We start from the raw sequence: 57,671 nt of genomic DNA, 5'->3' as shown, positions 1-57,671 counted from the left end.
GACAAGTTGTTTTTCTCTAAATAATCTAACACCCTTCCAATATTCCTATCCAAAGACAAGGTAGTGCTTAAATAATCTCGCATGTATCTTTGGTATTTCCATTCTACTAACTCATTCCCCTTTGGGTTTTGTTTTAAAAAATCAGCTTCAATTGGGTCATAGTAGGCATTTCAAGCTTTACGTTGTGCCGCACTCATCCTTGCTGTAAAAGCTGTTGCAGAATTAACCTTATCTGATGTATCGCTTTTTATTTTCAAATCGTAGCCCAATTTCATTGTATTTACAATGTTCATGTCTTGTTTACCCGCAGCAATCCTATTCTCATATTTATCATAAAAGTTTTTAGGCAATGGGAATTTGGTTTTATCATATTTTCCCAAATCCTGAGTATCTGGCATCCAAGTTCTATGAGGTGCTTTTTGGCCAATTACTATGCAGAAAGGTTTTTCTTGATCACGCTTATTAAGCCAATCTAAGGCAATATCAGTAGTTACATCCGTGCAATATCCATTGAGCTTACTTGTATCGCCCCTCATATTGATAAATGAAGGATTGTAATACTGTCCTTGACCCGGAACGATATTCCAAAAATCAAATCCTTGAGGATAAGTTTTCAAATGCCACTTACCAACCCAAGCTGTTTGAAAACCAGCCTGTTGCATCCTCCTTGGAAATACATCTTGCGAAGCATCAAACTCATCCATATTATCTTTTAAGCCATTCATATGGCTATATTTCCCGGTTAATAAGGTTGCCCTACTTGGTGCACAAATTGAATTATTTACAAAAGCATTTTTAAAAACCGCCCCTTCTTTTGCCAACCGATCTATATTAGGCGTAGCGCCATATTTAGCACCATAGGCACCGATAGTTGACAGCGCGTGATCATCTGAAATAATGATGATAATATTTGGCATTTTTTTTACCTGTCCATAAATCGATGTGGTAAATAAAGTGAAGAGTAGAAAATATATCCCTTTCATTAAACTAAATGATTAAAACCTATAGTCTAAATATATAGATTATTGACTAAATTAATCATCACTAAATTACCTGCTAACCTGATTTTTACTAATAAAAATAAAATCTAGCGTATATTGTATTAAATAAAATTAACCAATGAAAAGGAAAGAATTTCTTCAATCTGGCTTTATTGCTGCTGGGCTATCTGTACTTCCCGATGCACTTAGTGCAAAAGAGCAAGCCCCGAAAAAATCATTCAGATTTGCCTTTATATCCGACATACATATTAAAACTGGCGCTGTGCCAGAAGCTGGGATGTCAAAAGCCTTAAGGCATGTTAATCAATTAAAACCCAAAGTTGATTTCATCATTAATGGTGGAGATTGTATCATGGATGCCTTGGCTGCAACAAAAGAATCAACCCAAACCCAGTGGGCACTTTATCATCAAATTATGCAAAAGGAAAATAGTTTGCCAGTATATCCTTGCATTGGGAACCATGATATTTATGGATGGTTTCAAAAAGCCCCTGATGTTACCGATCCTTTGTACGGCAAAAATTACGCTCTAAAAGAACTTAAAATGACTGAACGTTATTATCATTCTAAAAAAGAAAACTGGAATTTTATTATCTTAGACAGCACTCAGCTTAATCCAGCTGGAGGCTATATTGCTAAAATTGATGATATACAATTGGAGTGGTTGAAAAACAAGCTTGCTGAAATTCCTGCTAACCAACAAATTTGTATTGTTTCACATATTCCAATTCTCTCAATTTGTGCTGGCTTATTTTTCAATAAAACAGAAGCCAATGGCGATTTAATGATCAAGCGAAACTTAATGCATACCGATTTTTTTGCGCTTAAAACATTGTTCAATAAATATCCTAACATTAAAACTTGCTTAAGCGGACATATCCATTTACAAGATGAAATTCATTACAACAATGTTGATTATTACTGTAATGGTGCAATTTCTGGAAATTGGTGGGGTGGTGCTTTTCAAGAATTTGACCCTGCCTATGCTGTTTTCGATTTCTTTGATGATGGAACCGTAAAAAGAGAAATGATAAAATATGATATTTAAGGGCAAGTTAAAACATTAGCCAAAAAGGTAACCACTATAAGCTAGACCTTTGGCAACACTTTTAAAATTATCGCCAGAGTTTAGTTTAAGATGAGGGAATTTTTCTTTAAACAGTTGCTGAATGCTTCCTACCATTGACGTGCCACCAGTTAAAAAAAGGCTATCAATATCTTTCGCCTCAATATTATTTTGCAACATAAACTCGTTTAAATAGGCCGCAATGCGATCTACATCTCTTTTAATGATTTGCTCATAACCTGCTAAAGAAATTTCTTCATCAATCTTGATATCCATTTGATGATAACTAAATTTCGAGGTAACAGTATTTGATAATTCAATCTTGGTTTTTTCAATAGCTTGAAATACAGAATAGCCTAAATTATTCTCAATCAGCGTAATTAGATTTTTAAACTGAGGGTCATTTCCAGAATAATAATAGTAATCTTCTATATCCTTTTTAATACGTTGCCCATTAAAGAAATTCATTTGTTCCCAAGAGCAAATATTTACGAAAAGAGATTTGGGAACTGTTAATACCTTACCCCTAGTTGCTTCATAAGTGGTATGTTTACCGAAGTATGGCGTTCCTTTTTCCCACATAAATGCCGAATCGAAACTATCTCCACCAATATAAATCCCACCAGTGGCCATTATGTCATTCTTTCTGTCCTTACTGCCTACTTTTTCGGGATCAAGTACCAAGCAGGTAAAGTCTGTTGTACCACCACCTAAATCTGCCACCAACACTTTTTCTTTTTTCGATAACGTTTTCTCATATGCAAAAGCTGCACCAATAGGCTCAAATTGAAAGCGAACCTCATCAAAGCCTGCAAGTGCCGCAGCTTTATCAAGCCTATTTTGTGCTAAGGTGTCTTTTTGCACATTATCATCATTAAAAAACACAGGCCTACCAATAATTGCTCTTTTACAATCTTGGCCAATCAATTCATCGGCCTTAGCCTTTAGTTCCTTTAAAATTATGGCTACTAAATCTGAAGCATTATATCTTTTATTGTGAATTCTGGTCTCTGTAAAACTACTTCTAGATAAAATTTGCTTGATAGATTTAATAAAACGTCCCTTCATTCCATCCTTTAAGTAGGCTTCGATGGCTTCTTCACCTACCACGTAGTTTTTATCCTTACCAGCATCTAGCTGATGGTAAAAATAAATCAATGAAGGAATGATGATAGTACTATGGATTTCTTTTGAATCTTCATCAAAAATAGCCAATGCCGAATTGGTGGTACCAAAGTCAATTCCGTATAAAAATCTCTTCATCTGATGGGAGGTAAGCAAATAAAAGTTTAGTGGGGGCGGCGAAAATATTAAAAAATTAGATAAGAAAAAAATGAAGTAATTACCATTTGTTATTCGCAGCTATTATTGAATAAGGCAAATGATCATAAGTAGACGGAAAATGTTATAACAGCTAATATGAAATAACATTAGGTTCTTAATTGAATATGAACAGGTTATTAACTGCTTTAATTGTAGTACAAAGTTTAATCGAACTTTAAACGTAGTTTAGTCGAGTTCATTTGTCACAAGTTCGAATAAACTTCGAATTAACTTCGACCAAAATTCGAACTAACTTAAAATCGTTTGATATTCTTTTACAATGCAGGTACGAATACTGTGTTAACAAAATGCAATTGTTTTATTTAGAAATAACACATAATAATAGTTAGAAATATTAAATGTTTAAACTTTTAATAACAGATTTTACCTGTCATGGTAATACTTGCATCAATGCATTTAGTTATAAGATATATTCGCAGTATTTAAGTCAATCAGACGACCTGTTGACAAAAACCTATGCCAAAATTTGTACATTATGTTCCCCCTAATAGACAAAAAGGGTGGTCATACTTTATGACACCCTCTTAGCTATAATTGCGATTTGATGGGGACTATTTCGATTTTTGCTGATAGTTACCGAACAATCTGATTAAAATATCTGGGGAGTTAGTAATGATTCCATCAACACCAAGTTTACCTAGGGCAACCATATCTTCTTCCTTATCTACCGTCCAAGGCAAAATTAGCATATTTTTGTCGTGCACTTTTTTAACCATTTCTGCATCAACACCTGTATAATATGGGCTATAAATAGCTGGCACAAAACCCAAATTTTCTAAATCTCCATCTAGTCCAGCTTTTTTGGTGCTTAATTGTTTAAAATATTCCTCAACCTCTTTAGCAGAAAGACCATATTTTTTAAGTTGATCTTCGGTAAGGTTCATTTTTCCTTGCACCAATAAAGCTAGTTTAAGCTTTGGTTCAGTTTGATGTAGAATTTTTAAAGTCCTCACATCAAACGATTGAATGATTACCCTACTTTTGACACCCTTTTGATTAATTACGTTCATCATTGTGTTTACAAATATTTCTGGCGAAGGATTATATTTTCCATCACCCATTGGAGAACATTTTGTTTCAATGTTATAATAAACTGGCTTAAGCTTATTTACCTTTATATAAGCTTCCACACTGTCAATTAAATCACTCAATAATGGTTTATGTGTTTTTAATTTAATTTGGCCAGGAAACATTGGATGTGTTTTTATTCCTGATTGATAGCGACTAATGCTATCGTATGACATTTGATATAAACTCAGACTTTTTTCTTCTTCCTTAGTAATTTCTGTACCATCGGGCTTGGTCATAAAAGTGGCAGACATATAGGCATCATGAGATACTACAACCTTTCCATCTTTTGAAATAACAACATCAAGTTCCAATGTTTTAGCACCTAGCTTAACAGCATTTAACATGGCAGGGATAGTGTTTTCAGGCATCAATGCCATACCTCCTCGGTGTGCCTGAACGTCCAATTTCTGCTGACAAAAGGCTGTCCCGTTAAATAATATACTTAATATTAATATTACTCTTTTCATTATTTTATTTGTTATGATGGTTTAATATGCTAACAACGGCTTTCTAAATCCCCCATATCATCCAATTTGAATTAGAAAGATTTATTGCACGAAAATAATGGAGTCTTTGGCTTAACCTTGTTATGGGAATATTAAGTTTCGGTATTGGAATAAGAATTTTTGAAGCAAATTGTAAACCACAAATTCTTGGGCATAAAATATTTTGAAACAAAAAACCTTTATAAACAAGAAGGCCTTACCGGGCATGGTAAGGCTTGTTCTTGATATTGGCTCACTCTGCTGGGCTTCGAGAAGAGCGGGATCATATACTAGAAGGGCATTGGATGATGAACGATTCTATTGAAGCGCTATGCTACTAAAGCACTGAAGAATATCACTTCGTTAAACTATGTAATGAAAGGCTCAATAACCCCAGCCAAAACGCAGTCGAGTAACACCCGAAGGGTTAACAACCGACAATTTCATATCGCCACCACTTCCACTTCTACTTAACAAACTATAACTATCCCCATCCCTTATTCCTGGCCAGTATACACTAGATAGGTTACTGTTTCTAAATACATTGGTAGAGCCAATGATGTAGGCAATTTCATTGTCGCTCCCAACAGCTCCTGTGTAATTTTTTCCAGTGCTCATTCCTGCTCCAAACTCTGTAATCACCGTTCTGGATGAATAGGCACCATACCTAACCCGCCAATTCGCTTCCCATTCGCTTTGTGATCTCGTATTCCAAAACGCATAATTGTGCAATGCCAATAAACAATCTTTAAACCTTGCATCAGCACCAATTCCAGTTACGTCTTCAGCATAACCAGTACCAGATAATAAAATCCTATTTTTAGGTAAGGCTGGGAACTTGGATAAAAACTGCTCATAGATAGCGCTTAATTGGGAAAGCGTATAACCATAAGGCTCATTAAAAACTTCGATATAAACTTCATTTTGCTGGCCATATTTATTAAGAATGGTTGTCCACATCTGCCAAAAAGCATCCATGTTATCAATCATTCCATTTTTACTGCTTGAGCTTTCCCAACAGCACAAAATCACTTTTAATTTTTTAGCAAGTGCCTGGTCTATTGTTGCCTGATAGGCAGCCCACCAGCTATCGCTTACTGATGGTGGATTAACGGGTAACCTTATGGCATTTACACCCGCTAGATTTGCAATAACACCGTTATAGATACTTTCCGATTTTATGGCAGCACTTGCATAATTATCACTGGCTTCAAGTCCAGAAGGGATTACCCAACCGTCAACAAAGTTGTCTCGGGCATCAGCCCAGTTTACCCCTGATATTAAAGGGTGAACAGGTTTTTCTTCCGGTATAGGCTCGGCAATTACGCCAGCCTTTTTGCTGCATCCGAAGAAAAAAAGAATGCAGCATACCATTAATATATAGTTACGACCTTTTATCATTACCTAAAATTTACTTGTGTTTAACTGATCAAGAATTGCTTTATCTAAACTTTTTAGTTCATTAACATCAGGCTTATTAAGTTCAAACACAACAATTTCATTGCTCCCAGCTTTTAACCATTCTGCTGGCAAATAAATGGTCTGCTGTGGTCCAATGCTCCAATATTTACCCAAGTTATGTCCATTTACCCAAATCACGCCCTTACCCCAATTACGCAAGTCTAAATAAGTATCTGTTGGTGTTTTAACTTCAAAGCTTCCCAATTTCAACACAGGGGTGTTTTTCGTTATTTTAGATGCATTTATCTTTGCCGTTTCTACCTTATTAAAAGGTAATGGAAACATGGTCCATTCCTCTAGTAAATTACCACCAAAAGTAACCTCACCTACAATTCCCTTTTTATTCTTTAACAGATTAGGACCAAAATTAATCCTTCCCATATTTTCTACGAATATTTCTAAGCTATGCTTCCCGCTTGGCACATCAAGCACTAAGCTTTCTTCTCCTAGTCTTCGATCAAGCGTACCCTTTCTCTCTCCATCAATAAATACAATGCCATAGTCACGAAGCCCATTAATTTTAAGTTCTGCCTTTTTGCCACCAATAATGTTCGTTTTATAAATTACATAGCCATAGGCTTGGTTCATGTCTTCAAAAGTTAAAGGATTTTTGCTTTCCTTTCCTGAGCCCATGTAATCAAAAATGCCGATCTCCTTGGTAAACTTGATGGGAGCCATTGCCATAGAGGGCTTAGCCTTTGGTACTTCAGGAAGTTTTTGGTCTTTTGGCAGGTGTTTGGCAATTACTGCCCTAAATTGCATGAACTTATCAGTAGCATTTCCAGCCTCATCTAAGGGGGCGTCATAATCATAACTGCTAATCTGAGGTTCAAATGGAATGGTATCTCTAAAATTTGCGCCATTCATAAATGCCCTCGTACTACCACCATGAAACATATACATGTTAATGGAAATTCCGGCACCCAAAACCGTATCTAATTTTCCAGTGTATTGCTCAGCTGGCACTTTATGATGTGCCGTACCCCACCAGTCGAACCAAGCTGGGTACCATTCTGCTATAAAAAATGGGCCTTTTCCTTCATTAAGGTTGCGAACTGCCTGTTTTACCTTTATGGGATTATCCTGACCATTGATAGCAGGCATTAAGCCTTTCAAATGTCCCTTTACAATATCCTTTTCTGGATCACATGTATATAATAAACCATCAAAACCGGCGTCAACAAACATCTTCCTGTTCATTTCTAGGTACACCTTATCTGCACCATAAGAACCATATTCATTTTCTACCTGAACCATGAGAATGTTTCCGCCATGGTTAATTTGAAGTGGCGCCAACTGTTTACCAATCTCATCTATGTATTTTTTGTATTCGGCCAAGTATTGTTTTTCTCTACTTCTTACCTCTAAACCTTTTTCGTTTTGTAACCAATAAGGATAGCCACCAAATTCCCATTCTGCACAAACATAAGGGCTAGGCCTTAAGATTACCCAAAGCCCCTCTTCCTTTGCAGTTCTTACAAATTCAGCAATATCATTATTGCCGGTAAAATCAAAAACGTCTTTTTCTGGCTCGTGTAAGTTCCAGAACACATATGTTCCTATGGTATTAAGTCCCATCGCCTTTGCCATTTTCATTCGCGCTCGCCAAGCTTCTTTTGGCACTCTAGGGTAATGTATCTCTCCAGATATAATCTGGTAAGGCTTACCATCTAGCATAAAGGTGCTATCGCCCAAACTAAAGGTGTGCTTTTCACTTCCCTTGTTACAGCCAAAAAGCACTGCAAGGAACAGTAGTGCATTTAAAAGAAATATTTTATGTTTTTTCATTTGTTTTGTGTTTTAATTGATGATCCCTGACTATAAATGCCAGGTATACCTATCTTTCTTTGTTGCCAATAATTGTGGTTACAGATTTTGCAGATAAATTAATGGCATCACTCGTAGTGAATGAACGTGTTAGATTAGCACTTTCTGAAGTGGTATAAACAACAATCTTTTTTTGGTTTTTAGCTAATCCAGCTATTTCTAAATGAATGGGTTCATCACTGTTATTTACCGCTACAGTAATTAGTTCATTGTTTTTTAAGTAACTAGAAAGGTAAAAATCCTTTTCATCTGAAACTTGAGTATTTAGCCTTACGCTGCCTACGGGTATAAATCGGCTGTAATTGCCAAAAGCCCAAAGTAATTTGCTATCGTAAACCTTTCCGCCAGTTTTGCTTTTATCAATATAAACTAAACCGTCTTTATAGTTACCTGTTGATACCGCCAACCACCACTGCCATGATGTAGCATTGGCATAAGTGAGGTCATGGTGAATTAGTTTTGCGATGAAAAGCGCTGTTGTCATTCCTAAATCTCTTCCCTCTCCTTTTAATGTGCTATCGCCAAGCACACAATACTCCGACATCCAAAATCTTAATCCGTTCTGTTTACCTACTTCATCCTTAACCTTTTTCCTAATTTGTATGGCCTTAAACTCCGGGCTAGTGGTAAAATAGCTATGCCCAGATATACTGTTGTCTAGGTTATTTAAATCGCCTAAGTAACCTTTTGAATTCGGATTGAAAAAATAAGCTATTTGCCTGCTTTTAGCCGTGTCTTGATGATCAGTAAGATAGTTTAACTGTCCAGCATCAACAATCTGGATCTTTGTTTTTAGCTGTGTTTTATTTAATGTTCCACTTAAATTTTTAACAAGCCTAGTGATTTCCTCATTTGTATAAGGAGTGCCTTCTTGTTTACCCTCATTCCATTTCCATTGCGGCTCATTAACTGGGCTAACATAAGCCAACTCAATTCCTGTTTTTTTCTTGATGATTTTAATCGTATTCACTAAGTCTGCAGAGAACGCATCAACTTTCTTAAAATCGAGGTTGCATAGACCATCACTTGAAAATGCTTTTTGGTTCAGCGTAAAGTTAACGTGAGGACTATTCACAAAACCTAAAAAATTACTTACGCCCCTTTTTTTTGCAGCGTCCATGAACCAGATTTGCCCAGGCATCGCATCTTCGTTATAGGTTCCATTTAAACTAAGAAAAGAAAGCTGTCTTCTCCATTCATCGCGAATGCCACTTTCCTTACCTTGTTCAGTACTGCCACCACCAATGGCGAATCGCCAAAAATTTAATCCAATTCCTAAAGGGGTTCCAGCTTCATCTAGCTTTTTACTGAATAGTAAATCTGCCATCTTGTTTTTTTCAGCATCAGGCCATAACCCTGCAAATTGACAAGTCCAAGCATCTGAAGCACCAAAACTTTCTATCACCTGAGCAGGCTCGTTAAAATTGACTTTTACTTTGATGATTCTTTTATGTTGTGCCTGAACAAAAATTGGAGTAATCAAGCCAAGCAGTATACAGAAAGCATAGCCGGTAATTTTTCGCTGAAAAAACAAATTCATTGTTTAAAGTTTAATAAGCATACCAGCATTGCGTACCGGTATGCTTAAGTTTCATCCTATTTTAAAATGTTAGATACGCTAACAATGTCTAATAATCGGCATTTTGTTCTAATTTATTTCCTGAAGCTAAAATTTCTGCTCTAGGTATTGGTAGCCAGTATTGTTTAGCTGTAAATAATTTACCATCTAATGCAGATTTAGCAGCATAAGTAAAATTGCTTCCAGATTTGGTTACGATTATTCCTGCAGCTGGCTTATTCTCTACAATGTCTGCAATTTTCCAACGGCGAACATCATAATACCTGTGTTCTTCGAAGGCTAGCTCTACCCTGCGCTCATATTTAACCGCATCACGCATCTCTGCCTGAGAAATCCCTGCGGCTAATGCTGGCATATTTACATCTGGTCTCGCTCTTACTAAGTTGATAGCTTGTCTAGCAGACATGGCTGATCCTGCTGGTATAACATCTGGTCCATAAGCTTCATTGGCTGCTTCTGCAAAATTCAATAATACTTCGGCATAGCGCATATAAATCCAAGGTTGCATACCTGCTACATCCCAAGGGTTATCAATTGGATAACTATCGTTCATGAATTTTTTAAGATAGTAACCAGTTTTCGTGGTGTTCCAGTTCGAATCGCCATCCTTACTGTCTTTTCCTCCCGGGATAAATGCTTCTAAGCTTCTAGTTCTATAAGGAGCTCCGTTGTAAATTACAGTATATCCAAATCTTGGATCTCTATTGGCATAAGGCTGTGAAGCTAGATAACCAGAGGTTGGATCTGTAATTGGCTTACCACTTACCATTTGATAATCATCAACCAAATTTTGAAGAGGTGTATTACCTCCCCATCCGCCATAACCATTAGGTCCATTGGCAATTTCAAGGCACACATGCCTGGCATTTGTGGTAAATAATCTTTCAAAGATCACCTCGTTAGTTTCATTAACTAGGAACATTTTATTGTAACCACCTGTATAAATGCCATATTTATTTAAGCTGATTACCGCCTGCGCAGCACTGGTTGCTGCTATCCAGGTTCCCGCATTATATAACGGACTTGCTGCATAAAGTGCCAGTCTAGATTTAAGGGCTAATGCAGCACCTTTTGTCGCCCTACCCAATTGCCAAGTGCCAGTATTGTTTGCCGGCAATGCTGCCGCAGCCTCATCAAGTTGAGCTATTGCATAGTTCATGCTTTCTTGTAAGGTTGCTCTTTTAAATAAAGCTGGATCTTGTAGATTATCGCTCAGCTGTGTAACCTTATCGCCTATTAATACTGCACGACCGTAATTTCTAATGATATCATGGTAACGGTAAGCCCTGATGAACTTTAATTCGCCTTCAATCATTTTTTTATGCCCAGCACTCATTGTTATTTTAGAAAGGACACTTAAGGCGTAGTTACATTCTCTTATTCCCCTGTAACTACGTGACCAAAATGAGCCCGTACTTCCTAAATTATCCGGAGAAATCTGACCACGTTGAATCAACCAACTTCCGTCATCGTTATTGTAGATAGATTCGTCGGTGTACGAACTCATCATGCTGTATTCAAATCCTCTACCAAAACCTGGGTTAGAGCCTTCAGATTCTTTTTCTTGAAGCCTAGGCCCAATGTATCTATTGAGTACATAAGCCTCAAATATGGTAGTGTCACTTTCTACTGATGTGGTAGATATCCGATCGGTTGGTTCTACCTCAAGAAAGTTCTTTTCGCAAGATGTTAGCGCTAATGTTGCGCATAACGTTATATATAATGGTTTGATATATGCTTTCATGTTGATTAAAATTTAACGTTTGCCCCAATGTTAATGATTTTCTGTTGTGGGTAAAATTGACCACTTCCACTATCTCCTTCAGGATCGTAGTCCTTAACCTTTGTGATAGTGAAAAGATTATAGGCACTTGCATAAAGTCTTAGGTTGGAAATTTTTGCTCTTTGAAGTAGGTTAGACTTGAAGTTATAACCTAGCTCTACATTTTTCAATCTTAAAAAAGCAGCATTGTTTAGCCAAAATGTATTGTTATAGGAACCTCCACTAATTGCATTTGATGCACGTTCTGAAACCCTTGGGTAGGTACCTGCTGTATTAGTAGGACTGAAACGATTATCTGCCCAGCTACTGTAATAATTTCCTACACTTCCTGATTCTGGTAATACATATTGACTAACCCTTGCTTGACCTGCAAAAAGCACAGAAACATCAAATTGATGATAAGAAGCATTTAAGCTAAAACCATAGGTAATCTGTGGTATGTTACCATATTTTGTACGGGTTTGATCTTTGAAATCAATCTTTCCATCGCCATTAAAATCTTCATATTTCAGATCGCCTACTTTTGCGCCTGTAACATGAGGATAGCTGTTTAACTCTGCTGCAGTGCGGAAAATTCCGATGGCATTGTACAACTGATAGGTTCCCAATGGCCTACCTGTTACCCTTTGATAGTCTAAAGTTCCAACGGCTTCATCAACATACACCACCTTGCTTTTTGCAAAAGTGATATTACCAGATGCACCCCAATTAAAGCTATTACCAGTATGATTATAGCCTAAGGTACCTTCAAAGCCCTTGCTGTTGATCTTACCAATATTCTCGGCAGGTACCAATGCATCAGAACCATAAGGATTAACAATACCCGAAGTTGCTGGAATTGATGCGTTTCTGGTCATCAAAATATCTGTTCTTTTCTGCTGGAAATAAATGGCTTCCAAGGTGAAGTTTTTGAGGAATACAGCATTTAAACCAAAATCAAGTTTCTTAGCTGCTTCCCACGTTACAACAGGGTTGGCCAATTTTACTAAATTAAGGTTAGACTGGATAATGTTGGTTCCGCTACCCGGTACACTTGCCACAAAACCATTACTTACCAAAACATAATTGTCAAAATATTGGAAGCCATTAATTAAATCGCTACCCAATGAACCATAAGATGCTCTTATTTTTAAATCGTTTATAAACTTAACGTTGTTTGCAAACCATTTCTCTTGGCTAATTCTCCAAGCAGCTAAGGCAGAAGGGAAATATCCGTAACGTTTTGCTGATGGGAATAATGATGAACCATCTGCACGAAATTGACCTTCAAAAATGTACTTCTCATCGAAGTTATAAGTTACTTTTGCTAAATAACTTCTTCTCTTGTAGTTTGTGCTATAGCCGGAGTTCCTAAAATCGGTAGCAGCAGTACCGCCTTGAGAGAGTTCTGGAAGCGTTGTTGAGATATAGTTCAATCGCTGTGCATCAAAAAATTCGTAGTGGTTGGCACTTTGCTCATAACCCACAAAGGCATTTACATTATGTTTTCCAAAACGTTTGTCGTAATTAAGTTTAATGTTTGAGGTAATTAGCGATTGGTTACTATGCGATTCATATAGGGTAGCTCTATTGTTACTGCCACCCACTACCACCGTATTATATGTTGCTGATGCTTGATCGTAATTAAATAGATTATAAGGTTTGTTAAAGTTCTTAGAAAAACCATAGGTTTTATCTAAAGAGAAAAACCCATCTACAGACAATCCTTCTATTCCAGGTATTTGATAGCTACCTTTTAATATGGCATTCAATACTTGAGTTGGGTTGCGATTCGTTCCACCTGCGTCGGTAACTTGAACAGCTGGATTATTATTCTCAATTCCGGTGGTTGGTAGCCCGTTTGGATAATAGGCGCCCACAATTGGTTTTGCACGATAAATAGACCTAAATATACCACCTGCCCCTACGGTTGGGAATACCCTATCTTCTTGTCTGCCAGAGATGCCTAATCCTACTTTTAAACGTTTAGAAATATTGGCATCTATATTAGACCTAAAATTATATTGGTTATACTTTGTTGCGGCATTTTTATATATCGCATCTTGGTATAATTTTCCCAGCGAAACAAAATATTTCACATCTTCGGTACCACCGCTAACAGAAAGGCTATGTTGGTTTTGCAATGCAACATCCTTAAGCGTCTCCTTTATCCAATCGGTATTGGGAAAAAGCAATGGATCTGAGCCATCCCTAAACTTTTGGATTTGCGCAGCAGAATAAGCCTGGTTCAATCCTCCATTAGGATTCGAATCAAAGTTAATCTCGTTCATGATCTGCGCATAGGTAGCTGCATCGGCCATTTCTGGCAACCTAGTTGGCATACTAAAACCTTGATTGAAACTGTAACTTACTGTTGGCTTACCGATTTTTCCTCTTTTAGTGGTTATTAAAATTACTCCATTTGCAGCACGGTTACCATATATGGCAGCGGAAGCGTCCTTTAATACAGAAATACTTTCTACATCATTTGGATCGATACGTTCTAGACCACCTAATTGTCCGGGTATACCATCTACCACAACGAGCACGCTGTTATTGGTATTGGTAGATAAGCCTCTAATCAAGATACCTGAACCATCATAGCCTGGTTCTCCACCGCGATTGTTGATCACTACTCCTGAGAATCTACCTGCAAGTGAATTAGAAAGGTTGGGTTGTGGACTTTTAACAAGATCTGCTCCCTTAACTTGCGAAACCGAACCTGCAAGTGTTGCTTTTTTCTGTGAACCATAACCTACAACGATGAGTTCATTAAGGGTTTTAGAATCAGATGTTAGCTGGGCATTTACGTTTGTCTTGCCTCTTGTGGGAACTTCAGTGCTAACAAATCCCAAATATGAAAATACCAACACGGCATTCTCATCGGCAACTTTAATAGTGTATTTACCTTCACTATTGGTTTGGGTTACTACGTTAGTGCCTTTAACTGATACACTAACACCGGGAAGTATCCCTCCTTTTTCATCATAAACAGTTCCACTAACTGTAATTTCATCCTTGGTTGATAATGAATTTGTGGTGCTAGAATGTACAGACGCTTTAGCGGTTTCTGTTAATAATAACGAAACGCTGGCGAGTGATACAATGAGCAGCGTTCGTTTTGCCACACGGCAAAATAGAACAGATTTGTTCTGTAAAACTTTTCTCATTTGATTTATATTTGGTTATTTAATTTTTAGTTGTTTTCGCTTTATGCTAACCTTATTCCTTGTCTTTGGCCAATGGGTAGATAAAACTTAAATTGAAAACATTGCTAAATTGTACCAAAGCAAACAAAAACAAAGGGGGGAAACAGCTAATATTAGAGGGTCAAAAAACACACAAATGTGCATTATTAGCCATTTTTAAGAAAAGACCCTCATTATGGTATTCAGTTGCTAGTTTAAACTTTTAATTAGTTGAATAGAATAATCAGACAAAGCTTAATTTTTCTTCTTTTTTAGATCCTGATCAAGCGAGCTATTATTTGTGAAATTTTTCCTGTATTTCTTGATGTAATCTGATGGATTCATTTCAAACACTTTCTTAAACTGTTCCCTAAAATATTTGATATCACTCATGCCAACCATATACATGGTTTCCTGTATTGTCTTATCGCTGCTAATAAAAATCTCTGCTGCCTTCCTTAATCTAATAAACCGGATGAAGCTATTTGATGAATGCCCAGAAATATATTTAATTTTATTGAAGAGGTTTGCCCTAGACATTCCAATTTCTTCTGCCAACATTTTGATGTTAAAATTGGGATCCTCAATGTTACGTTCTACAATATGAATACAACTTCTTAAAAAATCCTTGTACTCTGATGAGATTTTTGACCTATTGGGATTGAGTGTAATCTCGCTATAAAAATATTTCTGTAAGCTATTTTTGTTTTTCAGTATCCCTCCAATTCTAGCCATCAGCAGTTCTTTATCGAAAGGCTTGCTAATGTAATCATCAGCTCCGCTCTCCACACCTTTTAGCTTAATTTCTGCTGAGGTACTTGCGGTTAATAACACCACTGGAATATGACAAATGGATTCATCTTCTTTCACTATACTACAAAGTTCAATTCCTCCCATCCCCTGCATCATTACATCGCTTATTACAACATCAGGTAAAAACTCTCGAATGATAGCCAATCCACTTTCACCGTCTCTGGCTTGATAAATTTGATATTGCTGTGCAAATACCTCACTCAAGTAATTAGCTATCTCCTCGTTGTCATCGATAATCAGGATAGATTTTTTCTCTTGGGCAAGCATATCACTTAACACAACTTCCCTTTTCTTGCTTGGCTCGGTTATTAAATCATCTTGATTAAGTTCCTTAAGAAAGGTAGAGCTTTCCTGCTGATCCTCAATGACAAACGCCGGATTGATATGTTCGCTTCCTTTCAATAGTTGTATGGTAAACGATGTGCCATCTCCCTCATTATTTTGACACTTAACCGAACCACCATGCATTTCTATAAAGTTTTTAACAAGGTAAAGCCCTATGCCAAACCCGCTTACAGCCGACCTATGTTGATCTGCCTCTTGGTAAAACCTATTAAAAATCTTCTCCTTTAAATCTTCACGAATGCCACAGCCCGTATCTGTAATTAAAATGTCTACGCTATCATCAGTTTCTGTGATGTTAACAGTAATAGCCCCACTGTCTGGCGTAAATTTAAAAGCATTGGATAAGAGATTAAACATGGCTATTTCTAGCTTCTCTCGATCTGCCAATACAGTTATATGATCTACCCTGGAAACAAACTCATAATTGATTGCTTTGCTACGAGCTTGGTGAGAGAAACACAAAAAAACCTCCTTAACTAAACTTACAATATTCAAATTAGATGCCTTTAAGGTATCACCTTGGGAATCTGCTTTTCTAAAGAGTAATAACTGATCAACCAGGCTTAATAATCGCTTAGCATTTCTGTAAACGATATTCATACTGCTCGTATCAAGGTTTTTATCGTCTTGATAAAGCAGTTCTTTAACAGGGTTGATGATTAGCGTAAGTGGTGTTCTAAATTCATGGGAAATATTGGTGAAAAAAGATAGTTTTCGCTCATTAAGTTCTTTTTCCTTTTCACTTTCTATATGCGCAACCTTAATTTCATACTTAAGTTCATCTTGTTTTCTCTTATATGAAACATATAAATAGGCACTCAGACCAATAGCCACAGCATAGATAAGGTAAGCCCACCAACTCAAATACCATGGTGGATTAATCTTGATGATAATGGAAGTTCCAGCATCATTCCACACACCATCGTTGTTAGATGCCTTCACTAGAAACTGGTAAGTTCCTGGATTTAAGTTGGTATAAGTGGCCTTTCGTTGGTTACCTACATAATTCCACTTTTTATCAAAACCCACCAATTTATAGGCATAACCATTTTTCCAAGGGTAGGCGTAATTAAGTGCCACAAACTCTAAAGAGAAAACACTTTGATCATATTTTAAGGTAATTTGTTTTGCAATATTTAGGTTTTCCTTCAGCGGCCCTTCTACATTTGGTAATACTGATTTATTGAATAACTGAAAATCAGTAAAGTAAACCGGTGGTGCCACTTTATTGAACCTCAGTTGGTGCGGATCAAAAGAAAAATAACCTTTATTTCCGGCAACGTAAATTAATTTTCCATTGCTTTTAATAATGGAATTGACTGCTACCCCATCTGCCTCATCAAAATTTCTTACTTTGTTAGTAATGGGGTCTAAACTTGATATCCCATTTTCAGTGGTCAACCAAATTTTACCATTCGCATCTTCGGCTATATCATTAAACACATTACTCGAAAAGCCATTCATTTTAGCATAAATATGAAAACGCTTTTCGTTTGAAACATACTTATTTAAACCATCTGGGGTACATACCCATATATTTTCTTTCGAATCGGTGAAGATAGCTTTAACAATATTACTGCTTAATCCTTTACTACCACTTTCTGCGGCCTCTATAGAACTGAAACGGCCCGTCTTCCTATCGAAAATATTTACCCCTCCACCATACGTTCCAACCCAAATCTTTCCATCTGGTGCTTTAGCCAAAGCATAAGTGTGATTGTTATTTATGGAAGAAGGATTTTTAGGCTGGTTATAATAGTGTTTAAATTGGTTCTTATTGCTGTCGTAAATTTTGAGCCCTGCATCTGTTGCTAAAACATAAATACCACTTTCTATTTCAAGTATATCCCTAAATACATCTTCATTAAATAAGTTACCAATAGCAGAATGATGGTAATGATGTTTAAACTGATTGTTTTTTTCATCATAACTATCAAAGCCATTTTCTGTAAGCACCCATAAAATCTTTTTACTATCCATGTAAATTTTCAGTATCTCATTACTGGTTAAACTATTAGGATTTCTATTTTTAGTAAAAGTAGTTAACCTACCAGAGTGTTTATCGATCTTAAAAAGCCCATTGTTTGTTCCCAGCCATACAACTGAATCGAGGATAACCATACTTTTGATTTCACGGTTACCCAACAGGAGTTCATTTAAATTAAACTTATATTGTTGATGATCTATCTTTCTTAACCCATTTATCGCATTGATCCATATAATCCCATCCTTGTCCTTATAAGCATCACAATAAGAGTAATTTTGTAAATCCTTAATCTTTTCCCAGGTTTTTGTAAGTGTATTATGCCAATAAAAACCGTTATTACCACCTACTAATAAAAGATCTTTACTAGCTACTAAAATGCTGAAAACTGAATAATTTTCTTGATCTGGTATTGTTATTTTTGTAAATTGATTTGTTTTCGGATTAAAACTAAAAAGACCATCCCAATAGGTACCAACCCAAATGCTACCATCAGATGCATAAGACAAGGCCCACACATCATTTGGATTTTTAAATCCAGGTTTTTGGTATTGTGAATAATTTGTAAAAGTTCTTTTTTTCTTATCAAAGCGATTAAGGCCTGCACTCCAATTTCCCAGCCATAAATCTCCCTTATCATCTTCAATGATAGAATTTACTGACTTACCCATCATACTTCCACTTTTAGATGAATTAGGCTTAAATGATAAAAATTCTTTTCGGTTAGGTATAAATTGATTAAACCCATCATCAGTCCCTACCCATACTGCGCCAGCTCTATCACACAAAACAGACCACACCTTATTATTACTTAATGAATTTGGACGTTTGTCGTTATGCAAAAACCTAGTGAATGTTTCTGTTAGCGGATCTAATAAATTAAGTCCATCCATCGTGGCAACCCAGATTTTTCCAGTACGATCTTCAACTATGGCATTAACAAAATTATTAGTGAGCGAGGTGGTATCACCCAGTTTATTCGAAAAAACCTTAAACGCATAGCCATCAAAACGACATAAGCCATTTTCGGTTCCTACCCAAATAAAGCCTCTTTTATCACGTAGTGTTGCAGTAGTGTTTCTGGATGGAAGGCCGTCTTTAGTAGTATATGTCTTGATTTCATTCTTATCCTGCTTCGAATTACTGAAGCTGCTGCTTTGCTGGGCAACAGAAATATTTATGAATAATAAACTGAAGCAGTATAAAAAAACTGTTCTTATAAATTTCATTGGTTTTGTATTTGGGCAGAAATTTTTAAAGCCTAATGGGATGTGAAATACAACGAATATAAAGTTAAATACGAACTATCCCAATTCTGGCTATTTAAAAACCGTAAGTCAGCGTCAAGAAAATGACCTGTGCAAATTCATTTTCATCGCTATTACATCATAAGACAGTTCATCATAAACCTTTAAAAACAAAAAAGCCTTACATTGCTGTAAGGCTTTTAATCTGCTCTCGAGACTGTGTATTTTTCTAGAAACCTTCTTGATGACCTTATGAGAATTGCAAAAATTGACGAAATCCTTTAGAATAATGTAAGCATACTTTTCTTGATTTGAAATATCACAAACCAAAGCTTATTTATCGTGGTCTTAGCCTCTTATTTCATTGTATTCTTCGTTAGATACAGGATGTAACCACATTACCTGTGTCTCATCCTTGAAATTGGTAATGGCAATGTGAACCATTTTGGTCGTAGCCGATGCGCCGTGCCAATGTGATACATTTTCTGGAATATTTACCACGTCACCTTTCTTTATCGGTTCTGCCCTACTGCCTTGTTCCTGATGAGTTTTGTCTGTCATTTGAGCAGGCTGCTGAAGGAATGCCCTTTAGTGGTTTCTTCAAAAACTCGAAAGCAATTCTAGTCTTTTATGCACGAAATAATATGTTTTGCCTTTTCGATATTGATTCGTTTGATCGCATTACGATCAGATGCAAAAGTGAAAAAATTGACCAGCTAAAAGAAAAATATGCTGCGATAGAGAAGCCTTTTAACTTCAGCCATAAATCCTGGGTGAGTATAATAATCTAAAATTATCAACAAATACTGAATCATAATGGGTAATCCTTTCTAACTATCTGTCAACAATCTTGCCATGCTGAATAACTGTTTGGATATTTTGCAGGGAGTTAATATCCAATAAAGGATTGCTTTCCAAGATTAATAAATCTGCCCTCTTACCTAATTCAATACTCCCACGGTTTTTCTTTTGTCCAATTACGTCTGCCGATATTTGTGTTGCTGAATAAAGTGCCTCCGCAGGAGTAAATCCACACTTTTCAACAAAATAACCGAGCTCATCAATCAAGCGTGGAAACTCCCTTTTCAAATCCACAATTTGATCAGTGCCGGCATCAATCATTACACCTTGTTCATGAACACGCTTCAATAAGGGAAACACCCAAGGATCTCGTTCTCCAGAAACGCAAAGCGTAGCATCTAAAATAGCGCCCCTTTTTTTCATCATTTTGCAAAATGGAACAATATCAATATTCGCGATTATACTGTCTTTATAAGCCATAGGGGTAGTTCTTCGATTAAATAGTGTATCTGTCCTCATTACCTCCAACATAGAAACATGAGACAGCACTTCCACTCCTGCCGCTGCAACTTCAATTGGCTTGGCAGGATACATCATCACGTGCCCCCAAACTTTTAGCCCATTTCGCTTTGCGGCACGTACAATTTCTTTCAAAAAAACTTTATCAAAAGAATGGTAAAGTTTTACACCAGTTGCCCCACAGGCTTTTGCCTCAGCCATCGCTTTATCTAAATCATCACCAGGAATCAAACGCTGTTCCCATGGTGTATAGGGCTCCTTTCTAATATTCTGACCTCGGTTATAGTACCAATCACCCGCCATAAATGATGCAAAAAATACATCAGCACCACTTCTTTCACCTTTTCGGATGGCAGTTTGCGCTTTGAGAAGTGCCTCTCCGTCGCCAGCAGCATCTCTTACAGATGTAATTCCGTGACGGAGGTAGTAATTTAAATCCTTAAACGTATTTTCAAGATTATTTTTATACTTAGCAGTAACGTGAACGTGGGCATCAATTAATCCAGGAACAATATATTTTCCGGCCAAATCCATGATCTTTGCACCAGCAATAAGCTTTGACGATCGTCCAATTTTAACAATTTTACCACCGCGTATAGTAATATCTTTACCTTTTAGAAATTTTGTGCCCTCAGCGTTTAAAACATTTGCATTTTTTAAAATCAATACTGTGTCGGTATTAGAAGATAGGGCTTTAGTATTTGCTAGAAGCTGAACTTTTAGCAATAAGATAACTGCGAATAAGATATATTTTTTCATGTTATTTTTTAGAATTCGTATTTTATAATTAGGAAAGAGCATCGGAAAATAAAAACGCAGCGGCATCCACCAACTGCGTTTTCGTAACTATTAACTAATTAACCTTCATTATTTGAAAAGCATTTCTAGCTTTTTTTCGAGCTCGTTACCACGCAAGTTTCTTGCTATGATAACTCCATTTCTGTCTACTAAAAAATTGGCTGGCAAACTTTTTACACCGTACATCTCGGCTACCTTACCACTCGTTGATTCAGCATCATTTAACTGTTGCCAAGTCAAGCCATCTTGCTTAACCGCTAAAAGCCAGTTTTCTTTCGAGGCATCCATGGATAATCCTACAACTTCAAATCCTCTACTTTTGTAATGCTGATAAGCCATCATCAGATTTGGATTTTCTTTCCTACACGGCATGCACCAACTGGCCCAGAAATCTATTAATACATATTTCCCTTTGAAACTGCTCAGTGAAACTGATTTCCCAAACTGATCTTTCAAGCTAAAATCGGCCGCAGTTGCCCCAATGTTGGTCAGTTGATCCGCATCGATAAAAATCTTAATGCGTTTCCCAAACGACGAGGTTTTTACTTTGCCTGATAATTGCGAATAACCTTCAATAGCACGTTTCCTATCGGGATAGGTCACATACTGATCAAAAATTGAGATAGCAGACGAAATATTATTCGGATAACGTTTCAACAAAATGGCCAACACGCTATCTTTCAATAGCTTATTTTGCGCTATATAAGCAGCTAAAATTGCTTTATCCTTCATTTCATCGCCAGTCCGTTTTGGTCTACCTGGCAAGGCCGAAATAGACTCTCGGAAAGAAGTGTAAACGTCGTTTTCTATGGATCCGGTTATTTTCAAACCGTAAAACGTATTTAATTTACCAGTGATCGAAATGGCATTATTTTCTGCTACAAGAATCCTGATTTGTTTATTTAACGAATTGGATAATGTACACAAAACAGGTTCTTTAAATGTTTTGGTCAGCGAAAATTTATCATCATTTGATAAGGCAGAATCAATAGTTGTCAATCCTGCTAAAGTATATGAGAGGTAAATTTTCCCCCTTCCCAAACCCTCAATCTTGCCAATAAACGTTGCAGTTTGCAGTGCATTTGCCTGAAAGGACAAGCACCAAAACAGCAAACTTAATAAATGGTATCTTGAAATTTTCATCGTTTTTCTTTAGCTTAATAGTTCAATCCTGGAATTGGAGATTCTGTTAAAATCTTATCCAACATTTGTTTAAGGTATTCGAAGTGGATCTTGGTATCTTGATCTTTCGTTTTGGCAATGCCATTACCAATAGATCTGCGCAGATCCTTCAAATGCGCAAAAGCAAGAGATTTAACATTAGAATAAAGCAATACTTCGGTAGGTGTAACCGATGCTATGATATTATCTAATGAGCCTTGCAGCGCAAAGCGTTTATTATACATGGTAATGATACTCCCCACATACATTTTTTGTAAGGCTCTGCGGTATTCATCGGTTGCCTTACCAGTAATTAACTCGGTAAAAATGCCATTCTTTAAGTCATTAAGCCATTCTGTTGGCGAATAGGCTCCCTTTCCGTTATCACGTTGGTTTACCATCATTCTGTATAGTCTGCTTTGAGAAGTAATCGAGGCTACAACTTCTCTTTGTACACTTTGCACATCATTAAAGCCAAACAATGGATCAATTTTGTTAATAATATCCTTGTTCATTAGCCATTTTGGAGTGGCAAAAACCTGCTCATTATAGAATTTGATTGCTTCTTTCTGTTTCTGCAAACTTACTGCTTGGTAAACAGCGCCTGGCTGATCGTAGGTTTTTTCTGTTACCATTACGCCACCCAAATTTTTCAGTACATGAAAAGCATAGCGGCTATACTGACCTACGGCTTCTTTATACATTTCTTTAAGAGATGAATAATCTTCCCCGTCCTCCCTTGTCCAATTAATTAATTGAGGAACAATTCTTTTTAGGTTTTTAATTCCATAGAGACTTGCCTTAATTCCATCATCGCCCAAATCTTCTGCTTGCGACCGAGGATCTTGATCCCTACCCTCACCTCCAAACCAAAGCCTTTTATTGGAAGCTAAACTATCAATGGTTATTTTATTTAAAATCTTTTTATCTTCTTGGGCATCCCGCGTGTCTAAAATGGGTTTATATCCCCATTGAATTGCCCATTTATCGTAATCGTTAATTCTAGGGAAAATTCCTTTTTCACTAATCCCGTCTTCTGGTTGAGCCACATAATTGAAACGTGCATAATCCATAATTGATGGCGTGTGCCCATGTGCTTCAACCCATTTCTTATCACGCAATTTTTCTACAGGAACAGTGCTGCTCGCACCCATGTTATGACGGAGTCCAAGGGTATGTCCAATTTCATGTGAAGAAACAAAACGAATCAATTGCCCCATTAATTCTTCGTCAAATTTGTTCTTGCGTGCACGCGGATCAATTGCTCCCGCTTGGATCATATACCAGCGATGCACCAAATTCATCACGTTGTGGTACCAACCGATGTGGCTTTCTAAAATCTCACCCGTACGTGGATCGGCTATGTTAGGTCCATAAGCATTTTGCGTTGCCGAAGCAAAATAACGGATCACCGAAAAGCGGGCATCATCTAAACTCATGGTGCTATCTGCCTCCGGCCACTCCTTGCCCACAATCGCATTTTTGAAACCAGCTTGTTCAAAGGCTTTCTGCCAATCGTTAACACCAGCGATTAAATATTGACGCCACTGTTTTGGCGTTGCCGGATCGATATAATAGACAATTTGTTTTTTAGGCTCTACGAGTTCGCCTTTTCTAAACTTTTCGAGATCTTCTTCTTTAGGCTCCAATCTCCAACGGTGGATGAAAGCTTCTTGCTGTACTTTTTGTTGATTATCCGCATACTTAACATTCACACTGGCAAAAAAACCAACCCTTGGGTCATAAATCCGTTTTCTCAATGGATTTTCTGGCAACTTCAAAAACGAAGTGTTCATACCTAAAGTAATGGCACCGGCTTCGCTTGCAGCGGGAAGATTACCTCCAACAGCCATATAAGTTCTAATGCTTTTCACTTCTGTATTGATTGGGAAACTTTTTACACTTTCGATGTAAGAACGATCTGCCATCTGCGCAGCCAAACCATAAGATTTTTTATTATTTGCGTCGAACGACAATAGTGGGTTTTCACTGATTAGAAAATCGGTAACATCAATAACTACTCCAGAAGAATCCTTGCTTTTGGCTTTGATTGGAAAGGCAGCCAAAATTGGATTCAGGTTTGAACTTGCTACCGCTTTTGAAATCATATCGGTAGAATCGGCTATACTTACCGTCGCAGAAACTTTTAAAAACAATTTGTTATTTGGCCCAAGTTCCCAATACACAATATGCGAACTTACTTCCTCTCCACCATAGTTGCCCGCACCTGGAGTAGACTTGCTCAATCGGTTAACGGCTAAGATTTCTTTTTTTAGCAACTGATTAGAGATCTCAAAAAAGTACTTATCATTTAACTTATGCACGGTAAATAAACCTTTTTGAGTTACTGCCTTGGCGGTAATAATTTCATCGTAGGGCTTAAGTGCATTTTTAACCGTATCAACTTTTGGTTTTGCGACAGCTGTAGTTGCATTTACTGGTGCAACTTTCTTTTTCTTTTTGATAATGCTACAAGACGCTACTGAAATTGTAAGCAAAGCGGTAGCCAACACCAAGCCTCTAAGCTTGGTGTTAACCTGATATATTTTATTCTTCATTTCTGTTTAGTAACCTGGATTTTGTATTAGGTTAGGGTTGGCATCAATATTGGCCGTTGGTATTGGAAGTAATTTTGAAGTTGGTTTATAACCTGGTTTTAATGCTGTTAATATGGCATCCGCCTGCCCAAGCCTTTTAATGTTAAACCATCGGTGAGTTTGTTCACAAAAGAATTCTTTTCTTGTTTCCAACAAAATCTCTTGAAGCAATACAGCGGGATCAGTTGTGATACTTACTGTCGCCTCAGCTCTTGTACGGATAACATTCATATCAGTACGTGCTCCAGTAATGTTTGTCCCAATTCTTGCTCTAGCCTCTGCCCGGATCAAATATTGCTCTGCCAAACGCAAAACTGTTGGACCTTCTATCACACCTGCAGTCACCGCTTCAGCATTGGTAGCATACTTATATTTGTAAGGTAAAACTCTTGCATTAATACCCGTACCATAGGTTCTCATCCAATTTTTACGTCTCAAATCGTTCGAATCAAACTGTTGCAAAAGTGAACTTCTAATCTCAAATTGTGGACTTGTAGTTACCGTAGCTAAAAAGGTACCAGCCTCAACGGTGTATTGATTTGTGATAGCTATTGGTGAGGACATTTGCCAAATACTTTCTGGGTTATTTTTTGTCCAAACCCCAGTAGTCATCGTTGCGGCAGGAATAATGCTAAACAAATTAGACGCGGTAATTACTTCAGATGCATTGCTTTCAGCGGCAGCATAATCGCCGGTAAATAAATAAGTTCTAGCCAAAAGTGCCGTAGCAACAAATTTATTTACACCCAGGCGTGTGTTAGATGATGCCGAATAGTTATCTAGGAGGTTTGCTTTTCCTTCAGATAAATCAGCAATAATTTGTTTGTAAATAGTTGCAACTGTTTCCTTTGGCTGTAGTGCAGAAATAGTTACATCAGTTGTAAGCACAAGAGGAACATCACCAAAAGTATTGATCAAATTAAAGTAACAATAGGCCCTGATCACTTTAGATTCTGCTGTTAGTTGTTTTTTAACCTGTGCTGATGTACCTTCGTATTTCTGAAGACCTTCGATTACAGAATTGGCCCTGTAAATAACACTGTACCATTCTGAAAATATAGTGCCTTGAAAAGTACTCAAAGCAGAATAAGAATTATTAGCCACTTCCAAGTATGTTGGATTTACGGCAAGGTAAGCAAGGTCATCAGCATATAGCGAAGAGTAAACCGTATTTACATTATTTTGTGTAGTTGTAGATGCTAGCCCTGTATACACGCCTGCCATGGCACTGGTGGCTAATTTATCTGTAGAAAAAACCTGAGCGGTGGTGATCTCATTCAATGGTGGATCTATTTCTACCGTCTTTTCACATGCAGCAAATAGCAATACCACACATCCCAATAGTATTTTATTTATTGATTTTGACATGATTTCGAAGATTAAAAAGTTAATTGTAAACCGGCAACAATAGTGCGTAATGGTGGAGTAACAACTCCTTGCGATTCTGGATCTATCCCCTTATAACCCGTAATGGTAAATAGGTTCTGACCTTGTGCGAACACCCTAATGTTATCCGCATGAATCTTTGAAAGCCATTTGGCAGGAAGTGAATAAGATAAACTCACATTTTTCATCCTGATAAATGAGGCGTCAACAATATTTGCGTCAGAACCAGTCCAATAAACGTAACCAAGGTTAGCAACTCTTCCGTTACCACTAGTCCCAGCAGTTACCAAATAATCTTGAGAACCCAAAGCTAAATAGTCATTCATTACACTCGCAGCGGCATTATACATGTATCCCGGGGGATAAAAAGTAGATGCAGCTAAATTTCTGCCCTTTTGTTTAACAAACTGAAAGGTAAAATCAAGACTTATTCCTTTATAAGAGATGCTGTTGCTTAAACCTCCAAAAAACTTTGGATACGCAGTGCCTACAACATATCTATCCCCACGCCCAATGGCTGCCAAACCCGTTGTTGGTGTTGCTGTTCCGCCTGTCCCATTTAGATCGGCAAATGCCGGAAGATTAGTTGCAGGATCAATGCCTAAAAACTGATAAGCTGTTAGTAAGCTGATTGGCTGACCAACCAAGTACGTAGTATAATAGGAAGTCTTCTCTATATTTGGAAATGAAAGCAGTTTATTTTCGTTTCTACTGATATTGAAAGTAGTGGTCCAATTAAAGTTTTTACCCTTAATATTGGTACTGGTAAGTGAAAGTTCCACTCCAGAATTTTGAACGGTAGCTGGCAAATTACTTTGATAGCCAGTAAAACCGGTTTGGGAACTCAGCGGATAGGTAATTAGTTGATTACTCGATCTGTTGTTGTAGTAAGAAGCTGTTAACGATAATCGATCATTGAAAAAACCAAGTTCTAAACCGAGTTCAAACTTTTTAGTGCTTTCCCATTGAAAATCATTATTGGCAATTCTAGATGGAACCAAACTTGATGAACCATTGTATACTGCAGTAGAAGCCGTGAAGGATTCTAAATATTGATAATCGCCAATTTCATCACTTCCAACCACACCATAACTACCACGCAATTTTCCAAAACTAAACCAGCTTGTTTTATTCTTGATGAAATCTTCTTCAGAGAAAACCCACGCAGCACCAACAGAACCGAAGTTACCGAACTTTTTATTTGGCCCGAACCTTGAAGACCCATCTCTACGAAAGTTTAAGTTTAAGATATACTTATTTGCTACATTGTAATTAATGCGCCCAAAGATCGATGCATATTTATACTCTCGAGATGAACTACTTGTACTTACAGTGGTAGCCTGAGATACATTCCTCAAGAAATCATCGGAGGCAAATCCTTGCGCACTAGTATAATATGGTTGCTCGGAAAATTTTGATTGATAGGTACCAGCCGCAAGCAGATTCAATTCGCCAACCCAAATCTTGGTATTATAGGTAATTTGTGGCTCAATGATATAGTTGTTAGCATAAGTATATGAAAAAGCAGATGTACCAGTGGTTGGGGTAGAGAATGCTGTACTTAATGAAGTTAAGGGTCTTAAGGTTACCTGTTTCATATCCGTTTTACTATAACCAAAGGTTGATTTGATATCTAATCCTTTTAAGATGGTATACTTTAAGTTTAAACTACTTAACAGATTTGATGTGCGGTTATCATTGGTTTGATAAAGAAACCCATATGGATTATTCAGGCCCGAGACCCAATATAAGCTTCCATTTGCATTGTATATCGGATAGTTTGGCGGGAGATTATAGGCATAGTTTGCCAATTCTGTTGAAGAAATGTTATTCTTATCCGTAGAATAAATTGCCGAAAGCCCCATTGTAAAACGCTGATTCAACGATGAATGATTAAGATTTACATTCACTCCTCCACGTTGATAACTTTGCTCACCTGGATAGATATTTCCTTCCTTATGATAAGTTCCACTCACATAAAAACTTGTTCTATTATCACCACCAGAGATATTTGCAGTTACATCATGTGTTCTAGCGGTATTTCCCAATAGTTCTTTATTCCAATCTGTATTTGCATTTTGATCCCACACTATTAGATCTGGTGCATTGGTAGCATTCGGTGTGGTTGGGTTTGTGGTTAAATTAGCAAAGCCTTTTCTTCGTAAGGCCAAATATTGTTCAGTTCCTAACATCTCAACAGAACGGGTAACTTCAGATGCTCCAGATGAAGCATTTACACTGAATTTGGTTTTACCAGCTTTCCCTTTTTTGGTGGTAATAAGCACAACTCCATTTGCACCACGTGAACCGTAAATGGCTGTTGCATCGGCATCCTTCAATACCTCTATGTTTTCGATGTCAGCTGGGTTGATTGTATTCAACGGACTTGTACTCCCCTCTGCCGATGGAAGTACAGCAGTGGTAGAAGATGCCTGATTAATTGGCTCAGAGAGAAAAGGTACTCCATCAATGATATATAAAGGACGATTGCTTTTTCCGATAGAATTGGCACCACGAACCTGAACATTTATTCCTGCACCAGGCAATCCATTGGTTTGTGTAACAGTAACACCCGGCAGTCTACCTTGTAAAGCTTGAAGCGCATTGGTAACAGGTTGCTTTTCGATATCTTTTGCAGTAATTCCTGCTTGAGAACCTGTGCTTATTCTCCTGGTAGTTGTTCCATAGCCGATAACCAACACTTCATCTAGTTTGCCTGGATCTGGCTTCATCTTTATGCTTAAGTTCGACGTAGTTGAATTTACGGTGACATTGACCGTTCCATAACCAATAAAAGTAAACTCTAAAATAGAATTAGGTGCAGAAATGCCAATAGAAAAGCCTCCTTGATTGTTAGTAGTAGCTACTTGTATTCCATTTTTAACCCTTATAGAAACACCAACCATTGGTAGTCCAACTTCGTCAACTACCTTTCCTGACACCAAAAAACCATCACGTTTTTCGATTAAGGGTTCTAATGCAGGTGAAGGCTGAGCAGCCACTATTTCGTCTTTTTCATTTTGAGTTTTTACAACAACAAACTGATCGTTGATTACCTCATAGGTAAGATCATTTGATTTTAATAAACGGTCTAAAAGATCTTTAACTTTAATATTGTCATAACTACCCGAAACTATTAAGTCGCTATTCTTTATTCTATTGTTATAAACCAATCTAAATTGGGCCTTAGTGGCAATGCTTTTTAGCACCTTTTCTAGTTTTTGGTCGGAAAACTCAATAGATAAACGCTTTTCAGTGAGCTGAGCCTTTAAAGGCGATGACCAACTCAATTGAACAGCAACTACGATACCCAGAATTTGTAGTAAAGACAATTTCATAATTTTGATGAATATGGGGAACATATTCCCTGTAACAGATACTGAGTGAGCAGAACTGTTTTGGTGTGCAAAGTTTGGCGCATAGATTGGCCGTTTGAACAATTTATTGTACATTTGCTTTGTTTTAATAGTAAGTAATTGGCTATTTGAATTTTTACAGCAGGGTGTTCGTAGCACTCCTGCTGTTCTCGTTTTAAGTGGTAAAGTTATCTCATTTAGTTACATCCTCCTCCTGTAAGGGTTATTTGGTCTTTGTTGATTGAATATTTGATGTCCAGTGCTGAGCAGATTACCTTTAACGTCGACTCAAGGGACTGATCGGTCACATCAGCAGAAATTGTACAGTAACTGTATTTATCGCTATCTGCATTAATTAATATATTGAACTTTTTTTCAATACGCTGTTTTACTTCATTAAATCCGACGTTTTCGAAGTTCATGTCGTATTCAGTTCCATAAAACATCTCTGCCTTCTCAGTAGATGGGGCGGCAATGACACGTGGAGTAACTGAAGGATTTAAAACTGCAAATTCATTACCTGGTGTAACAATGATAGGCGATGTGGTTTTGTTCTTTCTATCAACTGACGAAGAAAATACTGCTACCTTTCCGGTAAAAACCGTTAATCTAAATGTCTTGTTAATTTGATTTTCGTTGATATTGAAACTTGTGCCTAATACACGTGTCACATATTTGCCTGCTTGAATTACAAATGGATGCCTCTTGTCCTTCGCCACTTCAAATAGGGCTTCGCCATGCAAGGTAACATTACGTGTGCTGTCACTAAATTTCGAAGGATAATCCAACCTGCTATTGCCTTTTAGCCAAACAATAGATTGATCAGGCAGGTAAACTTTTATTATTTTACCAGAGGTTGATGTTTGAATTTTTGCGATCACATCGTCTTTTTGATTTTCAGACTGCCAAATCCAAAGCCCTGCACTACATATGAGAAGAATTGAGGCCGCAATAGAAATATACTGCCAAAGTTTACGTGTTTCTCTGGTAGTTGAGACATGATTTTTTATCGGATCAAATATTCGTTGCTGTAGCAAGACAGTATTTGCATCCGTTAAATCCCAAACAGCTGGCTTTTCCGAAACTTCAGCATACCAAGCCTCTAATTCCTTAAATTCTTCAGTCGTAATGGTGTTATTGAGCAGTTTTTCTGCTAGGATTTCAACTCGCAAAGTCTGTTCTTTAGGTTTTTTCATAAAATACACAACTATAGTATGTAATTTATTAAAATACCCTTGCTCTAAATGAAAAAAAATAATTTTTTATTGCTATTTCAAAAAATAGACTAAAAAAACAGCACAGATAGATTGTTTTTAATATGTTTTAGCGCTTTTGTAATATGACCCTCGACAGTTTTCTCAGAAATACTCATATTTTTAGAAATCTCTTTTGTTGTAAGCCCTTCTTCTCGGCTCAAACGATATACCATTTTACACTTCTCTGGCAATTGCGCTACAAGTATTTCAATTTCTGCCCGAACTTGCGAGAACTGAAGCCAGTTTCGAGTACTGTCATCTGCCAATGTTTCGATGACCGAATCCTGAAATTGCACGGCATTGCGTTTCTTTCTTTCGGCAAATTTTGCATAAATGGTATATTTTAATGCTGCCGATATATAGGTTCTGAAAGAATATTTTATAACAGTTTGCTTGCGGCTGTTCCAAATCTGAATAAACACCTGTTGTACAGCTTCCTCAGCATCTTCTTGGCTTTGTAGTTTCACAAAAGCCACTTCAAGAAGCTTATCCCAGTATCTATTATAAAGTACTGTGAAAGCCGATTCACTACTATCTTTTAAAAGATCAAACAGCAATTCATCAGTCTCATCACGTAACAAACTCATCTGTAAATATTAACTCCCTAAGATAAAGCATTATATTGAATTAACAAACGGATAACATAAAGGACAAGTGTATCGTTCACTGCTCCCAAAAAATAATTACGGTGATTTGGTTCAACCATAGGAAGTGTTAAACGAAGCAACTTGACACCACCGCTTCTCATCTTCCATATGCACGTACGCCAAACATGGCTTCGATCTGGATTAGGATAATCCTTCATTGGCTCGAAACAAAAATCGGTGTTTATTTGCACGATCTAACGATTTTAAAATCCCCAAAAAACAAAACAGCCCTTTAAAATATCTTAAAGGGCTGCAGGTTCAGTAACGTTACGTAATACGAACCATTTTATGAACGAATTGATTGAAATAGGTAGTTTTTCGAAAATTTTGTAGCCAGGCGGTTCATCATCAAAAGGTAATACTTAAATAATCTAATGCTTTACTTAAGATGTTAAAATTCAACATCCGTTGAACTAAATATAATAACCGTCTTTTAAGACAAACTTTTAACTTGGCCTTGACCACTGATCAGCGAGTTGTGGTACAGGCCAAGTTTCTTTTTTTCTTTAAACTAATTTATTCCTTTGGGTTGATTTTCTGTTTTTGTGCCCCAAATTTTATCGGGCGTATCTTGAAGTGTAAATTCTAGTTTTCCTCCATTTACGATATCTACATAACGAATGTAATTCTTGTGATAGACCTTTCCATTTAATAAGACCGAAGCAATAAAAACAGATTTTGGACTTTTTTGATGAGTAATAATCTCAAAAAACTTTCCTCCTGCTAAGCTAAGCTTAACCTTTTCAAAAATTGGCGCACAAAGCAAATACTCGCCAGAAACTGGATTAAGCGGATAAAAACCCATAGATGCAAACATATACCAGGCAGACATTTGACCAGAGTCGTCATTTCCACCCAAACCTCCAGGGCCATTTGTATATTCGCTTTCCAAAATTTTTCTCACCTCAATTTGTGCCTTCCAGGGCGAGTTTGTAAAATTATACATGAAAGGTATTTGATGGCCAGGTTCATTGCCATGCCAATATTCACCCTTGGCAAAAAGACTATCCAAGGAACTCTCTAATTGCTTAGTCCCACCCATGAGTTTAGCTAAACCTGGCACATCATGAGGAACGTAAAAAGTATATTGTCTTGGCGTACCTTCTGTAATGTAATATTCCTTTTTATCGCTAAAGAATGGACTTACCCAATCGCCATTTTCATGACGCCCCCTTACCATATTAACTTTTGAGTCAAATACATTTTTATAATAAAGCGAACGTTCAACTAATTTTTGGTAATCGGCTTCTTTTCCCATTTTTTTTGCAACCAATGCCAGAGCATAATCATCGTAGGCATACTCCATAGTTCTGCTTACCTGTTCTTTTTGGTGAAATGCATCTGCAACCTGATCTTCTACAGGTATATAACCGTACTTTAAATAGCTCTTAATTGCTCTCCTGCCCTTTCCTTCGGCATATTCCTCAAAACTGGGAGGGCTATCAAAGGCATTTTGTCGCATCAATTTATAGGCTTCATCCACATCAAACTTGCCAATCCCCTTTAAATAGGTAGAAGCAATTACAGATGTACAATGATCTCCGATCATTTCTGAGGTATAGCTATTCCAGCATGGGAAAATAGGCAACCACCCTCCCTCTTTTCCCTTCAATATCAATGATCTTGTAACATTGGCCGCTAGGGCAGGTTTTAAGATCTCAAAGAGCGGAAGATGCGCCCTATAGGTATCCCATAAAGAAAAATCATCGTAATAATCGCCTTCTTTTAGCTTATTGTTTATGTAATTTGATGCAAATCGAGGATAGGTGCCATCAACATCATTGTATAACCTGGGTTGTTGCATGGCATGGTATAGGCCAGTATAAAATATGTATTTAGCTTTTTCATCTTTCGAGGTGATCCCAACCTTACAGAGTTCATTTTCCCAGATATGCTTACTTTTTAGCAAGACACTTTGGTAATCGAATGTTGGAATTTCGCTTGCCAGATTTGCCCTTGCACCAGCTATACTGGTAAAGGAAGTACCTACACGGATACTGATTTCCTCTCCTTTTGAAACCTTAAAGCCCAGGTAGGCACCAATGGCCTCTTGATTTTGAATGGTAAGTGAAGAGAATTTCTTTGGACCAGAAAAAGTACCAGCTGTTTTTAAGGCCCTGTTAATTTTAATGACGAAATAACCGTTAAAACCTGCCTTTTTTCCCCAGCCCTGATAAATCCTGTGTACAGGATTGAATCCTGTGATTTCTCCATTTTCCCTGTCTACTTTAACATAACCCTCCTTAAAATCACTATTTGGCGTAACCAATAAATAAAGGCTATCGGTTTTATTGGCCTTAAATTTCATGATACATGAACGTAAGGAAGAGGTTACGCTCATGCTTAGACCGTATTGCTTAAGGTTGATGCCATACTCGCTTGGCGATGAAGATTCGTCATCATGCGAAAATTCAGCCTGATAATCAGCAGCACTGGTTTTTAACTTGCCCATGATTGGCATGATGGTAAAACTTCCATAATCCTGTGTACAGGAACCACTTAGCCAATGCGAACCCCTAATGCCACTAAAAAATTTGTCTCCATAATAGTAGGGCGCTACACATTTTTTTTCTGATGTCTGCGTTTGTGCAGACCATTGTGTCATGGCAAATGGAAGGGTAACCGCAGGAATCGTGTTGGCATGATTGGCCAGTACCGAGCCATGCTTAATGGCCGATGCCGTTGTTGCCGAGGCAGTTCCGCCCATGGGTTGCACATATTTAATAAGCACCTGTGCACTTAACAAGGTTGGCATAAAAAGCAACACTAAAATAACAAGGCCAATCTTTTTAATGGAATGCATGGGATTTTTTTTGATTTGAAACATGGACTTATCTTAATGAACCAGTGGTTATATCGAAAAACACCTACCTGCCAGCGCACACCGGCAGGTAGGTAAGAGTTTTTAATTATAACCTGGGTTTTGTGTAAGATTTGGGTTAAGCTGGATCTCCCTAGCTGGTATTGGATATACGTTTAACGTTGATACGACGTTACCGATAACACCATTGGCAGCAACATAATTGGTCTTATGCGCTTGCATAACCTGAACGAAGTTCCCCCACCTGATCAGGTCAAACCACCTTTCGCCCTCAAAGCAAAGCTCTACGCGCCTCTCCCTACGGATGGCAGTTCTGGCATCTGTTTGGTTTAGGCCCAACTTAGGCAAAAGGTTAGAACGTGTACGCACCAGGTTAAGTTGGGTAAGGGCTTCTGGTGTCTTGTTATTTTCATTCAATGCCTCTGCATATAACAAGATAATGTCTGCATAACGCAATACCGGCCAATCATTATCGCCCTCATTATTTGCGCCCACACTTTGGTAGATAAATTTCTTGGCATAATAGTATACCAGCGTGCCTGAGGTATAAATACCAATGGCCGTATTTAACCTACTATCTCCCGACTCAAAGGCATTATAAAGATCTGGCGTGCCGATGTTATTGCTATTGCCGGTAACCGCCGTAATGGTTGTTCCAGATGGTTGTGGCACAAAGTTTCTTGCAAAACTGTTACCCTCGCCAAAACCACCACCCAGGTATTGTACAGAAAATATGATATCTCTGTTATTATCCTTGCCAAGGCCAAAAATTTGATCGTATGGTAACAAGGTCCCTGCAGTAGCTGCAACAGTTGCCAAAATGCTTTCTGCCTGTGGAAACTTATTTTGAAACATATAAACCTTGCCCAAAAGTGCATTAGCCGCTATACTGGTTGCCCTACCAATATCAGCACCGGCATAACTTGTTGGCAGCACGGCCGCAGCTTCTGTCAAATCTTTTTCTATCTGTGCATAAACGGCAGTAGCCGAAGACCTGTTATAGGTATATGCCTGCTCTTCAGAGGTAATCTCGTTCAGAACCAATGGCACCCCTCCAAACATCCTTACCATGTTAAAATACATCAGCGCCCTAATAAATTTAGCTTGCCCAATGTAACCATTACGGTTTGCAACAGTCATTTGAGGTGTATTCACGTGGTCAAGTACGATGTTTGCATAAGCAATGGTTGTGTAGAACCTGGCCCATGCGTTTTGTAGGTTGGTTGACCTGGCCGTCCATGTCAGCTTATCCTGTTCGCCATACAAAACCTCACTTTCGCCATAAGTTTGTGCATTGTCTGAAGGCAGTTCTCCAAACCCATATTGCTCATTATAAATTGGGCGGAGGCTACTATAAGCCCCAGTAAGTGCAGATCTGATATCTATCTCTGTGGTATAAAAAGTATTTACCGGAACTATTCCCTTTGGTGTGATATCAACAAAGGATTTTTTGCAGGAAATTGATACCATGCTTAAAAAAAGAATGGAAACACTGCATATAATTAATTTATTAATTTTCATGATCTTTTAGTGTTAAGGCAATTAAAATCCAAAATTGATACCTAAAATAATTGTACGTGCGGTTGGGTAAGTACCTTGATCTACCCCTGGCGTAGTGGGATCGCCGCCCATGATATTGGCTTCTGGGTTATAACCCGTGTATTTAGTGATCAGGAAAGGATTTTGGGCAGTTACATAAAACCTAGCCGATTTGATGAAAAGCTTACCCAGCAAATTTTCTGGCAAACGATAACCCAAGGTGATGTTCCTAACCCTTAGATAAGAGCCGTTTTCTACAGCTAGGCTAGACAATGCAGGCCCTGGAAGCGCACCGGTAGAAATAGGACTCGGATACAATACATCTCTTGTTGGAAAGGCAGGATCGAAATAATTGTTAAAATACTTGCTCAACGAGTTTTGGTTATGGTTACCCGTTATCGTTTGCCTATTGTTTCCGTTAATGATGTTTACGCCTTGTACGCCCTGCATCAATATACTTAAGTCAAAGTTCTTGTATTGAAATGTGTTGGTTAGCCCATAGGTAAAATCTGGCAGGCCATGCCCAAGTTCAGTAACATCGTTCACATCAATCACGCCATCGCCATTCTGGTCCTTGATCATCGAATCTCCTATGCTGTTTCCAGAAACAACCTTAGCGTTTGTTGCCAGGTCGTTGGCATTCCTAAATACACCAATAATTTCATAGCCATACATGATCCCTAGGGGCTGTCCAACCTTTACTTGATAAACATTGTTCCAGCCATTAATGGCCCTAACCGCAGGCAATGCACTTGGCCCACCTAAATTAAGCACCTTGGTCTTGTAGGTAGAAAAGTTGGCATTCGCATTCCAGGTTACGCTTCCCAATTTAAAATTAGTGTTAGCCGAAAACTCAAATCCCTTGTTTTGCAACTTACCCAGGTTGGCCTGGAAAGATGAAGCATAGGCAGAGTTAGCCAGGGAGGTTGAGGTATAACCCACTGCTAGGGGAAGTGCCTTATTTAACAGCATTCCGTTAGAGTTACGTACAAAATAATCGAATGTCAGTACTATTTTGTTTTGCAACAAACCTATATCTGTACCAATGCTGGTCTGGTCATTTTTTTCCCAGGTTAAGTCTGGGTTGGCAAAGCCAGTTTGTTGCGTACCAAATAAACGGATGTTGCCAGCTGCATAATTCCTGTTCAGCGCTATCGCGTTTATATAGGTAAAACTGCCAATGTTGGCATTACCTGTTCGTCCATAACCACCCCTAAGTTTTAATTCATTGATACCAATCTTGGCTAATGGCGCTTTCAAGAATGCTTCCTCTGCCAAGCGCCAACCAACAGAAAATGAAGGAAATACAGCATATTTATTATTCTTTCCGAAACGGGAAGAACCATCTTGACGCACGGCGGCAGTAAACAGGTATTTCCTGTCATAATCATAAGTTAACCTGCCTGCATAAGAAACAAAGGTATTTGCATCAAAAAGCTCGGTACCAACCGTATTTGGAGAGGCCAAGGGACTTTCTACCGAGGTGGTGATAAAGGTACCAGGCAAACCTGCAGTATAATTAATCTGCGATTCGTATTTCTGTGCAGAAAACAACCCCAGTAAGTTAAAATGGTGTTTTCCAACCTGCTTATCATAAGTTGCGGTATTTTCCCAGACCCAATCGAAACTGTTGCGCACATTGTCTGAGGCAAAGATCCCAGCTAATTGAGGACTTGAATACGAAGCTGTTGGTGCAGAGCTATAGGCCATTGAGCCTGGTATGTAACCGTGTACCTGCTCGTTTTCCAGAGTGGCACCGATATAAGTCTTTAACTTTAGGCCTGCAAGCGGATTATATTCTAGAAAAGCATTACTCAAGGTTCTAAATGCCCGGGAACGGTTAATGGACTGACTTAAGATGCCTACCGGGTTATAGAAATTAGAAGCAGAGAAAACTGCGGTGGGCGATAGGTTATAATTCAGCTCACGGTCATAAGGCTGGGCAAAATCGCCATTGGCACGATACACCGGAACTATTGGCTGAAAGGTCAAGGCCTGGTTAAGCGGGCTTGGCAAATTCAAATCAGCCAGTAAACCAGGCACCCCAATGATATAATCGCTAGGGTTGGCACCCGCACCACTGGCCTGGCCAGATGAAGGTTGCTTGAACTGCTCGGCATAGGATGGAGAAACTGAAAACCCAAACTTTAAGTTCTTGACAATATCTGCATCTAGATTCAGGCGAGTATTGTAACGTGTATATTCTGTGCCTATCAGTACACCTTTTTGCTTAAAAACACCTGCTGAGGCACTAAACCTAACTTTTTCACTACCACCAGAAGCATTGAACTCAAAATTCCTGATGGGCGAGGTCCTAAAGATTGCCTTTTGCCAGTCAACGTCTGGAAGACCAGATATATCTCCATCCAGTATGGCAGGATATTGTAAACCCTTAATGCGGCTAAGTGCCTTTACCTGTTGTACATATTGATCTTTTGACAGCACACTGATGTATCTATCTACATCCTGTAAACCAGTATAAGCAGATACAGCAAACACGGTTTTACCGGCCTTACCTCTCTTTGTGGTCACCAATACCACACCATTAGCAGCCCTTGAACCATAGATTGCGGCAGAGGCGGCATCTTTTAGCACCTCAATAGATTCAATGTCACTTGGATTGATGAGGTTAAAATTGGTGGCAGTTTCAAGCGGGTATCCATCTACCACATATAATGGATCGTTAGAAGAACTTAAGGAACTTACCCCACGTACCCTTATGGTTGGCGCAGCACCTGGTTTACCGCCTTGATCTGATTGTACCTGTACCCCAGCAGCCAATCCGGCCAATGCCTCTCCAGGCGTGCTAACAGGCTGGTTGCTCAGGTTTTTCCCATCTACCTTGGTAATCGAAGAAGTGACCGTTGCACGTGATTGCGAACCATAACCTACCACCAAAACATCACTTAACGATTGAGGCGCATCCAACAATGTTACATTGATAACCGTTTTATTGCCAACGGCTATTTCTTGGTTAATCATGCCAACATAAGAAAACACGAGAACGGCTTTATCATCGGGCACCCTAATGGTATATGCACCATTTGATTCAGAAACTACACCATTCTTTGTGCCCTTAACCAGCACGCTAACCCCGGGCAGGGCCGCCCCCCTGTTATCTGTTATCATACCGGTAACAACGATAACCCTGGATGGGGCTTGGATCACCAAAACCTTCCTTTTAATAACGATTGTCGAATTATCGCCATATACCAATTCAACATCTTGATTGATGAAACAATTTTCGAGCACCGTCTTAAGTGCAGTATTCTTAAACTTGATGGTTACCGGGCTAGAATTACTGATGATGCTGGCCTCACAAATAAAGTTATATCCGGTTTGTTTGGTCAATTGACTGAGCACATCCTTTAAAGGAGTGTCTTTAACATTTATACTTACCTGCTGCGCTAAACTTGCAGCACGCACCTGTAAGAGGGTGAAAATCATAAGAATGACTGTAAGTTTCATAACTCTAAGGATTTTTTGCTTAGGGCAAGGCATATCCCCGCACTGAAGTGCAGTAAAAATTTTATACATTTGGTTAGGATTAATTAGTTGATTGTTTGATTGATTATTTGCGATCCAAATTAGCCTTTGGCTAATCAAAGCCGGGGGTGGTCTCAACACTTCCGGTTTTTTGGATTATTTGAATGTATTTATTTTGCGATAACGGTAATCCTCCTTTCTGCAATTACAAAATTAACCTTATCGGTAAGTTCAATATTCTTAAGCAAGCTTTTAAGCCCTTTAACGCGAGAATAGTTACCATCGAAATTAATACCCTTCATATTTCCCTGGTAATCTATTTCAACATCATACCAGCGAGAAATCTTTTTCATGATAGAGGTGATGTTCTCGTTATTGAAAATGAACATGTCATTTTTCCAGGCCATGACCTCCTCTATATCTGCAGGCACTACCGCCAACTTATTTTTAAGGTTGTTAACGACCATTTCTCCTGGCTTAATTAGCACCTTTGAAGAGCTAGTATTTACATTAACTGACCCTTCTAGCAAAGTAGTCATGATATTGCTGTCTTCTGGAAATGCACTGATGTTAAAATGCGTACCTAATACCTCTACCTCCTGTTTGCCAGCAACATCTACCTTAAATGGCATGTTCTTGTTCTTGGCCACCTCAAAGTAAGCTTCGCCAGTTAGCATGACCTTACGCTCATTGCCATAAAAGGCAGTCGGGAAACTTAGAGAAGAAGAAGAATTTAACCAGACTTGGGTGCCATCTGGAAGGGTGATCTTATATTTTCCACCCCTCGGAATGGTAATTTTATTCAATACCTGGTTGTTAGGGTTTTTAGTGTCCATTTTAGCTGAAACAACCAATCCATCTTCAGATTTGGCAATTGCAGCATTGTTCTGTTTACTGATTACCCCATTTTTGGCATCATCAAGCGTAATGCTTTCTCCCGTAGACAGGGTAAGGATTGCACCTGCCTCAGGATGCAGGATATCATCCTGTTGTTGTACGGACCTCTTTATGTTGGCCATGACAGGTTTCCCTACATCATTTTTAAAGATATCTGTACCAAGGTACAACACCAAAAATAATCCCGCCGCAACAGATGCGGCTATTCCCCATCTCAATAGTTTGACTTGAACTGGCCTTATTGTCGTTTTTTTGATGCTCTGTTGAATCCTGTTCTGAAGCTCTTGCTTAATCCTATCGGCATCTGGCGCAGTATAGCCCAAACTTGTCAGGTTATTTTTCTCCTGATAGGCCACGAGCAATAGCTCTTCATCTGGCGTACATAGGCCGTTAAGGTATTTCTCGCAAAGAGAAAAATATTGTTTTTCTGTCATGACAGGTAAGCGTATACTTGGTTCTATAGATATAGATACAAATCCGTGAAGGCACACACATAAAAAAAGTAAATAAATTAATAAATAATTAAAAACAACGCCAATAAGCCTTAACCGCAACGAAATTTTTTATTTCGAATATTAATTCTAGCTTTAACGTAACAAATATATGACCTTTAACCATCTCACTGACCAGGAACTATTGCAGCGGGTATTCTTGAACAATGAACAAGCATTCAATGAATTGTTTGAACGCCATTGGTCAAAAGTATATGCCGTTTCGCTCCGTTACCTTAAAGATGAAGAGATTGCAAAGGAAATTACGCATGATATTTTCCTGAATATCTGGAACAAGCGCAACAAGCTTAACATCAATTCTTTCAAAAGCTACATCATTACGGCATCTAGTTACCACAGCATCAGGAAAAAACAGCAGATGAAGGCAATACCGCTGTCTTATGTTGCAGATTATACTAACGACGATCAATTTGCCTTTGCTACCCAACTGCATGAAAATAATACAGCAGAAGATAAAATAAGCGAAAATGAATTTAACGCTGGTATTGGTACCGTGCTTAATGGCCTTCCAAAAAGATGTCGTGAGATTTATTTGTTAAGTAGAAATGAGAACCTTAGCATTGCCGAAATCTCTTCCAGGTTAAATATTTCCAAGCGAACTGTTGAGAACCAACTGACCGTGGCCCTTAAACACCTAAGGACATTCCTTAAGCACTCCAGCCTACTTTTGCTCTTGCTTGGCAAATATTAAGCATGGCCTAATATCAACAGCATTTTACGAGGTTGTTCAAGCAAAAAACGAGGATGACCCCTCAAGAATATCGAGGGTTGAGTTGATGGAGATGCCAATAAAACTCTTTATCCCATACAATTTTACAACATCGAACCGAAAAACCGTAGCATATAAATTATAACCCATTTGTTAAGAGCGGGTTAGCCAATCCAGCTTAAACACTTTAAAGGCTTTGCACGGTATGGGTACCAAAATGGGCTCGAACCAAAAATCAGCCTCCATTAACTGTATGCAACGATTTGAAAATCAGCTAAAAAAAGAAATGCCCTTCAAGATATCTTGAAGGGCATTGGCTCCCTCTGTTAGGCTCGAACCAGCGACCCCCTGATTAACAGCGCTCCAGCCATACTTTTTGACACCTATATTTATCTATAAGTATTATGATTATCAGGTATTTAAAAAAAAGTTTTTTTATATTTGACCATGCCATATTTAGATCTGTTCATAAAATTTCAGTGCAAATTTTGTGCAAATAATTCCGAAGATCCAAAATTTTTGAGACATGAAAAAAGCAACGATTTCTATTTACCATGATGCCAGAAGGGCACTGGACGATGGACGCTTTCCAGTTAAGCTCCGCGTTTATTTTGGAAGGGCAAAGCTGTATGAAACCGGTATATCGGCTTCCTTTGAAGAGTTTGAGAAGGCCTATATAAACCCAGTTCAGCGGGAAAAACATAGAGAAGGATATGCTCAAACAACTTTACACGATGGAGGTTCAGGATGAGGCATCATAGCCCTTCAACGTTGTATCGTTTTCTTGAAGTGATAGAAAGTCCGTAACAATGTATTCTTTCAATTAGGATGCTTCTTTCCTGTCTGCCTTCGACTGATGCTCAATATTTCTTTGAACATCGGATAAGCTAGGCGTTCTATCAAAACGCCCTCGCCGATCATTCCTTTGGTTCCTGTCATGATTACTTTCATTTTTTGATGTAATTGACTGAACAAAAATATGTATACTTTGCAATTAATAAGTATATGCTATATATACTTAAGGAATTCTTTTATCATAAGTTAAAATTTTAGAACATAAAAATCAATCGCCCCTGATATTTTGAAAACATCAGGGGCGATTGACAATCAGTAATAGAAGACGTAATTATTTTTTTGATACTTCTTTGGCAGCCTGAATGATAACAGCAGCTACTTTTTCTGGTTGCGAGATATAAACGGCATGGCTGCCTTTAATCTCTGTAACCTTAGTGTTAGAACGTCTGTACATATTGCGTTGGATCTCTGGATTGATGCTCTTGTCATCAGTCGCTACAATGCCAAATGTCGGTTTAACCCTCCATGCAGCATCGGTAATATTGCTTACAAAGCATTTTGCAAAGAATGAACCTTGGGATGCGTACATGAACGCTGCCTCCTCCTTATTGAGGTCTGCACAAAAACCCGCATGGAACTTTGCTTTGTCATAATAGACAATCCCTTTGTCGTTAGGTGGCAGAACACCATTTTCAGCAGCTGGCTGGGCAGTCTGGAACCATTTAAGGGCTGATTCCCCATTATCAGGCTGGAAGGCCGCGATATAGACCAACCCTGCAACTTTAGGATGGTTCCCCGCCTGGGTAATTACTGCGCCACCCCATGAGTGACCAGCAAGGATGACCGGGCCGTCCTGTGCATCAAGCGCAAGTTTTGTTGCGGCCACATCGTCCTCAAGAGAGGTCAGTGGATTTTGAACAATGGTCACATGGTAACCTTGTTTGGTAAGCGCTTCATAAACGCCTTTGTATCCTGAACCATCGGCAAATGCGCCATGGACCAATACCACATTTTTTACTTTCTGGGCTTTTGCCACATTAATTGAACCTGCGATTGTAGCTAACACTACTGTTGTGGCTAAAACACCACTTTTGATTTTGTCTTTTAGATTTAGAGTTTTCATTTTCTTTGGTGCTGATTTTTTTGTTTGTGATCAACGATACAAAGTTGCAATGAAAAACAGTTGGGGCTTATGGGCACATTTCCCGATTAGTTGTGATTATTTCCCTTCCTTGGGATCTTTTGGCGAATTCCTGAAATCTGAGGGTGAAATACCCATGTTTTTTTTGAAGAAATTGGAAAAATAGGCCATGTCCTCAAAGCCGAGCTCAAAGGTAATGTGCTTTATTGACCTGTCCGTATAGTACAAAAGCCGCTTGGCCTCGGCCATGATTCTTGACTGGATGATCTGGGAAGGGGTCTTCTGGTTGACGATCGCAAAAAGATTGGAAAGAGTTTTGGGTGACTTGCAGAGCTGGTCTGCATAAAAACTAACAGAATGCTCCGTTCTAAAATTTGCTTCTACCAACAAGTTAAACTTTCGTACGGTATGGAATTTTTCGTCAGGAAGCTTCTTGACAGGTGCATAGCCCAGCTTTGCCAGTCGGGTCACATAGCTGATCAGGCGCTTGAGCAGCACCAGCAACATTTCATTCTGGATATTGTCCGAGATCTTGAACTCATCTATAAAAACATCTGACAGCAACTGCAGCTTTTGTCTTGCCTCCTCGCTAAGCTGGACGAACAAATGGTCAGTACTGCTGAACAGGAAACCCACACAGCTCACCTCGCTATCGTGATCGATAATACAGTAGAATTCCCTATTGAACTGCCAGGCCACAATGTTTGTCGGGTTTTCAAAGCAGAAAGACTGGTTGAATAGCAAGGTGACCAAAGAATTGGCAGGAAAACCATATTCCGATCCATCGATGGTTATTGTCTGATCTTCCCCTGGATTCCAGGCGATCGTAAAATATTTATTAAAACGGTCGCGGGAAAACACTAACCTGTCAAAACCAGGTTCCTCCTTAAACATGAGAAGTTCCCCGCCTGTACTATCTTCTTTTAAATTAAGCTTCATCGCAGTTATAAAAATTGGATCACTAACCCGAGAGCTTACGACCCATCATATATTTGTATTTTTCTATAACTAAAATACAAATATATGATGGATTTTAAAATGAATAGCCCCATTAACCAGTGAAGATCAATGGGGCATATGTAAAAAATCTGATTCAAAGGTACCTGTTACATCATCATCAAACTTCGATGTGGCCATACTGGATATGCTGTCCTCGTTTCCCGATATAGGTCTTGTGCGATATATAGTAAATCCCATTGAACCTTTACATTTAAAGCCTAGGCAAGCCACGAGTCATAATCATCGCCTCTCTAGGCTGTTAACAAAACAATATCGAGCATGAAACCAGGTTTTCAAACCCAGTGCCCATCAATTCGCCCATAGCATTTTTCTATACGACCGGGGCGTAACTCCCTTAGCCATCTTAAAAAACTTGTTAAAATTGGAAAGGTTATTAAAACCACAGCAATAGGCCAGGTCACTTATCTGTTGGTCGGTTTCGGTCAGCAGTTTACACGCATGTCCAATTCTAACCTCATTTACAAAAGTCACAAAAGTTTTTTGTGTACGGCTCTTAAAATACCTACAAAAAGCATGCTTATTCATATGGCACATATCAGCTGCCTCATCAAGTAAGATCACCTTATTGAAATTATCAAAGATGTACTTTAATATCTTATCCATTTTATCATTGTCCTTAAGCTGGTAATTATTGGTATAGCCAGGACTTGAAAGCAAATGATAGTCTTTTGTATGACAAAGTAGGTTTAAGATTTCAAGCACCACTATCAATATCCTGATTTCCTCTGTTTCCTGCACAGCCTTGATCAACAAATTGCTCAAAGCCGTTTTAGTTTTCAATCCAAATTTCATTCCGCGTTTGCCCAACAGAAAAAAATTCTTTAAGCGTTGGATATTTTCTGGCTCCCTAAAAATATGCAGTATCTTTTCTGGGTGTATAAATAGTGAAACCGAACGAGCATGAGAGTTTATCAATTCATCTTTGAAATACTGTTTACTATTATGCCATACATGAGGAAGATTGGAGCCAACAAAAATCAGCTCATCATTATTAAAGTTCGCTATGCTGTCACCAATCATTACGCTCCCCTCGCTCTCTATGGTATAGGTAAGCTGACACTCTTCATGAAAATGAAAATCTGTAGAAAAGTAAGGTAAATCTATCACTTTTAGGCCATAGATATCATTGATTTTACCATCAAGTATTTTGGCAAATACAGGCTTCATGTTAAAAATTGATTTTCAAAAGTACAATTCTTAAAAATACGCTTAATTATCTGTTATTTAAAAACCGTTACACAATATAGCTAATATAGCATCATCATTGGCAAATCAAAATCTAGTTACTTTAATCATTCATTGATAAATTAGCTTTAATAATACCAACCAAATATTAATCTTATGCTTCATGATAAAATCATTGTTTTAACTGGTGGTGCCGATGGCATAGGCTGGGAATGCGCAAAAGCCTATGCAAAAGCAGGTGCTGTAGTTTGCATTTTAGACAAGAGCCAAATCCCCATATCACGGCTTAATGAACTTCATACTCAACAAAATATAGCAATAACTTGTAATTTGACCAATGAGGAGGAGGTTGCCACGGCGATGACAACAATAATTGAAAAATTTGGTCGAATAGATGCCATTCATAACAATGCAGGTATTGCCCACCCCTCTAAAACGCTAGACCAGACCAGTAACCAAGAATGGGATTTATTAATGAACGTTAATGTGAAGAGCATCCTTTACACTACACGTTATGCCTTAGCATATTTAAAAGAAAGCCAAGGGTGTATTTTAAATACGAGCTCATTAACGGCAACCATTGGGCAAGATAACCACGCGGCATATGTAGCCACAAAGGGGGCTATTAATGCTTTAACAAAAGCCATGGCCTTAGACTATGCACCCTACAAAATACGTGTAAATACAGTTTCACCAGCTGCAATAAATACTCCAACCCTACAATCATGGAGCAAAGAGCAGCCTAACAAAGAACAAATGCAGCACTACTTAGACAAACTACAACCTTTAGGCAATATGCCAACAGGGGATGTAATTGCAGATGCCTGTGTGTTTTTATTAAGCAATGCCGCCAGATTTATAACGGGTACTATTTTACCAGTGAGTGGAGGTGCCGAACTGGGGTACAGATCTATTATTTAACCTAAATTATCATGATTAACAAAATAGAAATCACTGACAAACGTTTTGATTTAGTAAAAGGTGCTGGAAGTGATGCCATCCATAAAGACCCTCAATATTCTTATGCGGTAACCCAACTTAGTGAGGGAGATAAAACTGGAACCGGACTTGCCTTTACACTTGGTGCCGGAAATGATTTAGTTTGTAAGGCCGCCCAATTTTATGCCGATACGCTTAAGGGAAAGGGGATAGAAGAATTGATGAGCGATTTTGGAAGCACATTTCGTAGCCTATCAAACGAGCAACAGTTTAGGTGGCTGGGACCACATAAAGGTGTGGTACACCTCGGCCTTGCCTCTGTAACCAATGCTTGTTATGATTTATGGGCAAAAAAAAGGGGTGTTCCCTTATGGAAATTATTGATAGACCTTAGTTCTGAAGAAATTGTAAACACCTTAGATCTTTCTTACTTGGAAGATGTTATGACCAAGGAGGAAGCAATTGAATTACTGAAAAATCAGGCAGACCAAAAAACAGTTAGGAACGGTATACTGGATAAAGGCTATCCCGGTTACGACACTTCTGTGGGCTGGTTTAACTACGATGACGAAAAAGTAAGGGAAAATTGCAAAAAAGCTATTGCTAATGGCTTTACGGCAATGAAACTTAAAGTTGGTTCTGCAGATCCTAAACGAGATGTACGAAGAGCGAATATTGTAAGAGAAGTTGCAGGAGAAGAGGTGAAGGTAATGCTTGATGCCAATCAACAATGGACATTGCCACAAGCCATATCAATTTGTAATGAACTTAAGCACATGAATCCATTTTGGGTGGAAGAACCCACACATCCTGACGATATCTTGGCACACCAAACCCTTGCAAAAAAAATTGCGCCGGTAAAATTAGCATTAGGTGAACATGTACCCAATAGAATTATTTTCAAAAACTACCTACAAACTGGCTGCACAGGTTTTGCACAAGTTGATGCCGTTCGTGTTGGTGGCGTGAGCGAATTCATCACCATCAGTTTGTTGTGTAAAAAATTCAATGTTCCCGTAGTACCACATGTTGGTGACATGGGTCAACTACACCAGCACTTGGTTTTGTTTAATCACATTGCCATGGGGCATGAAGCACTTTTTCTAGAGCATATCCCTCATTTAAAACAATACTTCCTTAATCCAATAAAAATAGAAAAAGGAGTTTACATCACACCTCAGGAACCAGGTAGCAGCTGCGATTTAAAATAATCAACCCAAATATAGACCAGATATGATAAGTACAACAGATATTGTGATAACCATTGGCTACATTATTTTTATTGTAACTATTGGTTTATGGGCTGGCACCCGTAAAAAGAAAGCTGAGCAAACCAGCAGTAACGACTATTTTTTAGCTGGAAAAACCCTTAAATGGCCCATGATAGGCCTAGCACTTTTTGCGACCAATATTTCTTGCCTACACTTGGTAAGTTTGGCACAAAGTGGATTTGATTCCGGGCTACTGAATGGAAATTTTGAATGGATGGCTGCATTTACTTTAATCTTATTGGCTGTTTTTTTTATCCCCTTCTATATCCGCTCTGGTGTTACAACCTTACCCGATTTTTTAGAACGCCGTTACAACCGGGCATGTAGAGATTGGTTGGCATTTATTTCTATCATATCAGCCGTTATCATCCATATTGCTTTTTCTTTTTTGGCTGGCGGCATTGTTCTCGAAACCCTCTTTGGCATTAATATGTACACTAGTATAATTGCCATAGCGGCTTTAACAGGGCTTTATACCATTATTGGCGGATTACGTGCTGTTGTTGTTACGGAAACCATTCAAAGCATAGTTTTAATAGCAGGAGCTATTATCATCACCATATTTTCATGGAATAAATTGGGTGGATGGGAAAACTTAACCACTGTTTTGCAACAGCAAGATTCTATGGATAAACTGAGTATGATTAGGCCAATTGGGGATGAAAGCGGTATGAGTTGGATTTCAATATTTTTAGGCTATCCGATTTTAGGAATATGGTATTGGTGCGCAGACCAAACCATTGTACAAAGAGCATTAGGGGCAAAAAATGAAGACCAAGCAAAAGCAGGTGTACTTTTTTGTGGTTTCATCAAAATTTTACCTGTATTTATCTTTGTATTGCCCGGCTTATTTGCTTACGCATTATATAAAAGCAACTTAATGGATTTATCTAGTATACAAACCGTTGTTGATGGTAAAACCGTTGTAAATACCAAAGGGATTTATACTTTGATGATTACTCAATTATTACCTTCGGGCTTGATAGGCATTTTAGTGGCGGCATTGCTTTCTGGCTTGATGAGCCAAATTGCAGGCGCCTTAAACTCCATAGCTACCTTAAGCAGTTATGATCTTTACAAAAGATTTAAGCCTCAAACTTCTGATAAAAAATTGGTAACTGTTGGTCGCTGGTCTGCTAGCATAGCCCTACTCATTTCAATTGGACTATTGCCTTTGCTAAATCAGTACACTAGTCTTTTCGAAGGTATAAATGATATCATTGCTCACATTGCCCCTCCTATTACCTGCGTATTCTTGTTAGGTGTATTCTGGAAAAAGGCATCAGGAAAAGCGGCACAATATACCCTTTGGTTAGGCTCATTTTTAGGTATTGTTGTTTTTGCAATCAACAAACTTAATCCAGACACATTGATTGGCAAAATCCCCTTTATGATGATGGCCTTTTATCTTTTTATTGCCTGTGTGACCATACAAGTATCTTGTTCATATATTTATCCTGTAGTACATACTGAACAAAGCAAAAAACTATACTGGAATTCCTTTTGGGAACCGCTGCAGGTTAAGGGTTGGCCAGGTATGGGCAATTATAAATTTTTATCAGCTTTACTTTTAACTATCATGGTAGTGCTGTACTGCTATTTTAAATAAAAAACTATGAAAAAGAAACTAATTGGTTTACTCTTCTTGGTATTGGCATCTAATTATTGCGGTGCACAAACATTATTACCAGCAGCTTCGCCAAATTTGGCGCAGGCAGCCATGATCAAACGTGGTTATGGGATGTTCATTCACTTCGGCATCAATACCTTCAATGAAACAGAATGGTCTGATGGAAGTTTACCAGTGAGTTCTTATAACCCCACAAAACTCGATCCCGATCAATGGGTACGTACAGCGAGATATGCAGGTTTTAGGTATGTGTTATTGGTAACCAAACATCATGATGGCTTTTGCCTGTGGGATAGTAAATATACCGATTATGATGTAGCCTCTTCCCCAGTAAAAAACGATGTGGTTAAAGCAGTTGCAACAGCCTGTAAAAAGTACGGCATCCAATTTGCCATTTATTACTCTTTGTGGGATAGGCACGAACCATCTTATAAGGATAAGAACCCTCAAAAATATATTGATTATATGTTAAACCAATTGACTGAACTTTTCACCAATTATGGTCCAATAGGTGAGCTTTGGTTAGATGGGGGCTGGGACCGTAAGCCTAAAGATTGGGGCATAGATCAAGTTTATAAATTGGTAAAAAAATACAATCCAGGATGTGCTGTAAGTGTTAACCAAACCATTGTGAATGAAGAAGGTAAACGTAATTATACCTTACCCGCTAACATGACCATGGATAACAAATACTTTTTCCAATTTTTTCCTTCGGATTTTCGTTTATGGGATCCAAAAATGATTACCAGATTTGACAAAAAACAGTATTTGCATCAGGGAAAATCATATTACCTACCATTTGAACATACCATTTGTATTAGCAAAAGCTGGAACTGGTTTGAGAAAAAAGAAGAGTTGCCAGTAAGGGATTTGGATGAGCTGGAAGAACTTTTTTATTGGAGTACTTATAATGATAATTGCCTAGTGGTAAATGTACCACCAGATCAAACAGGGAAAATACGAGAGTATACGGCCAATACGATTATCAGTTTAGGTAAACGACTTAATTTATCGCTTAATAAGCCTCTGCCAAAAAATGGAAACTTTACATCTTTTAATCAGCCTGTAACCGCTACAAGTACTTGGGCAGATAAAGACAATCAATTTGCCGGCAATGCATTAAACGATGGGAAATTTGAAACGCGATGGGCTTCGGCTGATTTAATGGCAAGTATTGAAATGACTCTTAATCCGAATGAAGCGTTTAATAAAATCAGCATTTTCGAATATCAGGATACCAAAAATTCAAAAGATGGCTTTTCTCAAGTCAGGATTCCACGTATTCAAAAATACAGTATCGCTATCATGAAAGATGGTGAATGGCAAACCATATATCTTTCAGACGAACCAATGGGCGATTGTAAAATAATCCGTTTTCCTGCTCTATATAAAACCAACAAACTTCGGTTTAAGGTGCTGCAGGCATCGGCTCCACCGTCCATATACGAATTAAGTGTAATCAATATGCCCTTAAAGAATCAATAATTGCATTTAACAATACAAGGGTAACTAAAGCTCTCACTGTTTACCTAGTTGATGTTAATGCACTAAAACCAAAAAATAAAACAGATGAAGAATTTTAAAACAGCTATTCCTCTTTTCATACTTTTGTTATTTTTTATCGCCTGTTCCCAAACATCAGAAAATAATGTAGTCAATGTAAAACGCTTTGGTGCTGTAACCGGCTTAAAGCAAGAGCAAATAGCTTATTACAAAAAATTACATGCAGCAGTATGGCCTGCTGTACAAAAGAAAATTACAGCATGTAATATCCAAAACTATTCAATCTATTTAAAAGAGATAGAAGGAAAACAATACCTTTTTAGCTATTTTGAGTACACTGGCAATGATTTTAACAACGATATGAAAAAGATGGCAGCTGACACCACTACACAACGTTGGTGGAAAGAAACTGCGCCAACACAAATTCCATTACCAGATGCTGCTTCAAAAGGAGAAACCTGGAGCTCAATGGAAGAAGTGTCTCATCAAAACTAATACATTATTTAAGTTTTAGCATTAATGTATGTCCAGCCCTTTCCAGGCATCCGCTTGTAAAGGCTGCCATAAGGCAAAGCAACAATACCCCCAAATGAAGAAACATTAATGATGGTACCACTACCATTGTTACCCAAGTAAGGCAATACGGCATTCGTAACATCCATTAAACCAGAGACATTAACTTCATGCTGCTTATTTATTTGCTCTTTAGTTGCCAATTCAAATGGCTCTATCAAATCATGACCTGCGTTATTCACAAAGGCATCTATTCTACCAAAACGTTCTATGCCAGCAGTAACAGCATTTTGAATAGCATAAGGATCTTGTAGATCAAGACGAGTGACTAATACATTTCCTAGTCCGGTTAATTCTTCTCCCCTTTCGGGAGAATGCATCGCAGCAATTACATTCCAGCCATAAAATGCAAACAACTTTGCAGTTGTTTTCCCAAAACCAGAAGAAGTAATCGTTATTAATACAGTCTTTGTCATCCCGTTTGAATTATTACTCGGTGCACCTGCTGAATTAACAGCTAAGGGCTTAAACCATTTTTATTTGGTAATTCCTGGCCAGTTATCTGTTCTAAATGGTGAAGCTGGGAGATTAGACTTGTTAGTTAGATTAAGGCTTGGATTATCTTCCCAGCCATACCTAACGGCAATTGGTTGTTTCACATTTTCAGAAATAACTTCAATATGATTGTCTACAATAATTGCCTGGGCGCTGTAGAATTTTTGATCTGCACCAGCTATTGTAAAACCCAGCAAAGATTTACCACTAGCTATTTTAAGTCCATCTGCTAAATCAAATTCAATTCTAATTTTATCTCCTATAATTTGATAAGAGCGATACAATGGCCCTGAATAAGCTGTAGCTACCCCATAAGTTTTAGCCAATGCGATTAATGCAAGCCTGTGACCAACTTCCTGTTTATTTTTTGGATGAATATCGTTCGCATCACCAATATCTATAGCCACTGCCATTCCTGTGTTTTTAAGTTTCAACACTCCAAATTGCGCGTCTCTTAATTCGGCCCATGCAGAGGGGCCTGGAATTGTATCTGCCTTTTTAAAATTAGCCAATTGCACAAAGTAGAAAGGTAGATCTCCCAAATTCCATTTTTTTCGCCAGTCGTTGATCAAGGCTGGAAACAGCTCCCGATATTGCGTTGCCCGATCAGCATTACTTTCTCCTTGATACCATATTACCCCACGCACTGCAAACTGCAGAAATGGGTGAATCATATTGTTATATAAAACCGTTGGCCTGCCTGAACCCGAGCTAGAAATTGGCGCAGGTGCTACTTCCTTAAGATTAATGCCCACTTTATATTTCCAATCACCTGTTAGCGCTATACGAGTTCCATCTGCGGTTGCTAAGTAAAGTTCTTCATTTTTAGCAACTACACCACCACCACCCATACCATCAAAAACCCTAATGGTAATCTCTGCGAAACCTTTTTTGACCAGATGTGCTGGTATGGTATACATACGTTGGCGATCATAACCTATTGTTTCACCTATTTGCTCTCCATTAAAATAAGTAATGTCATTATCATCAATTGTACCTAAACTGATCTTTAAATCTTTATTAGTAAAAGACGCTGGAATTTCTACTTTTTTCCTTAACCAAACTACACCATCAAAATCTGGCAATACCGAATTCTCCCAGCCTGTACCAATTGGCATGGTAGCCCAAGAAGAATCATCGTAATCTTTTACAGCCCATTGTGTTTTACCCTGAACATAACCTTTATCCTTGTCATCAATTGTTTTTTGCCAAGCAACCATTTGCTGAGCATCACTTTCTGGAGAGCTATTTTTTAAAGCTTCCAATTGTTGATTAAAATAAGGAAACTGGCTCAAAGCTTCTGAACTCATCCATGCCTCAGCAGGTGTACCACCCCAAGAAGTGTGGATCAATCCAATTGGAATTCCTTTCTTTTCATATATTTCCTTTGCAAAAAAATAAGCAACAGAAGAAAAATCCGCCACATATTGAGGGATGCAAGGTTTCCATCCTAAATTGGCTACTTGAGCATCACTCGAAGGCACATTACTGGTAACATGATCAACCTGAAGCAGCCTTATAGATGGATATTTGGCAGCTGCAACTTCCTGCTCGTAATTATTGATCTTTCCCCATCCTGCCAAAGGCATCTCCATGTTAGATTGCCCTGAACAAATCCATACTTCACCTATCAGCACATTCATTAATATCAAAGGGTCACCATCGGAAATCGTCATTGCATAGGGTCCGCCATAAGATGGCGTAGCTACCATAATCTTCCAGTTTCCTAATCCGTCTGCTTTTGAAGTATAACGTGCCCTACTCCAAGTGGTACTGATCGTTATGGTTTTTCCTGGATCAGCTTTACCCCAAACAGCAGCTTTTGTTTTTTGCTGAAAAACCATGTTGTCACTAAACACAGACGGTAGTTTTACTTTGGCCTGAGCGTCTTGAAATGACATTAACAAAACACTTATTAACATGATTACTGGCAAACTTCTTTTGATTCCTTTTTTAAAAATCATATTCATTTGGGTTTATTCTAGGACTAATTTACTACTTCAATTTTTAAAATTACGCTTGCCCTACTTGCACTTACATTAGGATTTAGCCCAATATTCATCAAGAAATCGCCACTATAAATCTTTGTTTCATCAATGGTTGATTTTTCACCAGGATAAACGTTAACTTCTCTTATTTGATACTTTTTATCAGTAGCCAAACCTGCTATTTTAATTGGCTTTTTGCTACCTTCCTCATATCTGTTATTAACTAAGTAATTAAAAATAACCCCGTTATCTTTTAACGAATCGATGTATAAAACTGAAGCTACATTTTCAGTTCTTGGATTAGATAAACGGTATTGATCGCCATTCCAAATAATGGATTTTATCCCATTATAAAGTATAACTGCATCTTGGCAAAACTTAAGATCTTTTTCTGGCAATTTACTTACCACTATATCAAAACCCAGCTTACCCATCATGGCTACATCTGTTCTGAACTTGATGGGTTGTTTGCCCCAGTCGGTAACGTGGTTGGAAGTGCTAATGGCAGGATAAAAATACGAATACTCCCATTGCATGAAAATGCGTTCTAACGGGTCTGTATTATCGCTTGGCCAAAACTCTGTAAAATATTGTAAGGCCGCATAGTCTACCCTTCCGCCACCACCAGAACACAACATCATTGGGAGGCTATATTTAGCTCGCACACGCTCTAGAATTTTATAAAGCCCCCTCACATATTCGATATAAAAGTGTTGTTGATTTTTTTGATAACTCGAATAGGCATTATAAATTACAGCATTACAATCCCATTTGATATAGGCTATTTTTGGATTTTTCTCAAGCATGCCATCAATAGTGTTAAACACAAAATCTTGCACTTTTGGATTGCTCAAATCGAGCACCAATTGATTTCTGAAATAAAATTCATCTCTACCCGCTTGCTTAACCACCCAATCTGGATGTTTTTCATACAGTTCGCTTTTAGGACTTACCATTTCAGGCTCTAACCAAATTCCGAATTTTACACCTGTACCTTCTGCTTCCTTAACCAAAGAAGCTATTCCATTAGGTAGTTTTTCTCGGTTCTCTTGCCAATCGCCCAATCCTGTATGATCGTTATTTCTAGGGTATTTATTGGCAAACCAGCCATCATCCAAAAGAAAGAGATCAACACCCAGTTTTTTTGTATCCTTTAGCAGAGCAGATAATTTACTTTCGTTAAAATCAAAATAAGTTGCTTCCCAATTATTTAGTAGCGTTAAACGATTGCCTTTGCCATCTAATAATTTGTATTTTCTGGCCCAATCTTGCATTTGTCTACTCGCCTTTCCCTTACCTTGATTAGAAAGTGTGAAAAGAAATGGAGGTGTAGTAAAAACTTCGTCTGGTTTAAGTTGGTAAGCAGATGCGTAATTATTCATACCTGCAATGATTCTCAGGTTATCTAAATAATCGAGTTCAAGGTCGATTTTAAAATTACCACTATATTCTAAAGCACCATAAAAAACGCTGCCTTCAGTTTCTGTTGCTGGCTGATTTAGTGAGACCATAAAAACAGAAGGTTGAAAAAGATTTGCCCTTGTCCCTAATTTACTGTCGATGGTTTTAATACCATGTGTAAGTTTAGATTCTTCGGGCTGCATTTCTCTAGCCCAATCTCCATGATATTGGTTCAGCCAATAAGCATCAGCATTGAGACATAAGTTTGCTGAGGCAAATTTTTGCAAGGTTACCTCTCCTTTTTCTTTATGTTGAATGGTGCTCCACTGCTCTATCATGTCTTCCTTAAAGAATGTCTTGTAGTGCAAGGTTACCGTAAAATTATAAACGGGATCTTTAAGCGTTATAGTTAACACAGCAACATTTTCATCTATTTTTTGCAAGTCATGCTTGATATATTGAAGCTCCAATGAAGTATTTCCATCGGTATGAACTACAGAAATAGCAGGTTCTACTAGGTTTTTACCACCTGATGGTGTATAAGCATTATTCAGCATAGCGCTATAATCATTGCCTTTGTACATCGCCGGAATATTGCTGTATTCGTTCTGATTGGTCAACTTTTTTCCAAAATAAATAATTCTTAACCCCTCTTTTGGATTGGCAGTTAATACCAGGGCATTATTTTGGGTCTCAATAGGAATAGTTTTCGTTTGGGCAGTGGTTTTCCCATAAACAAAAGTTAATAGTAAAACAGTAAGGCTAACTATTTTAATTTTGAATCTTAGTGTAAACATTATTGCTTCTTCTTAATAGGTTATTTTTATACTAGCTATTTATTGATTTTTAATATTTTAAATACTCTTGCATCTGCAGCTGGTAAAATGAGATTTGGATTTCCTTTTAGCAAAATCTTTTCATTACTTAAAATATCTATTGCCATATAGTTTTGTTCCCTATCTAATCCTATGTTAGCTTGGGATATGGCAATTCTTTGCTCGTTATCATTATAATTGAACGCAACTAAATAAGTAATGCCTTTTACTTGTTTAGTAAACAGTGTCGATGCAGTTCCATCGTTTTGTAATGGTCTAAAAGACCTCCCATCCTCAATGAGTTTTAAGAGTTCAGGATTTTGAAAAAGTTTTTTAGCCATGTTCTTCCATGGTCCATTTATCGAAAAATCATCACCAACAATTAAACTTCCTGTAGCAAGGGCAGAGAATAATCGAGCCCTATTGACACCTTCTTTCTCTGTCTTTAATACGACATGGTCTGCATCCATGTAATCATATAAATAAGTTTGCCACCAGCCATAGGTAAGGCTATTTAGGGTGTATTTCGTATCGCTTATGGAATGGAAGGCATCACAAGCAATTCTTCGCATGTGCACATACTTTGCAGTGGCGATATTTGGAGATATTGCAGCATAGATGAGCATCTTGCCAGCTAGTTGGCGCAATAAAAACTGCATACCTTCTCCATAAGCCTGCATACCCGTAGCTATTTTGGGATTATAAAAATGACTTGATTCTATTGCCGCATGGCCCAAAAAGTCTATCTTAATCATTTCAAAACCACATTCTTTTAATTTATTAATTACCAAGGCAATCCTTTTTTGTGTACCTGGGTGAGTAGGGTCAAGTGCCCTTGCGCCATCAATATCATGATAACCGTTTCCAGTTTTCGTCCAAAGTTCGCCATAGGTATAGTTACTTCCTTCTACCCTTCTGTTTGAACCACTTTTAAAGCCCCAATCTGTAAATGGCGCCCAATACACACCAGGCTTTAACCCTCTTTTTTTGGTATAATCGGCAAATGCCTTTAGCTGGCTAAAATCTCCTTCTAAGCCGCCATCAATTAGTTTATCCCAATAAGAATCTAAATCGATGAAAGCAGTTCCACCACTTCTAAATCCCTTAAGGCTATCAGCAAAATAATCAACTGTTTTAATTACCTTTTCATAAGAAATATGCTCTTGCATTGCTCCCCAACTATTCCAGCCCAATGGTGTAGCTTGTTTCCACTTGAACACTATTGGGGGATCTGCCAACCTACAAACTTTAGCATAA

Annotated in this window: 38 protein-coding genes (2 of these 38 cut by a window edge); 9 read left to right on the top strand and 29 right to left on the bottom strand. The window is 38.1% G+C overall.

Annotated features, from left to right (window positions below; translation table 11 throughout):
* A protein-coding gene (locus tag EZ428_RS24140) for a sulfatase/phosphatase domain-containing protein (RefSeq protein WP_205945777.1) crosses the window boundary here: on the bottom strand, nucleotides 1–152 show its 5' end (the start). It extends 550 nt beyond the left edge of the window; the window shows 152 of its 702 coding nt (coding positions 1–152); it begins with the start codon at nucleotides 150–152; its stop codon lies beyond the left edge, outside the window.
* An 18-nt stretch (nucleotides 153–170) separates the two neighbouring features.
* Nucleotides 171–983: a sulfatase-like hydrolase/transferase gene (locus EZ428_RS24135; protein WP_205945767.1), complete on the bottom strand. Its 813-nt coding sequence runs from the start codon at nucleotides 981–983 to the stop codon at nucleotides 171–173.
* A gap of 136 nt (nucleotides 984–1,119) precedes the next feature.
* Here EZ428_RS24135 and EZ428_RS19765 point away from each other — a divergent pair, with 136 nt between their 5' ends.
* On the top strand, nucleotides 1,120–2,049 hold the full coding sequence (locus EZ428_RS19765; RefSeq protein WP_131554939.1) for a metallophosphoesterase family protein: 930 nt from the start codon (nucleotides 1,120–1,122) through the stop codon (nucleotides 2,047–2,049).
* A 15-nt stretch (nucleotides 2,050–2,064) separates the two neighbouring features.
* Here the strand turns inward: EZ428_RS19765 and EZ428_RS19760 are convergent, their stop codons facing one another.
* The 9 genes from EZ428_RS19760 to EZ428_RS24035 all read right to left on the bottom strand — a co-directional run bounded on the left by EZ428_RS19760 (nucleotide 2,065) and on the right by EZ428_RS24035 (nucleotide 19,734).
* A complete protein-coding gene (locus tag EZ428_RS19760) occupies nucleotides 2,065–3,330 on the bottom strand; it encodes an Hsp70 family protein (RefSeq protein WP_131554938.1) in 1,266 nt (421 codons plus the stop codon).
* A 632-nt stretch (nucleotides 3,331–3,962) separates the two neighbouring features.
* Nucleotides 3,963–4,949 carry a glycerophosphodiester phosphodiesterase family protein gene (locus tag EZ428_RS19755; RefSeq protein WP_131554937.1) on the bottom strand — a complete coding sequence of 329 codons (987 nt, stop codon included), beginning with the start codon at nucleotides 4,947–4,949 and terminating at the stop codon, nucleotides 3,963–3,965.
* Between the two features lie 402 nt (nucleotides 4,950–5,351).
* The gene (locus EZ428_RS19750; RefSeq protein WP_131554936.1) at nucleotides 5,352–6,368 is read right to left on the bottom strand and encodes a cellulase family glycosylhydrolase; all 1,017 of its coding nucleotides are present in this window, start codon (nucleotides 6,366–6,368) and stop codon (nucleotides 5,352–5,354) included.
* 3 nt (nucleotides 6,369–6,371) lie between these two features.
* Nucleotides 6,372–8,216, bottom strand: coding sequence for a glycoside hydrolase family 35 protein (locus EZ428_RS19745; protein ID WP_131554935.1), 1,845 nt, complete (start codon nucleotides 8,214–8,216; stop codon nucleotides 6,372–6,374).
* A 49-nt stretch (nucleotides 8,217–8,265) separates the two neighbouring features.
* Nucleotides 8,266–9,795, bottom strand: a complete 1,530-nt coding sequence (locus tag EZ428_RS19740; RefSeq protein ID WP_131554934.1) for a glycoside hydrolase — start codon at nucleotides 9,793–9,795, stop codon at nucleotides 8,266–8,268.
* A gap of 88 nt (nucleotides 9,796–9,883) precedes the next feature.
* Nucleotides 9,884–11,578 (bottom strand): RagB/SusD family nutrient uptake outer membrane protein, encoded by a 1,695-nt coding sequence (locus EZ428_RS19735; protein ID WP_131554933.1) that lies wholly within the window; start codon nucleotides 11,576–11,578, stop codon nucleotides 9,884–9,886.
* 5 nt (nucleotides 11,579–11,583) lie between these two features.
* Nucleotides 11,584–14,766, bottom strand: coding sequence for a SusC/RagA family TonB-linked outer membrane protein (locus tag EZ428_RS19730; protein ID WP_131554932.1), 3,183 nt, complete (start codon nucleotides 14,764–14,766; stop codon nucleotides 11,584–11,586).
* 273 nt (nucleotides 14,767–15,039) lie between these two features.
* The gene (locus tag EZ428_RS19725) at nucleotides 15,040–19,155 is read right to left on the bottom strand and encodes a hybrid sensor histidine kinase/response regulator transcription factor (protein ID WP_131554931.1); all 4,116 of its coding nucleotides are present in this window, start codon (nucleotides 19,153–19,155) and stop codon (nucleotides 15,040–15,042) included.
* Between the two features lie 366 nt (nucleotides 19,156–19,521).
* Entirely contained in the window at nucleotides 19,522–19,734 is a 213-nt protein-coding gene (locus tag EZ428_RS24035; protein ID WP_165501838.1) for a cupin domain-containing protein, read from the bottom strand.
* On the opposite strand from EZ428_RS24035, the gene EZ428_RS24390 reads away from it, so the two are divergent.
* Nucleotides 19,632–19,964: an MmcQ/YjbR family DNA-binding protein gene (locus EZ428_RS24390; RefSeq protein WP_131554930.1), complete on the top strand. Its 333-nt coding sequence runs from the start codon at nucleotides 19,632–19,634 to the stop codon at nucleotides 19,962–19,964. The two genes, EZ428_RS24035 and EZ428_RS24390, sit on opposite strands and share 103 nt — an antisense overlap.
* A gap of 43 nt (nucleotides 19,965–20,007) precedes the next feature.
* Here the strand turns inward: EZ428_RS24390 and EZ428_RS19715 are convergent, their stop codons facing one another.
* The 11 genes from EZ428_RS19715 to EZ428_RS19665 all read right to left on the bottom strand — a co-directional run bounded on the left by EZ428_RS19715 (nucleotide 20,008) and on the right by EZ428_RS19665 (nucleotide 40,871).
* Nucleotides 20,008–21,252, bottom strand: coding sequence for an amidohydrolase family protein (locus tag EZ428_RS19715; protein ID WP_165501836.1), 1,245 nt, complete (start codon nucleotides 21,250–21,252; stop codon nucleotides 20,008–20,010).
* A 108-nt stretch (nucleotides 21,253–21,360) separates the two neighbouring features.
* Nucleotides 21,361–22,434, bottom strand: coding sequence for a TlpA disulfide reductase family protein (locus EZ428_RS19710; protein WP_131554928.1), 1,074 nt, complete (start codon nucleotides 22,432–22,434; stop codon nucleotides 21,361–21,363).
* 14 nt (nucleotides 22,435–22,448) lie between these two features.
* Complete coding sequence (locus EZ428_RS19705) at nucleotides 22,449–25,010, bottom strand: zinc-dependent metalloprotease (RefSeq protein ID WP_131554927.1); 2,562 nt, start codon at nucleotides 25,008–25,010, stop codon at nucleotides 22,449–22,451.
* A 6-nt stretch (nucleotides 25,011–25,016) separates the two neighbouring features.
* Nucleotides 25,017–26,417 carry a RagB/SusD family nutrient uptake outer membrane protein gene (locus tag EZ428_RS19700; protein ID WP_131554926.1) on the bottom strand — a complete coding sequence of 467 codons (1,401 nt, stop codon included), beginning with the start codon at nucleotides 26,415–26,417 and terminating at the stop codon, nucleotides 25,017–25,019.
* Nucleotides 26,418–26,428: 11 nt separating this feature from the next.
* Nucleotides 26,429–29,887 carry a SusC/RagA family TonB-linked outer membrane protein gene (locus EZ428_RS19695; protein WP_131554925.1) on the bottom strand — a complete coding sequence of 1,153 codons (3,459 nt, stop codon included), beginning with the start codon at nucleotides 29,885–29,887 and terminating at the stop codon, nucleotides 26,429–26,431.
* Between the two features lie 101 nt (nucleotides 29,888–29,988).
* Entirely contained in the window at nucleotides 29,989–30,987 is a 999-nt protein-coding gene (locus EZ428_RS19690) for a FecR family protein (RefSeq protein ID WP_131554924.1), read from the bottom strand.
* An 89-nt stretch (nucleotides 30,988–31,076) separates the two neighbouring features.
* Nucleotides 31,077–31,634 carry an RNA polymerase sigma factor gene (locus EZ428_RS19685; protein WP_131554923.1) on the bottom strand — a complete coding sequence of 186 codons (558 nt, stop codon included), beginning with the start codon at nucleotides 31,632–31,634 and terminating at the stop codon, nucleotides 31,077–31,079.
* Nucleotides 31,635–32,205: 571 nt separating this feature from the next.
* Complete coding sequence (locus EZ428_RS19680; protein ID WP_225871106.1) at nucleotides 32,206–34,497, bottom strand: GH92 family glycosyl hydrolase; 2,292 nt, start codon at nucleotides 34,495–34,497, stop codon at nucleotides 32,206–32,208.
* Between the two features lie 102 nt (nucleotides 34,498–34,599).
* Complete coding sequence (locus EZ428_RS19675) at nucleotides 34,600–36,036, bottom strand: RagB/SusD family nutrient uptake outer membrane protein (RefSeq protein WP_131554922.1); 1,437 nt, start codon at nucleotides 36,034–36,036, stop codon at nucleotides 34,600–34,602.
* A gap of 21 nt (nucleotides 36,037–36,057) precedes the next feature.
* Nucleotides 36,058–39,183: a SusC/RagA family TonB-linked outer membrane protein gene (locus EZ428_RS19670; RefSeq protein ID WP_394343158.1), complete on the bottom strand. Its 3,126-nt coding sequence runs from the start codon at nucleotides 39,181–39,183 to the stop codon at nucleotides 36,058–36,060.
* 527 nt (nucleotides 39,184–39,710) lie between these two features.
* Nucleotides 39,711–40,871: a FecR family protein gene (locus EZ428_RS19665; protein WP_131554920.1), complete on the bottom strand. Its 1,161-nt coding sequence runs from the start codon at nucleotides 40,869–40,871 to the stop codon at nucleotides 39,711–39,713.
* 169 nt (nucleotides 40,872–41,040) lie between these two features.
* On the opposite strand from EZ428_RS19665, the gene EZ428_RS19660 reads away from it, so the two are divergent.
* Entirely contained in the window at nucleotides 41,041–41,640 is a 600-nt protein-coding gene (locus EZ428_RS19660; protein WP_131554919.1) for an RNA polymerase sigma factor, read from the top strand.
* Between the two features lie 544 nt (nucleotides 41,641–42,184).
* Complete coding sequence (locus tag EZ428_RS19655; protein WP_131554918.1) at nucleotides 42,185–42,409, top strand: hypothetical protein; 225 nt, start codon at nucleotides 42,185–42,187, stop codon at nucleotides 42,407–42,409.
* 375 nt (nucleotides 42,410–42,784) lie between these two features.
* Here the strand turns inward: EZ428_RS19655 and EZ428_RS19650 are convergent, their stop codons facing one another.
* The 3 genes from EZ428_RS19650 to EZ428_RS19640 all read right to left on the bottom strand — a co-directional run bounded on the left by EZ428_RS19650 (nucleotide 42,785) and on the right by EZ428_RS19640 (nucleotide 45,781).
* Nucleotides 42,785–43,576 carry an alpha/beta fold hydrolase gene (locus EZ428_RS19650; protein WP_131554917.1) on the bottom strand — a complete coding sequence of 264 codons (792 nt, stop codon included), beginning with the start codon at nucleotides 43,574–43,576 and terminating at the stop codon, nucleotides 42,785–42,787.
* 96 nt (nucleotides 43,577–43,672) lie between these two features.
* Nucleotides 43,673–44,533, bottom strand: a complete 861-nt coding sequence (locus tag EZ428_RS19645) for a helix-turn-helix domain-containing protein (protein ID WP_131554916.1) — start codon at nucleotides 44,531–44,533, stop codon at nucleotides 43,673–43,675.
* Between the two features lie 369 nt (nucleotides 44,534–44,902).
* A complete protein-coding gene (locus EZ428_RS19640; protein WP_131554915.1) occupies nucleotides 44,903–45,781 on the bottom strand; it encodes an AraC family transcriptional regulator in 879 nt (292 codons plus the stop codon).
* A 174-nt stretch (nucleotides 45,782–45,955) separates the two neighbouring features.
* On the opposite strand from EZ428_RS19640, the gene EZ428_RS19635 reads away from it, so the two are divergent.
* The 5 genes from EZ428_RS19635 (at nucleotide 45,956) to EZ428_RS19615 (ending at nucleotide 51,637) form a co-directional block, all read left to right on the top strand.
* A complete protein-coding gene (locus tag EZ428_RS19635; protein ID WP_131554914.1) occupies nucleotides 45,956–46,720 on the top strand; it encodes an SDR family NAD(P)-dependent oxidoreductase in 765 nt (254 codons plus the stop codon).
* Nucleotides 46,721–46,731: 11 nt separating this feature from the next.
* Complete coding sequence (locus EZ428_RS19630; RefSeq protein ID WP_131554913.1) at nucleotides 46,732–47,949, top strand: enolase C-terminal domain-like protein; 1,218 nt, start codon at nucleotides 46,732–46,734, stop codon at nucleotides 47,947–47,949.
* A gap of 22 nt (nucleotides 47,950–47,971) precedes the next feature.
* Nucleotides 47,972–49,618 (top strand): sodium:solute symporter, encoded by a 1,647-nt coding sequence (locus tag EZ428_RS19625; protein WP_131554912.1) that lies wholly within the window; start codon nucleotides 47,972–47,974, stop codon nucleotides 49,616–49,618.
* A 6-nt stretch (nucleotides 49,619–49,624) separates the two neighbouring features.
* The gene (locus EZ428_RS19620; protein WP_131554911.1) at nucleotides 49,625–51,124 is read left to right on the top strand and encodes an alpha-L-fucosidase; all 1,500 of its coding nucleotides are present in this window, start codon (nucleotides 49,625–49,627) and stop codon (nucleotides 51,122–51,124) included.
* 84 nt (nucleotides 51,125–51,208) lie between these two features.
* Nucleotides 51,209–51,637, top strand: coding sequence for an L-rhamnose mutarotase (locus EZ428_RS19615; RefSeq protein WP_131554910.1), 429 nt, complete (start codon nucleotides 51,209–51,211; stop codon nucleotides 51,635–51,637).
* An 8-nt stretch (nucleotides 51,638–51,645) separates the two neighbouring features.
* Here the strand turns inward: EZ428_RS19615 and EZ428_RS19610 are convergent, their stop codons facing one another.
* The 4 genes in view from EZ428_RS19610 to EZ428_RS19595 are tightly spaced (at most 60 nt apart) and all read right to left on the bottom strand, a layout consistent with a single transcriptional unit that may run on beyond the window.
* Nucleotides 51,646–52,131 (bottom strand): SDR family NAD(P)-dependent oxidoreductase, encoded by a 486-nt coding sequence (locus EZ428_RS19610; protein ID WP_131554909.1) that lies wholly within the window; start codon nucleotides 52,129–52,131, stop codon nucleotides 51,646–51,648.
* A gap of 60 nt (nucleotides 52,132–52,191) precedes the next feature.
* Nucleotides 52,192–54,174 carry a sialate O-acetylesterase gene (locus EZ428_RS19605; protein WP_225871105.1) on the bottom strand — a complete coding sequence of 661 codons (1,983 nt, stop codon included), beginning with the start codon at nucleotides 54,172–54,174 and terminating at the stop codon, nucleotides 52,192–52,194.
* Nucleotides 54,175–54,197: 23 nt separating this feature from the next.
* A complete protein-coding gene (locus EZ428_RS19600; RefSeq protein WP_131554908.1) occupies nucleotides 54,198–56,396 on the bottom strand; it encodes an alpha-galactosidase in 2,199 nt (732 codons plus the stop codon).
* A gap of 35 nt (nucleotides 56,397–56,431) precedes the next feature.
* On the bottom strand, nucleotides 56,432–57,671 hold the 3' portion of the coding sequence (locus tag EZ428_RS19595; protein WP_131554907.1) for an alpha-amylase family protein. It continues 788 nt past the right edge of the window; only the last 1,240 of its 2,028 coding nucleotides appear in the window; the start codon falls outside the window, past its right edge; it ends in the stop codon at nucleotides 56,432–56,434.

Origin of the sequence: Pedobacter frigiditerrae (assembly GCF_004331645.1) — a bacterium.
Lineage (GTDB): Bacteria > Bacteroidota > Bacteroidia > Sphingobacteriales > Sphingobacteriaceae > Pedobacter > Pedobacter frigiditerrae.
Note: the sequence above shows the minus strand (reverse complement) of the source record. Positions and strands in the feature narration are given on the sequence as shown.

Bases quoted from the DNA above. Each gene is read 5' to 3' on its own strand.
- EZ428_RS19690 (WP_131554924.1), bottom strand. From the start codon at position 30,987: ATGAAAAAACCTAAAGAACAGACTTTGCGAGTTGAAATCCTAGCAGAA.
- EZ428_RS19650 (WP_131554917.1), bottom strand. From the start codon at position 43,576: ATGAAAACTCTAAATCTAAAAGACAAAATCAAAAGTGGTGTTTTAGCC.
- EZ428_RS19685 (WP_131554923.1), bottom strand. From the start codon at position 31,634: ATGAGTTTGTTACGTGATGAGACTGATGAATTGCTGTTTGATCTTTTA.
- EZ428_RS19700 (WP_131554926.1), bottom strand. From the start codon at position 26,417: ATGTCAAAATCAATAAATAAAATACTATTGGGATGTGTGGTATTGCTA.
- EZ428_RS19705 (WP_131554927.1), bottom strand. From the start codon at position 25,010: ATGAAGAATAAAATATATCAGGTTAACACCAAGCTTAGAGGCTTGGTG.
- EZ428_RS19765 (WP_131554939.1), top strand. From the start codon at position 1,120: ATGAAAAGGAAAGAATTTCTTCAATCTGGCTTTATTGCTGCTGGGCTA.
- EZ428_RS19665 (WP_131554920.1), bottom strand. From the start codon at position 40,871: ATGACAGAAAAACAATATTTTTCTCTTTGCGAGAAATACCTTAACGGC.
- EZ428_RS19755 (WP_131554937.1), bottom strand. From the start codon at position 4,949: ATGAAAAGAGTAATATTAATATTAAGTATATTATTTAACGGGACAGCC.
- EZ428_RS19655 (WP_131554918.1), top strand. From the start codon at position 42,185: ATGAAAAAAGCAACGATTTCTATTTACCATGATGCCAGAAGGGCACTG.
- EZ428_RS19610 (WP_131554909.1), bottom strand. From the start codon at position 52,131: ATGACAAAGACTGTATTAATAACGATTACTTCTTCTGGTTTTGGGAAA.
- EZ428_RS19695 (WP_131554925.1), bottom strand. From the start codon at position 29,887: ATGTACAATAAATTGTTCAAACGGCCAATCTATGCGCCAAACTTTGCA.
- EZ428_RS19600 (WP_131554908.1), bottom strand. From the start codon at position 56,396: ATGTTTACACTAAGATTCAAAATTAAAATAGTTAGCCTTACTGTTTTA.
- EZ428_RS19640 (WP_131554915.1), bottom strand. From the start codon at position 45,781: ATGAAGCCTGTATTTGCCAAAATACTTGATGGTAAAATCAATGATATC.
- EZ428_RS19660 (WP_131554919.1), top strand. From the start codon at position 41,041: ATGACCTTTAACCATCTCACTGACCAGGAACTATTGCAGCGGGTATTC.
- EZ428_RS19715 (WP_165501836.1), bottom strand. From the start codon at position 21,252: ATGAAAAAATATATCTTATTCGCAGTTATCTTATTGCTAAAAGTTCAG.
- EZ428_RS19680 (WP_225871106.1), bottom strand. From the start codon at position 34,497: ATGCATTCCATTAAAAAGATTGGCCTTGTTATTTTAGTGTTGCTTTTT.
- EZ428_RS19725 (WP_131554931.1), bottom strand. From the start codon at position 19,155: ATGAAATTTATAAGAACAGTTTTTTTATACTGCTTCAGTTTATTATTC.
- EZ428_RS24135 (WP_205945767.1), bottom strand. From the start codon at position 983: ATGAAAGGGATATATTTTCTACTCTTCACTTTATTTACCACATCGATT.
- EZ428_RS19730 (WP_131554932.1), bottom strand. From the start codon at position 14,766: ATGAGAAAAGTTTTACAGAACAAATCTGTTCTATTTTGCCGTGTGGCA.
- EZ428_RS19740 (WP_131554934.1), bottom strand. From the start codon at position 9,795: ATGAATTTGTTTTTTCAGCGAAAAATTACCGGCTATGCTTTCTGTATA.
- EZ428_RS24035 (WP_165501838.1), bottom strand. From the start codon at position 19,734: ATGACAGACAAAACTCATCAGGAACAAGGCAGTAGGGCAGAACCGATA.
- EZ428_RS19630 (WP_131554913.1), top strand. From the start codon at position 46,732: ATGATTAACAAAATAGAAATCACTGACAAACGTTTTGATTTAGTAAAA.
- EZ428_RS19675 (WP_131554922.1), bottom strand. From the start codon at position 36,036: ATGAAAATTAATAAATTAATTATATGCAGTGTTTCCATTCTTTTTTTA.
- EZ428_RS19645 (WP_131554916.1), bottom strand. From the start codon at position 44,533: ATGAAGCTTAATTTAAAAGAAGATAGTACAGGCGGGGAACTTCTCATG.
- EZ428_RS19620 (WP_131554911.1), top strand. From the start codon at position 49,625: ATGAAAAAGAAACTAATTGGTTTACTCTTCTTGGTATTGGCATCTAAT.
- EZ428_RS19635 (WP_131554914.1), top strand. From the start codon at position 45,956: ATGCTTCATGATAAAATCATTGTTTTAACTGGTGGTGCCGATGGCATA.
- EZ428_RS19750 (WP_131554936.1), bottom strand. From the start codon at position 6,368: ATGATAAAAGGTCGTAACTATATATTAATGGTATGCTGCATTCTTTTT.
- EZ428_RS19625 (WP_131554912.1), top strand. From the start codon at position 47,972: ATGATAAGTACAACAGATATTGTGATAACCATTGGCTACATTATTTTT.
- EZ428_RS19710 (WP_131554928.1), bottom strand. From the start codon at position 22,434: ATGAAAATTTCAAGATACCATTTATTAAGTTTGCTGTTTTGGTGCTTG.
- EZ428_RS19615 (WP_131554910.1), top strand. From the start codon at position 51,209: ATGAAGAATTTTAAAACAGCTATTCCTCTTTTCATACTTTTGTTATTT.
- EZ428_RS19760 (WP_131554938.1), bottom strand. From the start codon at position 3,330: ATGAAGAGATTTTTATACGGAATTGACTTTGGTACCACCAATTCGGCA.
- EZ428_RS19605 (WP_225871105.1), bottom strand. From the start codon at position 54,174: ATGATTTTTAAAAAAGGAATCAAAAGAAGTTTGCCAGTAATCATGTTA.
- EZ428_RS19745 (WP_131554935.1), bottom strand. From the start codon at position 8,216: ATGAAAAAACATAAAATATTTCTTTTAAATGCACTACTGTTCCTTGCA.
- EZ428_RS19735 (WP_131554933.1), bottom strand. From the start codon at position 11,578: ATGAAAGCATATATCAAACCATTATATATAACGTTATGCGCAACATTA.
- EZ428_RS19670 (WP_394343158.1), bottom strand. From the start codon at position 39,183: ATGATAACAGATAACAGGGGGGCGGCCCTGCCCGGGGTTAGCGTGCTG.
- EZ428_RS24390 (WP_131554930.1), top strand. From the start codon at position 19,632: ATGCGCCGTGCCAATGTGATACATTTTCTGGAATATTTACCACGTCAC.